The organism is Pseudomonas sp. KH_027, assembly GCF_057838565.1.
The window spans coordinates 57418-111991 of record NZ_CM174470.1 but is presented as its reverse complement, the minus strand read 5'-3'; the positions used below and the strand labels follow the sequence as shown (position 1 = coordinate 111991).

Annotated in this window: 57 protein-coding genes and 3 pseudogenes (3 of these 60 only partly in view); 20 read left to right on the top strand and 40 right to left on the bottom strand. The window is 62.7% G+C overall.

The window, feature by feature from the left end; genetic code table 11:
• Positions 1–3, top strand: partial view of a zinc ABC transporter ATP-binding protein ZnuC gene (gene znuC, locus AC3IYG_RS00555; RefSeq protein WP_489311785.1) — the final stretch only. It extends 807 nt beyond the left edge of the window; the window shows 3 of its 810 coding nt (coding positions 808–810); the start codon falls outside the window, past its left edge; the stop codon is at positions 1–3.
• Positions 1–784 carry the 3' portion of a zinc ABC transporter permease subunit ZnuB gene (gene znuB / locus AC3IYG_RS00550; protein ID WP_489311784.1) on the top strand. Its footprint begins 5 nt before the window's first position, so the window shows 784 of its 789 coding nt (coding positions 6–789); the start codon falls outside the window, past its left edge; it ends in the stop codon at positions 782–784. Before znuC ends, znuB begins: the two co-directional genes overlap by 8 nt.
• A 103-nt stretch (positions 785–887) precedes the next feature.
• A complete protein-coding gene (locus tag AC3IYG_RS00545) occupies positions 888–1757 on the top strand; it encodes a PA5502 family lipoprotein (RefSeq protein WP_489311783.1) in 870 nt (289 codons plus the stop codon).
• Between the two features lie 213 nt (positions 1758–1970).
• Positions 1971–2978: a methionine ABC transporter ATP-binding protein gene (locus tag AC3IYG_RS00540; RefSeq protein WP_489311782.1), complete on the top strand. Its 1008-nt coding sequence runs from the start codon at positions 1971–1973 to the stop codon at positions 2976–2978.
• On the top strand, positions 2978–3652 hold the full coding sequence (locus AC3IYG_RS00535) for a methionine ABC transporter permease (protein WP_489311781.1): 675 nt from the start codon (positions 2978–2980) through the stop codon (positions 3650–3652). Before AC3IYG_RS00540 ends, AC3IYG_RS00535 begins: the two co-directional genes overlap by 1 nt.
• Before the next feature lie 48 nt (positions 3653–3700).
• A complete protein-coding gene (locus AC3IYG_RS00530) occupies positions 3701–4474 on the top strand; it encodes a MetQ/NlpA family ABC transporter substrate-binding protein (protein WP_489311780.1) in 774 nt (257 codons plus the stop codon).
• 64 nt (positions 4475–4538) lie between these two features.
• Here AC3IYG_RS00530 and AC3IYG_RS00525 read toward each other — a convergent pair whose 3' ends face one another.
• From AC3IYG_RS00525 to AC3IYG_RS00505, 5 genes are all read right to left on the bottom strand, one after another.
• Positions 4539–5174 carry an SCO family protein gene (locus tag AC3IYG_RS00525; protein WP_489311779.1) on the bottom strand — a complete coding sequence of 212 codons (636 nt, stop codon included), beginning with the start codon at positions 5172–5174 and terminating at the stop codon, positions 4539–4541.
• 12 nt (positions 5175–5186) lie between these two features.
• The gene (gene cyoE / locus AC3IYG_RS00520; RefSeq protein WP_489311778.1) at positions 5187–6086 is read right to left on the bottom strand and encodes a heme o synthase; all 900 of its coding nucleotides are present in this window, start codon (positions 6084–6086) and stop codon (positions 5187–5189) included.
• Positions 6087–6167: 81 nt separating this feature from the next.
• Entirely contained in the window at positions 6168–7199 is a 1032-nt protein-coding gene (locus tag AC3IYG_RS00515) for a COX15/CtaA family protein (protein ID WP_489311777.1), read from the bottom strand.
• A gap of 9 nt (positions 7200–7208) precedes the next feature.
• Positions 7209–7790: a hypothetical protein gene (locus AC3IYG_RS00510; RefSeq protein ID WP_489311776.1), complete on the bottom strand. Its 582-nt coding sequence runs from the start codon at positions 7788–7790 to the stop codon at positions 7209–7211.
• The gene (locus AC3IYG_RS00505) at positions 7787–8515 is read right to left on the bottom strand and encodes an SURF1 family protein (RefSeq protein WP_489311775.1); all 729 of its coding nucleotides are present in this window, start codon (positions 8513–8515) and stop codon (positions 7787–7789) included. The genes AC3IYG_RS00510 and AC3IYG_RS00505 overlap by 4 nt, the downstream gene beginning before the upstream one ends.
• A 75-nt stretch (positions 8516–8590) precedes the next feature.
• Here AC3IYG_RS00505 and AC3IYG_RS00500 point away from each other — a divergent pair, with 75 nt between their 5' ends.
• On the top strand, positions 8591–8794 hold the full coding sequence (locus AC3IYG_RS00500) for a twin transmembrane helix small protein (RefSeq protein ID WP_489311774.1): 204 nt from the start codon (positions 8591–8593) through the stop codon (positions 8792–8794).
• Positions 8795–8826: 32 nt separating this feature from the next.
• On the opposite strand, the gene AC3IYG_RS00495 is transcribed toward AC3IYG_RS00500, so the two are convergent.
• From AC3IYG_RS00495 to coxB, 4 genes are read right to left on the bottom strand one after another with little or no spacing between them, the layout of a single operon-like run.
• On the bottom strand, positions 8827–9714 hold the full coding sequence (locus AC3IYG_RS00495; protein ID WP_489311773.1) for a cytochrome c oxidase subunit 3: 888 nt from the start codon (positions 9712–9714) through the stop codon (positions 8827–8829).
• 15 nt (positions 9715–9729) lie between these two features.
• Complete coding sequence (locus tag AC3IYG_RS00490) at positions 9730–10278, bottom strand: cytochrome c oxidase assembly protein (RefSeq protein WP_489311772.1); 549 nt, start codon at positions 10276–10278, stop codon at positions 9730–9732.
• Entirely contained in the window at positions 10278–11894 is a 1617-nt protein-coding gene (ctaD, locus tag AC3IYG_RS00485; protein ID WP_489313990.1) for a cytochrome c oxidase subunit I, read from the bottom strand. The genes AC3IYG_RS00490 and ctaD (AC3IYG_RS00485) overlap by 1 nt, the downstream gene beginning before the upstream one ends.
• A gap of 11 nt (positions 11895–11905) precedes the next feature.
• The gene (coxB, locus tag AC3IYG_RS00480; RefSeq protein WP_489311771.1) at positions 11906–13030 is read right to left on the bottom strand and encodes a cytochrome c oxidase subunit II; all 1125 of its coding nucleotides are present in this window, start codon (positions 13028–13030) and stop codon (positions 11906–11908) included.
• A gap of 373 nt (positions 13031–13403) precedes the next feature.
• On the opposite strand from coxB, the gene AC3IYG_RS00475 reads away from it, so the two are divergent.
• Positions 13404–14063 carry a hypothetical protein gene (locus tag AC3IYG_RS00475; RefSeq protein ID WP_489311770.1) on the top strand — a complete coding sequence of 220 codons (660 nt, stop codon included), beginning with the start codon at positions 13404–13406 and terminating at the stop codon, positions 14061–14063.
• A gap of 9 nt (positions 14064–14072) precedes the next feature.
• On the opposite strand, the pseudogene AC3IYG_RS00470 reads toward AC3IYG_RS00475, so the two are convergent.
• Positions 14073–14274: pseudogene (locus tag AC3IYG_RS00470) on the bottom strand (hypothetical protein); the annotation flags it as partial.
• 316 nt (positions 14275–14590) lie between these two features.
• On the opposite strand from AC3IYG_RS00470, the gene AC3IYG_RS00465 reads away from it, so the two are divergent.
• Positions 14591–15145 carry a magnesium transporter gene (locus tag AC3IYG_RS00465; protein WP_489311769.1) on the top strand — a complete coding sequence of 185 codons (555 nt, stop codon included), beginning with the start codon at positions 14591–14593 and terminating at the stop codon, positions 15143–15145.
• A gap of 30 nt (positions 15146–15175) precedes the next feature.
• Here AC3IYG_RS00465 and AC3IYG_RS00460 read toward each other — a convergent pair whose 3' ends face one another.
• The 9 genes from AC3IYG_RS00460 to prlC form a co-directional block, all read right to left on the bottom strand.
• On the bottom strand, positions 15176–15514 hold the full coding sequence (locus AC3IYG_RS00460) for a cytochrome C oxidase subunit IV family protein (RefSeq protein ID WP_489311768.1): 339 nt from the start codon (positions 15512–15514) through the stop codon (positions 15176–15178).
• A gap of 163 nt (positions 15515–15677) precedes the next feature.
• Complete coding sequence (locus tag AC3IYG_RS00455; protein ID WP_489311767.1) at positions 15678–16397, bottom strand: heme-copper oxidase subunit III family protein; 720 nt, start codon at positions 16395–16397, stop codon at positions 15678–15680.
• 4 nt (positions 16398–16401) lie between these two features.
• The gene (locus tag AC3IYG_RS00450) at positions 16402–17094 is read right to left on the bottom strand and encodes a cytochrome c oxidase subunit 3 (protein WP_489311766.1); all 693 of its coding nucleotides are present in this window, start codon (positions 17092–17094) and stop codon (positions 16402–16404) included.
• On the bottom strand, positions 17091–18866 hold the full coding sequence (gene ctaD, locus AC3IYG_RS00445) for a cytochrome c oxidase subunit I (protein WP_489311765.1): 1776 nt from the start codon (positions 18864–18866) through the stop codon (positions 17091–17093). The genes AC3IYG_RS00450 and ctaD (AC3IYG_RS00445) overlap by 4 nt, the downstream gene beginning before the upstream one ends.
• 47 nt (positions 18867–18913) lie before the next feature.
• Positions 18914–20386, bottom strand: coding sequence for a c-type cytochrome (locus AC3IYG_RS00440; RefSeq protein WP_489311764.1), 1473 nt, complete (start codon positions 20384–20386; stop codon positions 18914–18916).
• Positions 20387–20834: 448 nt separating this feature from the next.
• Positions 20835–21893: a PA0069 family radical SAM protein gene (locus AC3IYG_RS00435; protein ID WP_489311763.1), complete on the bottom strand. Its 1059-nt coding sequence runs from the start codon at positions 21891–21893 to the stop codon at positions 20835–20837.
• A gap of 202 nt (positions 21894–22095) precedes the next feature.
• Complete coding sequence (locus AC3IYG_RS00430; protein ID WP_489311762.1) at positions 22096–22887, bottom strand: DUF3658 domain-containing protein; 792 nt, start codon at positions 22885–22887, stop codon at positions 22096–22098.
• A gap of 147 nt (positions 22888–23034) precedes the next feature.
• The gene (locus AC3IYG_RS00425; RefSeq protein ID WP_489311761.1) at positions 23035–23310 is read right to left on the bottom strand and encodes a YheV family putative zinc ribbon protein; all 276 of its coding nucleotides are present in this window, start codon (positions 23308–23310) and stop codon (positions 23035–23037) included.
• Complete coding sequence (gene prlC / locus AC3IYG_RS00420) at positions 23307–25355, bottom strand: oligopeptidase A (protein ID WP_489311760.1); 2049 nt, start codon at positions 25353–25355, stop codon at positions 23307–23309. Before prlC ends, AC3IYG_RS00425 begins: the two co-directional genes overlap by 4 nt.
• A gap of 133 nt (positions 25356–25488) precedes the next feature.
• Here prlC and AC3IYG_RS00415 point away from each other — a divergent pair, with 133 nt between their 5' ends.
• Positions 25489–26061 carry a gamma carbonic anhydrase family protein gene (locus AC3IYG_RS00415; RefSeq protein ID WP_489311759.1) on the top strand — a complete coding sequence of 191 codons (573 nt, stop codon included), beginning with the start codon at positions 25489–25491 and terminating at the stop codon, positions 26059–26061.
• On the opposite strand, the gene AC3IYG_RS00410 is transcribed toward AC3IYG_RS00415, so the two are convergent.
• From AC3IYG_RS00410 to AC3IYG_RS00370, 9 genes are all read right to left on the bottom strand, one after another.
• Positions 26042–27421: an efflux transporter outer membrane subunit gene (locus AC3IYG_RS00410; protein WP_489311758.1), complete on the bottom strand. Its 1380-nt coding sequence runs from the start codon at positions 27419–27421 to the stop codon at positions 26042–26044. The genes AC3IYG_RS00415 and AC3IYG_RS00410 overlap by 20 nt on opposite strands.
• A 13-nt stretch (positions 27422–27434) precedes the next feature.
• The gene (locus AC3IYG_RS00405; RefSeq protein WP_489311757.1) at positions 27435–29387 is read right to left on the bottom strand and encodes an ABC transporter permease; all 1953 of its coding nucleotides are present in this window, start codon (positions 29385–29387) and stop codon (positions 27435–27437) included.
• The gene (locus AC3IYG_RS00400) at positions 29381–30553 is read right to left on the bottom strand and encodes an efflux RND transporter periplasmic adaptor subunit (protein ID WP_489311756.1); all 1173 of its coding nucleotides are present in this window, start codon (positions 30551–30553) and stop codon (positions 29381–29383) included. Before AC3IYG_RS00400 ends, AC3IYG_RS00405 begins: the two co-directional genes overlap by 7 nt.
• 49 nt (positions 30554–30602) lie before the next feature.
• On the bottom strand, positions 30603–30938 hold the full coding sequence (locus tag AC3IYG_RS00395; RefSeq protein WP_489311755.1) for a DUF3325 domain-containing protein: 336 nt from the start codon (positions 30936–30938) through the stop codon (positions 30603–30605).
• Positions 30938–32599 carry a PepSY-associated TM helix domain-containing protein gene (locus AC3IYG_RS00390; protein ID WP_489311754.1) on the bottom strand — a complete coding sequence of 554 codons (1662 nt, stop codon included), beginning with the start codon at positions 32597–32599 and terminating at the stop codon, positions 30938–30940. The genes AC3IYG_RS00395 and AC3IYG_RS00390 overlap by 1 nt, the downstream gene beginning before the upstream one ends.
• Complete coding sequence (locus AC3IYG_RS00385; protein ID WP_489311753.1) at positions 32596–32856, bottom strand: DUF3649 domain-containing protein; 261 nt, start codon at positions 32854–32856, stop codon at positions 32596–32598. The genes AC3IYG_RS00390 and AC3IYG_RS00385 overlap by 4 nt, the downstream gene beginning before the upstream one ends.
• Before the next feature lie 236 nt (positions 32857–33092).
• On the bottom strand, positions 33093–35558 hold the full coding sequence (locus AC3IYG_RS00380; RefSeq protein ID WP_489311752.1) for a TonB-dependent siderophore receptor: 2466 nt from the start codon (positions 35556–35558) through the stop codon (positions 33093–33095).
• Positions 35559–35668: 110 nt separating this feature from the next.
• Positions 35669–36631: a FecR domain-containing protein gene (locus tag AC3IYG_RS00375; protein WP_489311751.1), complete on the bottom strand. Its 963-nt coding sequence runs from the start codon at positions 36629–36631 to the stop codon at positions 35669–35671.
• Positions 36628–37149, bottom strand: coding sequence for a sigma-70 family RNA polymerase sigma factor (locus AC3IYG_RS00370; protein ID WP_489311750.1), 522 nt, complete (start codon positions 37147–37149; stop codon positions 36628–36630). Before AC3IYG_RS00370 ends, AC3IYG_RS00375 begins: the two co-directional genes overlap by 4 nt.
• Before the next feature lie 163 nt (positions 37150–37312).
• Between AC3IYG_RS00370 and AC3IYG_RS00365 the strand changes: the two genes are divergently transcribed.
• Entirely contained in the window at positions 37313–37957 is a 645-nt protein-coding gene (locus tag AC3IYG_RS00365; RefSeq protein WP_489311749.1) for an HAD family hydrolase, read from the top strand.
• 67 nt (positions 37958–38024) lie between these two features.
• On the opposite strand, the gene AC3IYG_RS00360 is transcribed toward AC3IYG_RS00365, so the two are convergent.
• Together AC3IYG_RS00360 and AC3IYG_RS00355 are read right to left on the bottom strand one after the other, a co-directional pair.
• Positions 38025–38258, bottom strand: coding sequence for a DUF1161 domain-containing protein (locus AC3IYG_RS00360; RefSeq protein ID WP_489311748.1), 234 nt, complete (start codon positions 38256–38258; stop codon positions 38025–38027).
• A 233-nt stretch (positions 38259–38491) separates the two neighbouring features.
• A complete protein-coding gene (locus AC3IYG_RS00355) occupies positions 38492–39562 on the bottom strand; it encodes an aminopeptidase (protein ID WP_489311747.1) in 1071 nt (356 codons plus the stop codon).
• Positions 39563–39647: 85 nt separating this feature from the next.
• Between AC3IYG_RS00355 and AC3IYG_RS00350 the strand changes: the two genes are divergently transcribed.
• Together AC3IYG_RS00350 and AC3IYG_RS00345 are read left to right on the top strand one after the other, a co-directional pair.
• A complete protein-coding gene (locus tag AC3IYG_RS00350; RefSeq protein ID WP_489311746.1) occupies positions 39648–40070 on the top strand; it encodes a PA0061/PA0062 family lipoprotein in 423 nt (140 codons plus the stop codon).
• Positions 40071–40115: 45 nt separating this feature from the next.
• The gene (locus tag AC3IYG_RS00345; protein WP_489311745.1) at positions 40116–40529 is read left to right on the top strand and encodes a PA0061/PA0062 family lipoprotein; all 414 of its coding nucleotides are present in this window, start codon (positions 40116–40118) and stop codon (positions 40527–40529) included.
• Positions 40530–40547: 18 nt separating this feature from the next.
• On the opposite strand, the gene AC3IYG_RS00340 is transcribed toward AC3IYG_RS00345, so the two are convergent.
• The 3 genes from AC3IYG_RS00340 to AC3IYG_RS00330 all read right to left on the bottom strand — a co-directional run bounded on the left by AC3IYG_RS00340 (position 40548) and on the right by AC3IYG_RS00330 (position 42396).
• Positions 40548–41543 carry an LLM class flavin-dependent oxidoreductase gene (locus AC3IYG_RS00340; RefSeq protein ID WP_489311744.1) on the bottom strand — a complete coding sequence of 332 codons (996 nt, stop codon included), beginning with the start codon at positions 41541–41543 and terminating at the stop codon, positions 40548–40550.
• Between the two features lie 254 nt (positions 41544–41797).
• The gene (locus tag AC3IYG_RS00335; protein WP_489311743.1) at positions 41798–42019 is read right to left on the bottom strand and encodes a DUF1161 domain-containing protein; all 222 of its coding nucleotides are present in this window, start codon (positions 42017–42019) and stop codon (positions 41798–41800) included.
• Positions 42020–42180: 161 nt separating this feature from the next.
• Positions 42181–42396 carry a dodecin gene (locus tag AC3IYG_RS00330; protein ID WP_489311742.1) on the bottom strand — a complete coding sequence of 72 codons (216 nt, stop codon included), beginning with the start codon at positions 42394–42396 and terminating at the stop codon, positions 42181–42183.
• A gap of 137 nt (positions 42397–42533) precedes the next feature.
• Between AC3IYG_RS00330 and AC3IYG_RS00325 the strand changes: the two genes are divergently transcribed.
• Entirely contained in the window at positions 42534–42857 is a 324-nt protein-coding gene (locus AC3IYG_RS00325; RefSeq protein WP_489311741.1) for an ElaB/YgaM/YqjD family protein, read from the top strand.
• Between the two features lie 9 nt (positions 42858–42866).
• Here AC3IYG_RS00325 and AC3IYG_RS00320 read toward each other — a convergent pair whose 3' ends face one another.
• Entirely contained in the window at positions 42867–43751 is an 885-nt protein-coding gene (locus AC3IYG_RS00320; RefSeq protein ID WP_489311740.1) for a LysR family transcriptional regulator, read from the bottom strand.
• Between the two features lie 195 nt (positions 43752–43946).
• Between AC3IYG_RS00320 and trpB the strand changes: the two genes are divergently transcribed.
• Both trpB and trpA read left to right on the top strand, forming a co-directional pair.
• Positions 43947–45161, top strand: coding sequence for a tryptophan synthase subunit beta (gene trpB / locus AC3IYG_RS00315; RefSeq protein ID WP_489311739.1), 1215 nt, complete (start codon positions 43947–43949; stop codon positions 45159–45161).
• Positions 45161–45970, top strand: a complete 810-nt coding sequence (gene trpA, locus AC3IYG_RS00310) for a tryptophan synthase subunit alpha (RefSeq protein WP_489311738.1) — start codon at positions 45161–45163, stop codon at positions 45968–45970. The genes trpB and trpA overlap by 1 nt, the downstream gene beginning before the upstream one ends.
• 149 nt (positions 45971–46119) lie before the next feature.
• Here trpA and AC3IYG_RS00305 read toward each other — a convergent pair whose 3' ends face one another.
• On the bottom strand, positions 46120–47331 hold the full coding sequence (locus AC3IYG_RS00305) for an MFS transporter (protein WP_489311737.1): 1212 nt from the start codon (positions 47329–47331) through the stop codon (positions 46120–46122).
• Positions 47332–47432: 101 nt separating this feature from the next.
• On the opposite strand from AC3IYG_RS00305, the gene AC3IYG_RS00300 reads away from it, so the two are divergent.
• Positions 47433–48323, top strand: coding sequence for a LysR substrate-binding domain-containing protein (locus tag AC3IYG_RS00300; protein WP_489311736.1), 891 nt, complete (start codon positions 47433–47435; stop codon positions 48321–48323).
• Between the two features lie 48 nt (positions 48324–48371).
• On the opposite strand, the pseudogene AC3IYG_RS00295 reads toward AC3IYG_RS00300, so the two are convergent.
• Positions 48372–48618, bottom strand: a pseudogene (locus AC3IYG_RS00295) (LysR substrate-binding domain-containing protein); the annotation flags it as partial.
• Here AC3IYG_RS00295 and AC3IYG_RS00290 point away from each other — a divergent pair.
• Together AC3IYG_RS00290 and AC3IYG_RS00285 are read left to right on the top strand one after the other, a co-directional pair.
• Positions 48601–48828: pseudogene (locus AC3IYG_RS00290) on the top strand (glycine betaine ABC transporter substrate-binding protein); the annotation flags it as partial. The pseudogenes AC3IYG_RS00295 and AC3IYG_RS00290 sit on opposite strands and share 18 nt — an antisense overlap.
• Positions 48829–48987: 159 nt before the next feature.
• A complete protein-coding gene (locus tag AC3IYG_RS00285; RefSeq protein ID WP_489311735.1) occupies positions 48988–50556 on the top strand; it encodes a SulP family inorganic anion transporter in 1569 nt (522 codons plus the stop codon).
• 90 nt (positions 50557–50646) lie between these two features.
• Here AC3IYG_RS00285 and aroE read toward each other — a convergent pair whose 3' ends face one another.
• Together aroE and hemF are read right to left on the bottom strand one after the other, a co-directional pair.
• Entirely contained in the window at positions 50647–51465 is an 819-nt protein-coding gene (gene aroE, locus AC3IYG_RS00280; protein ID WP_489311734.1) for a shikimate dehydrogenase, read from the bottom strand.
• Positions 51466–51544: 79 nt separating this feature from the next.
• Positions 51545–52459, bottom strand: coding sequence for an oxygen-dependent coproporphyrinogen oxidase (hemF, locus tag AC3IYG_RS00275; protein ID WP_489311733.1), 915 nt, complete (start codon positions 52457–52459; stop codon positions 51545–51547).
• Positions 52460–52707: 248 nt separating this feature from the next.
• On the opposite strand from hemF, the gene AC3IYG_RS00270 reads away from it, so the two are divergent.
• Entirely contained in the window at positions 52708–53685 is a 978-nt protein-coding gene (locus AC3IYG_RS00270; RefSeq protein WP_489311732.1) for an NADPH:quinone reductase, read from the top strand.
• Here AC3IYG_RS00270 and tsaC read toward each other — a convergent pair.
• Positions 53682–54239 carry an L-threonylcarbamoyladenylate synthase type 1 TsaC gene (gene tsaC / locus AC3IYG_RS00265; protein ID WP_489311731.1) on the bottom strand — a complete coding sequence of 186 codons (558 nt, stop codon included), beginning with the start codon at positions 54237–54239 and terminating at the stop codon, positions 53682–53684. The two genes, AC3IYG_RS00270 and tsaC, sit on opposite strands and share 4 nt — an antisense overlap.
• 93 nt (positions 54240–54332) lie before the next feature.
• Positions 54333–54574, bottom strand: partial view of a DNA-processing protein DprA gene (gene dprA, locus AC3IYG_RS00260; protein WP_489311730.1) — the end only. 853 nt of this gene lie beyond the right edge of the window; only the last 242 of its 1095 coding nucleotides appear in the window; its start codon lies off the right edge, out of view — the gene reads right to left on this strand; it ends in the stop codon at positions 54333–54335.

Below are 54574 nucleotides of genomic sequence, written 5' to 3'. Positions count from 1 at the left end.
TGACTTTCTCCTCCACGCCCTGCTCGCCGGCCTCGCCCTGGCGCTGGTCGCCGGGCCGCTCGGCTCCTTCGTGGTCTGGCGGCGCATGGCCTATTTCGGCGACACCCTGGCGCATGCCGCCCTGCTCGGCGTAGCCCTCGGCTTTCTGCTGGATGTCAGCCCGACCCTGGCGGTGACGGTCGGCTGCGTATTGCTCGCCGTGCTGCTGGTCACTCTGCAACAACGCCAGCCACTGGCCTCCGACACCCTGCTGGGGATTCTCGCGCCGACCACCCTGTCGCTGGGCCTGGTGGTGCTGAGCTTCATGCACGACGTGCGGATCGACCTGATGGCCTACCTGTTCGGCGACCTGCTCGCCGTCAGCCCCACCGATCTGGCCTGGATTCTCGGCGGCAGCGCGTTGGTCCTGCTGAGCCTGACCGCCCTCTGGCGGCCGTTGCTGGCGGTCACCGTGCACGAGGAACTGGCCAAGGTCGAAGGCCTGCCCGTCGCCAGCCTGCGCCTGGCATTGATGCTGCTGATCGCGGTGGTGATCGCCGTGGCAATGAAGATTGTCGGCGTCCTGCTGATCACCTCGCTGCTGATCATCCCGGCCGCCGCCGCCCAACGCCACGCACGCACGCCGGAGCAGATGGCCGGCGGCGCCAGCCTGCTCGGCTTGCTCGCCGTCTGCGCGGGCCTGGCGCTGTCCTGGTTCAAGGACACGCCGGCCGGGCCGTCGATCGTGGTTTCGGCGGCGGCGCTGTTCCTGCTGAGCTTCGCCCTGCCGCGCCGTACCGCGTAGCGGCGGCGGAGCACGGCGCCAAGGCATACGCCAGCCGAGGTTTGGTTCCAGCCCCTCGCGCGGTGTAGACTCGCGGGTTTTGCGCCATCTGAGAGTTGCAGGAATGAAGCCGTTCGCCTCCCGTTGTCTGCCCATTGTGGTGATTTCCCTGCTGTTAGCCGCATGCCAGAGCCCGTCAAACAATACGCTGGTGCCGACCGATGAGCTGATCACGGCGTTCCGCCAGTTGGACCAGAGCCTGGCCAGCGGCCAACTGAGCATCGCCGAAAGCCAGCTCGACGCGCTGCAACAGCGTGCCGCTGGCGATACGCGCCTGGAACAATACCAACGCCAACTGGCCGAGGCCTATCTGCAACAGGGCCAAAGCGCACTGCAAAAGGGCGACCTGGATACCGCCGCCAAGGCCCTGAGCCATGCCCGCAGCTTTATGCCGCAAGCCCCGGCACTGACCACCGGCCTGGATAGCGCCATTGCCCAGGCCCGCGCCGCCGAGCTGAGCGCCGCCGAGCAGGCCCGTAACCACGCCGCGCAAGCCGCTGTCGCCAGTGAAACCGCCGCGCGCGCCGAACAAGCCCGGCAACAGCGCCTGGCCGCCGAACGCCAAGCCGCCGCCAGCAAAGCCGCACAAGTCCCCAGCAGCACGCCGGTAGAAGTACCCGTGGCGGCGCCGAGCACACCCGTGGCCCGCTTGATCGACCCGGCGGCCAGTAGCAGCGTGATCCCCCTGCCGATGCTCGACACCCAGGACAATGAACGCCTGCGCAGCCTGCTCGATGCCGTCGCTGCCGATGTGGTGGCCTTCAACTGCGCGGTGCGCATCGAAGTTCGCCAGGCCAAGGATTTCCCTTGGGTGGCCGCCTTGCTCTCGGCGCGAATCAAGAAAATCGCCCCGGGCTTCAGCCCGCGCTTGTCGCAGGTGATCAAGCCGGAGCAGGTGCCGCGTCTGCTGCTCAGCCCGCAGCGCAAGGGTTGACGAAGGACGTGGTAGGAGCGGCCCATGGCCGCGACCCTCCAGAGCGGGAGTGTTGGCCTGGTCTCACGGTCATGGACTGCTCCTTCGCCGGCCCTAATACGTTTTCGCTATAGCCATAGGCCTACAAAGATTTTTGCGGCCTATTAAGTGCCGGGTAAACTAGCGCCCCCTTATGCCTACCCGGCAGATCGACAAGCCCAAAAGGTTTAACGCGTGATCGACTTCCACCACGTCCACAAGGCGTACCGCGTCAGTGGGCGCGATATTCCGGCCTTGCAGCCCACCGACCTGAGCATCGCCCGTGGTGAAGTGTTCGGCATCATCGGCCATTCCGGCGCCGGCAAAAGTACCTTGCTGCGCCTGATCAACCGCCTGGAAGAGCCCTCCGGCGGGCGCATCCGGATCGACGGCGACGACGTCACCGCCCTGGACGCCAAGGGCCTGCGGCGCTTCCGCCAGCAAGTCGGGATGATCTTCCAGCACTTCAACCTGCTGGCTTCGAAAAGCGTCGCCGACAATGTCGCCTTGCCGTTGAAGCTGGCCGGCGAGTTGTCGCGTCGTGAAATCGAACAACGGGTCGCCGAGCTGCTCGAACGGGTCGGCCTCAGCGAGCACGCGAGGAAATACCCGGCGCAACTGTCCGGCGGGCAGAAGCAGCGGGTCGGCATCGCCCGCGCGCTGGCAACCAAGCCGAAGATCCTGCTCTGCGACGAAGCCACCAGCGCCCTCGACCCGCAAACCACGGCCTCGGTGCTGGAGCTGCTGGCGCAGATCAACCGCGAACTGAACCTGACCATCGTGCTGATCACCCACGAGATGGACGTGATCCGCCGGGTCTGCGACCGCGTGGCGGTGATGGACGCCGGCGTGATCGTCGAGCAAGGCCCGGTGGCCGAGGTGTTTCTGCACCCGCAGCACGCGACCACCAAGCGCTTCGTGCAGGAGGCCGAGCAGATCGACGAAAGCGAACAGCGCGACGATTTCGCCCATGTGCCGGGGCGTATCCTGCGCCTGACCTTCCAGGGCGACGCGACCTATGCGCCGCTGCTCGGCACCGTGGCGCGCGAAACCGGGGTGGATTACAGCATCCTGGCCGGGCGTATCGACCGCATCAAGCAAACCCCTTACGGGCAACTGACCCTGGCCCTCACCGGCGGCAGTTTCGAGCAGGCCCTGGCGCGCTTCGAAGCAGCCGACGTGCATGTGGAGGTACTGCGTTGATGGATGCGCTCCTGGCTTTTTTCACCAACGTCGACTGGTATGAAATCTGGCTGGCGACCCTCGACACGCTGCTGATGCTCGGCGGTTCGCTGCTGTTCACCCTCCTGCTGGGGCTGCCGCTGGGCGTGCTGCTGTTCCTCACCGGGCCACGGCAGATGTTCGAGCAGAAGACCCTGTACGCGCTGCTTTCGCTGGTGGTCAACGTGCTGCGCTCGCTGCCGTTCATCATCCTGCTGATCGTGATGATCCCCTTCACTGTGCTGCTGACCGGCACCTCGCTGGGTGTGGCCGGCGCCATTCCGCCGCTGGTGGTCGGTGCTACGCCGTTCTTCGCGCGGCTGGTGGAAACCGCGCTGCGCGAGGTCGATCGCGGCATCATCGAGGCCACTCAGGCGATGGGCGCCAGCACCCGGCAAATCATCCTCAATGCCTTGCTGCCCGAAGCCCGCCCCGGCATTTTCGCCGCCACCACGGTCACCGCCATCACCCTAGTGTCCTACACGGCGATGGCCGGGGTGGTCGGCGCCGGCGGCCTCGGCGACCTGGCAATCCGCTTCGGCTATCAGCGCTTCCAGACCGATGTGATGGTGGTCACCGTCGTGCTGTTGCTGGTGCTGGTGCAAATTCTGCAAACCGTCGGCGACAAGCTGGTGGTGCACTTCTCTAGAAAATAAAACCTCGGCTATCCGCCGCCCTGACTGACATCCCACAAGGAGCACACGATGAAAAAACTACTCGCTGCTTTCGCCGCCGTGGCGGCATTCTCCACCCAGGCCAACGACACCCTGACCGTCGCCGCCACACCGGTGCCGCACGCGGAAATCCTCGAATTCATCAAACCGGCCCTGGCCCAGCAAGGCGTGGAGTTGAAGGTCAAAGTCTTCACCGACTACGTGCAGCCGAACGTGCAAGTGGCCGAGAAGCGCCTGGACGCCAACTTCTTCCAGCACCAGCCGTACCTGAATGAATTCAACAAGAGCAAAGGCACCCAGTTGCTCAGCGTCGCCGGGGTCCACGTCGAACCCTTCGGCGCCTACTCGAGCAAGATCAAGAGCCTGGCCGAACTGCCGCAGGGCGCTACCGTGGTGATCCCCAACGATGCCACCAACGGCGGCCGCGCCTTGCTGCTGCTGGATAAAGCCGGGGTGATCAAACTGAAGGACGCGCACAACATCCTCGCCACGCCGAAGGACATCGTCGAGAACCCGAAAGGCATCAAGCTGCGCGAATTGGAAGCCGCGACCCTGCCGCGCGTGCTCAGCCAAGTCGACCTGGCGCTGATCAACACCAACTACGCCCTGGAAGCCAAGCTCGACCCGAGCAAGGACGCCCTGGCGATCGAAGGTAACGACTCGCCCTACGTGAACATCCTGGTCGCCCGCCCGGACAACAAGGATTCCGAAGCCATGCAGAAACTGGCCAAAGCCCTGAACAGCCCGGAGGTGAAGCAATTCATCCTGGAGCAGTACAAAGGTGCGATCGTCCCGGCGTTCTGAGTTAAAGCAGTAAGCAAACAGCCCGCTCATCCGAGCGGGCTTTTTTATGCGCGAAAGCTTTGGATCAATCTTGGCGTTGCAACAGAATCGGCAACTGCACGGCCAGCTTGAGGTTGTTCAAGGGTGCGCGAATAAAGCCGCGCTGGGTGCCATCCGGGCCGATGATGACTAGGTTGCCGCTGTGGTCGACGGTGTAGTTTTCCTTGCTGGTATCGCCTGGGATAAACGGAATGCTCACCGCGTTCGCCAGCTTCTGGATACTCGCCAGCTCACCGGTCAGGCCCTGGAAGGCCGGGTCGAAATAGCCGAGGTACTGTTTGAGCTGCACCGGCGTATCGCGCTGCGGGTCGACGCTGACCAGGATCACCTGCAGGTTGTTCAGCGCCTCTGGCGGCATCTTGCCTTTGAGTTCGCGCAGTTGGGCCAGGGTGGTCGGGCAGATGTCCGGGCAGAAGGTGTAGCCGAAGAACAGCAGGCTCCATTTGCCCTTGAGTTGATCGACGGCGACCGGCTCACCGAGTTGGTTGCTCAGGCTCAGGTCCGGCAGCGTGCGGCTTTGTGGCAACAGAATGATGCCGGCATCGATCAACGCCGCCGGGTCGCCCTGGCTCTTGCCGTTGAGCACCTTGTGTACGGTCAGGCCCAGCACCAGCGCTACTAATGCCACGAGAACGAAAACGGTAATTTGGGTACGGGTCATAGGCTCAACAATTCAGAGGTTCAGAAGTAGATAGTGGTCGAGCAGCAGGGCGATAAACAACAGGAACAGGTAGTAAATACTGTACTTGAAGGTGTTGATCGCTGCGTGCGGCTTGCTGTCACGGTACAGCACCCAGGCCCAGTACAGGAAGCGGGCGCCCAGGCCGAGGGCGCAAACCAGGTAGAGCATCCCGCTCATGTGGATGACATAGGGCAGCAGGCTGACCGCCAGCAACACCAGGGTGTAAAGGATGATATGCACCTTGGTGTAATGCTCGCCGTGGGTCACCGGCAACATCGGGATGTCGGCCTTGGCGTATTCCGCTTTGCGGTGGATGGCCAGGGCCCAGAAGTGCGGTGGCGTCCAGGCGAAGATGATCAGCACCAGCAGCAACGGCTCGGCACTCAGATGCCCGGTCACGGCCACCCAGCCGAGCAGCGGCGGCGCAGCGCCAGCCAAGCCACCGATGACGATGTTCTGCGGCGTGGCGCGCTTGAGGAAGCCGGTGTAGAGCACCGCGTACCCCAGCAGCGAAGCCAGGGTCAGCCAGGCCGTCAGTTCGTTGGTGAAGGCCAGCAGGATCGCCAGCCCGGCGACCGAGAGGAACAGCGCGAACCCCAATGCCGCGGCGGGCGAGACCCGGCCTTCGGCGAGCGGGCGCTTGTGGGTGCGCGCCATCAGCGCGTCGATGCGCCGATCCAGCACATGGTTGACCGCCGCGGCGCCGCCCGCACACAGGGCGATGCCGAGGTTGCCGAACAGCAGCACGGTCCAGGGCACACCGGCACGGGTGGCGAGGAACATGCCGACCAGGGAGGTGATCAGCATCAGCACCACGACCTTGGGCTTGGTCAGCTCCAGGTAGTCGCGCCAGAGTGCTTGGCTGTGCTGTTCGCTGAGTAGAGTGGCCATGGCGTCTCTCCTTCTTGTTATTTGTAGAGTGGGTTAGGCCGAAGGACGTAACCCACCGTTTTAATTTGACCCACTGGTGGCTTACACCGCTTCGCGGCTGACCCACCCGACGGAACTTCGCTGCCGCTTGAGCCGGTTGCTGCGCAAACGGTAATTGACCAGCACCAGCACCAGCAGCAAAGCCGCACCGCCGCCGTTATGGGCGACGGCGACGGCCAGCGGCAGGTGCAGCAATACATTGCTCACGCCCAGGCTGACCTGCACGGCCAGGGCCAGTACGAGCAACCCGGCCAGTCGTGAGAACCCCGCACCGCGCAGCTGCCAGGCCAGTACCAGCAGCACCAGCGTCACTGCCACGGCACCCAGGCGATGAGTCAGGTGAATCGCCGTGCGCGCATCGCTGTCGAGCTGGCCACCGAGGTAATTGGGGCCGATATGCTGGGTCAGGTGGAAACCGTTGGCGAAGTCCGCCGCCGGCCACCACTGGCCATGGCAGGTGGGCAGATCGACGCAGGCCACTGCCGCGTAGTTGGAGCTGACCCAGCCACCCAGAGCGACCTGGCCGATCACCAGCAGCAGCCCCAGGGCCGCCAGACCACGCAGACGCGGCGGCACCGAGGGCTGCGCAGGCAAACCGCCGGAGAGGCGCAGGGTCAGGAGAAACAGCAAGGCCAGGGTGGTGAAGCCGCCGAGCAGGTGGGCGGTGACCACCTGTGGCCAGAGCTTCAAGGTCACCGTCCACATGCCGAAGGCGGCCTGGGCGATCACCACGCCGAGCAGTAGCAGCGGCAGTTTCAACGGTTGCTCCGGCTGAGCGCGACGCCGCAGCGCGAGGATGGCCAGGCCAAGAATCAGCAAGCCCAGGCTGCCGGCGAAGTAGCGGTGCACCATCTCGTTCCAGCCCTTCTGCACCTCCACTGGCGCCTGCGGGTAATGCTGCTCGGCGTGGGCCAGCTGCACCTCGGTCTGCGGCACACCGATAAAGCCGTAGCAGCCTGGCCAGTCCGGACAACCGAGGCCGGCATGGGTCAGCCGGGTGTAGGCGCCGAGCAGCACCACGACCACCGCCAGCACAGTGGCCAGCAAGGCGAGGCGGAATCCGGGTTTGGCCATGATGTGTCCTTAGCCGATATTCGACAATTTCAGCAGATGACGAAGGTCATTCAGCACCGCTTTGCCCTTGACTCTGGCGTCGTAACGCAGCACCAGGTTGCCGTGCGGGTCGACGATCCAGAGCTGCGCCGCGCTGCCGCCTTCGGTGGCTTTGTCGTAGGCCTGTGCATCCAGGGAGAGGCGTTCGAGCCTGGGGTATTCGCGTGCCAATTCGGCGCTGTAGTCCTCCGCCAGTGGCTGGGCATTGGCCAGCGCATGGGTGGCGCGCCCGGCTTCGCGGCCAAGGCCGATTTGCAGTTGCCGCGCCAGGTAGACGAGCTGGCGGCAATCTTCAGCGCAGTCTTGCGGGGCGGTCACCAGGATCTGCCAACGGCTGTCCGCACTGGCCTGCACCCCCAGGTCCGCGCGGCTTTGACCGTTGCCGATCAACTCACCGTGAAAATTGCGCCCATCCGGCACCCAGAAGCGCCATTGGTACATGGCGGTCGCCAGAACCATCGGCCCGATGGTCAATCCGAGCAGCAGCAGTAACTGCCAGCGCCCGCGACGACGGCTGGGGGAAGGGTCGGACAGGGTTGTAGCTGAATTCATGAAGGTTCTCCTGCGCGTTGTGCACCCACAGATGCAGTGTGCAATCCGAGATAAATAAACAAGACGAACAGCGCCGCCGCGAGGGCGAACCACTGCACGGCGTAAGCCAGGTGTTTTTCCGGGCCCATGGCAACGATGGCCCAGTCCGCCTGGTAGGCCGCGGGGCCGGGTTCCAGGCGCAACTCGTAGGGCAGCCCGGCACGCCCCAATTGTTCCCAGACGCGACGCGGCTCGACTGCGGTGATCAACCGTGGCCACTCGCCGCTGATGGGGTCGGCCTGCAACTGGAAGGCCGCCCCCGGCGGTACATAAACCCAGGCAGTCAGGCTCTGCGCTGCCTCCGAGCTGTCGAATAGCGGCGCAATGCGCCGATCCGGCCAGCGCAGCCAGCCACGGTTGAGCAGTACCCAGAGACCGCTGGCCTGGTCGTAGAAGGGTTGCAGCAATTCGATGCCGACCTGCCCGTCACGGGTGCGGTTGTCCAGCATCAGGCTGTGCTGCGGGTCGAACTGGCCATACAGACGCACGCGTCGGTACGCTGGATCGGCATTGCGCTCCAACGCGACGATATCGATCGGTTCGGCCGTGCGCCGCGCTTCATAACTGGCCAGCAGGGTGCGCTTTTCCGCCGCGCGGGAGAGTTGCCAGAACCCCAGGGCGATCAACAGCGGCAGCAGCGCCAGGACCACCAGGGTTGGCGCCAGACCGGGTCGGAAGCGGCTCATGCAGCCCTCCCGAATCCACCCGTGCGACTGGCTATACTGAACTGCATTCCCCACCCCACATCCAGGAGTCACGCCATGCTCAAAGCGGCGATCGTCTTCATGCTATTGGCAACCGTAGTCAGTCTGTTCAGCGGTCTGTTCTTTCTGGTCAAGGACCAAGGCCACACCTCCCGCGTGGTCAACGCCCTCACCGTACGCGTCACCCTTGCAGCCCTCACGTTGGCTCTGGTGGCCTGGGGCTTCTACAGCGGGCAACTGGTCTCGCATGTCACCTGGTAGCCCGAGCTCGCACCCGGGCCGACAAACCTGCGTCAAAGCACATAAACGAATGTGAACAACCCGACCCAAACCACATCGACGAAGTGCCAGTACCAACTGGCGGCCTCGAAACCGAAGTGCTCGTCGGCATTGAAGTGCCCGCGCATGATGCGGATCAGCATGATGAACAGGATCAACGCGCCAATGGTCACGTGCGCACCGTGGAAACCGGTGAGCATGAAGAAGGTCGCACCGTAGACCCCCGAACCGAGGGTCAGCCCCAGCTCTTCATAGGCCTCGACATATTCCGTGGCCTGCAGCGCCAGAAAGATCACGCCGAGCAACACCGTCAGCGCCAGCCAGGCCTTCAGCGGGCCGCGCTTGTTCTTCTTCAACGCATGGTGGGCGAAGGTCACGGTCACGCTGGAGCTCACCAGCAGGATGGTGTTGATCAGCGGCAGGTGCCACGGGTCGATCACCGCGCTCGGTGCGGGGAACAGCTTGGGGTCAGGGGTATTCAGCAACGGCCAGGCGAACTGGAAGTTCGGCCAGAGCATGTGCGCCACACCTTTCGCCCCTTCGCCGCCCAGCCAAGGCCCGGAGAGGGTGCGCACGTAGAACAGCGCGCCAAAAAAGGCGATGAAGAACATCACCTCGGAAAAGATGAACCAGCTCATGCCCCAGCGGAATGAGCGATCCATTTGCGCGCTGTAGAGACCGGAGCGGCTCTCCTTGATCACGGTGCCGAACCAGCCGAACAGCATGTAGGCCAGCAGCAGCCCGCCGACGAAGAAAATCAGTGGGCCGTGGGAGTCCGGCCGCGCGGCTTTGAGGTCGTTGAACCAGGTGCCTAGGCCGTACACCGTGATCAACATGCCAAAGGTGGCGATGATCGGCCACTTGCTCTGGCTCGGGACGTAATACTGCTCGTGGGTTGTCATTATTATTCTCCTTCGTTATCCGCCGTTGCTGGCAACGGGTGGATGACGTGCAGTGATATCGAACAGCGTGTAACTGAGGGTCAGGTGGTACACATCCTTGGGCAGGTCACGGTCGACGATGAAACGCACCACCATCTCGACGCGCTCACCGGGTTGCAGCACCTGCTGGGTGAAACAGAAGCATGCGGTCTTGTGGAAGTACGCCGCCGCCTCGGACGGCACCACGCTGGGAATGGCCTGGGCCGTCATCGGCTTATCGGTCGGGTTGTGGGCGATGAACGTCATCTCGTTGACCGCCCCCGGGTACACGACCAGGTCGTCCGCCTCGGGATGGAACCCCCAGACCATGTCGGCCGCGTTGGTGGCGAGGAACTGCACCCGCACCTGACGCTGCTCGTCCACGATCTGCGTGCCCGCATAGACCCCGGAGGTTTTGCCATTGATGCCGAACGCCTTGCACATCACGTCGTAAATCGGCACCAGGGCGAAACCGAAAGCGAACATCACCACCACCAGCATGAGCAGACGGGTAACCAGGCGACCTGTACTCAGGGCTTCGCTCATCAGCGACTCACTTCGACTTCCGGCGGCGTCGTGAAGGTGTGGTAAGGCGCCGGCGAGGGCACTGTCCACTCCAGGCCTTCCGCCCCATCCCAGGGCTTGGCCGGGGCGGGTTTACCGCCACGGATGCACTTGATGACGATGAACAGGAACAGGAACTGCGTGGCGCCGAAGCTGAAGGCACCGATCGAGGAGATCATGTTGAAGTCAGCGAACTGCAAGCTGTAGTCCGGAATCCGCCGCGGCATGCCCGCCAACCCAACGAAGTGCATGGGGAAGAAGGCCATGTTCATGCCGACGAACGACAGCCAGAAGTGCAACTTGCCGAGGGTCTCGTCGTACATGTGGCCGGTCCACTTCGGCAGCCAGTAATAGGCCGAAGCGAAGATGCCGAAGATCGCCCCCGGCACCAATACATAGTGGAAATGCGCCACCACGAAGTAGGTGTCATGGTACTGGAAGTCCGCCGGAGCGATGGCCAGCATCAGCCCGGAAAAGCCGCCGATGGTGAACAGGATGACGAAAGCCACGGCGAACAGCATCGGCGTCTCGAAGGTCAGCGACCCCTGCCACATGGTGCTCACCCAGTTGAACACCTTGACCCCGGTGGGCACGGCGATCAGCAGGGTCGCATACATGAAGAACAGCTCGCCCACCAGCGGAATGCCGACCACGAACATGTGGTGCGCCCAGACGATGAACGAGAGAAAAGCGATACTCGCCGTGGCGTAGACCATCGAGGTGTAGCCGAACAGCGGCTTGCGGGAAAACGCCGGAATGATCGCGCTGACCGCACCGAAGGCCGGCAGGATCATGATGTACACCTCGGGGTGGCCGAAGAACCAGAACACATGCTGGAACAACACCGGGTCGCCGCCGCCGGCGGCACTGAAGAAACTGGTGCCGAAGTGGATGTCCATCAGCATCATGGTCACGCAACCGGCCAGCACCGGCATCACCGCGATCAGCAGGAACGCGGTGATCAGCCATGTCCAGACGAACAGCGGCATCTTCATCAGGGTCATGCCCGGAGCACGCAGGTTGAGGATGGTGGCGATCACGTTGATCGCGCCCATGATCGAGCTGATACCCATCAGGTGGATGGCGAAGATAAAGAAGGTCACGCTTTCCGGCGCGTAGGTGGTAGACAGCGGCGCGTAGAAGGTCCAGCCGAAGTTCGGCCCGCCACCGGCACTGAACAGGGTGCTGACCAACAGCGTGAACGCCGCCGGCAGCAGCCAGAAGCTGAAGTTGTTCATCCGCGGCAGGGCCATGTCCGGCGCGCCGACCATCAGCGGAATCATCCAGTTGGCCAGACCGACGAAGGCCGGCATCACCGCGCCGAAGACCATGATCAGGCCGTGCATGGTGGTCATCTGGTTGAAGAATTCCGGCTCGACGATCTGCAAGCCGGGCTGGAACAACTCGGCGCGAATGATCATGGCCATCGAACCGCCGAGCAGGAACATCGCAAAACTGAACCACAGGTACATCGTACCGATGTCCTTGTGGTTGGTGGTCAATACCCAGCGCATCAGCCCCTTGGCCGGCCCGTGGTGATGGTGGTCCTGCTCGCTGCCCAGGTGAATATGCTCGGGATGCTCGTTCACGGCATTCATAGTCATTATTCCTATTCCTCAGCCTGTTTGAGGGCCAACACATCTTTCGGGGTGACCATGTCACCGACGTTGTTACCCCAGGCGTTGCGCTCGTAGGTGATCACCGCGGCGATATCGACTTCCGACAGTTGCTTGCCGAATGCAGCCATAGAGGTTCCGGGCTTGCCGTTGAAGACGATCTTCAGATGGTCTTCCTTCGGTCCAGTGGCGATCTTCGAGCCCTTGAGCGCCGGGAACATCGGCGGCAGGCCCTGACCTTCAGACTGGTGACAGGCCACGCAGGTGGTGTGATAGACCTTGTCACCCCGCGCAACCAGCTCCTCGCGAGTCCACTCCTTGCTGGTCAGCTCCTTGAGCTTGAGCGTTTCTTCTTTGCGCGCGGCCAACCAGGTGGCGAAATCTTCTTTCGACTTTGCTTCAACCACGATCGGCATGAAGCCGTGGTCCTTGCCGCACAACTCGGTGCACTGCCCACGGTAGAGACCGGGTTGCTCGATCCGCGTCCAGGCTTCGTTGACGAAGCCTGGGATCGCATCGCGCTTCACCGCCAGCGCCGGCACCCACCAGGAATGGATCACATCCGCGGCAGTAATCAGAAAGCGCACTTTGGTACCCACCGGCACGACCAGGGGTTGGTCGACTTCCAGCAGATAATGCTCGTCTTTGGGGGCCTGGTTGTGGATCTGCTCGGAAGGTGTGGTCAGGTTGCTGAAGAACTCAACGTCCTGGCCTAGGTACTTGTAGTGCCACTTCCATTGATAGCCGGTGACCTGGACATCCAGCTCCGACTCACTGCTGTCGTAGATGTCGATCAGCGTTTTGGTCGCCGGAATCGCCATGGCCACCAAAATCACGAAGGGCACCACGGTCCAGAGAATCTCTACCGTCGTACTTTCGTGGAAGTGCGCCGCCACCTGACCGGTGGAGCGGCGATGGACGATCATCGACCAGAACATCGCGCCGAACACCACTACACCAATGACGGCGCAGATCCAGAAGATCGTCATGTGCAAATCAAAAACTGCGTGGCTGACCTCTGTGGCGCCAGGCGCCATATTCACTGTCCAGGCGGCGTGCGCCTGGCTGAATACCGACCACAGCAGGAGTCCCACCCAGACTCGTGGATGTCGCATCATTGCGGGTTCCCCTTATCGTTCTTGTTATCCCGCCGGCTGTGCCTGCGGCCAAGGGAGCAGCTGCTAAAAACCGACTTTAACTGCCGCAACCTCGCCTTGCCGTAGCCCAGTCCGGTTCCATCAGGTCATGTCTTTCGAATCTGAGTATAGACAGCGACTTCGACCTGGCAACGTCGAAACGCAAATGACTGATGCCTGCCAAGGCCTGTGCTAAACACCGCGGCGGCTGCGGGCTGGAGAAAAGTCGCTAAGGCACGATATAACGCGCTCGCATAACCATTAAATAATTATGACAATCGCGTCTTAGCCCAACCCTCTGGCGAGCTATGGTCTTTGTTCGTTTCTCATCCATGTCCTTATCCAAGGAGCTGTCATGAACACCGCCGCCCTGCGCGAGTTGATTCAACGCGCGCACCAGCTCGAAGCCACCAGCGGTCACCTCGCGCACCAACTCGAGGGAAAACTGGTGCGCCTACACCCCTCCATCCGTCTGCCGGCCAGCGATGCCCAAGGTGTCTTGGCGCGCTTCGTCGCCGCCTATGTGGAGCAAGTGCCGGATGTCTTGGATGCCGCCAATCAAGTGGCGCGCGAAGCCGGAATCGAGGCCCACATCAAACCGGTACTGAAGGTGGCAGAACAGTTTTTCCTCCAGCCGCCGGCGCTGATGGCCGGCCATGACGGTCTCGACGGCCTGCTCGATGAGGCGTATTTGGCTCATCGCTTGGTCGAGGAAGTGAATGACCGCTACATCACCCACCTCGGCCAGCCGTTAATCCCGCTGGACACCACGGTGGCCAACCTGATCGCCCATCAGTTGATCGGCGAACCTTTCGCCAACCAACTGGATGAAGCGGTACATCATGCGGTCGACGGCATGCTGGACGCTGCGATGTTCGCCCAGGACTCGGTGCTGGCTTACCGCGAACGCCTGGCCAACCCGGCAACGGATGCCGCCTGGAAGCGCTGGCCGTGCCTGTCGCGCCAGCTCGGTGTCGAACTGGTCCTCGATCAGGCGCAGCGCGTGGCGAGCTGATTCTGGCCGTTAGCAATAACGCGTCGACAACAAGGCTCTACAACCGCGCTTTTGCCCGCCCGGCGGGTAAAAGCGCGGGCAGTCGAGATTAAAACTCTCACGCCGGTCCGGGCCCGAGTACGTGAGCGCCAACTGGAAGCGCTGCGCCAGCATTCAGCAAACAGCCCTTCGCCGCGTATCCGCGCGCCGAAGGGCTGTCATACAGCTCACCGAAGTCGTCCCGCTTTTACAACCGCTCAAAACCAGAGCGTGGCCGCTCCAATGGCCTGTTTCCAATCTCGTTGGGCGACCTTGCTGGTGGCGCTGCGATGCAGAGTTCGTCGGGACGCATCAGCGTTCTGATGCAGATCCACAGGTTTTGGCGCTGCCGGCCTTGCAGCCTAGGCATTTCGGTGTGGGTGCTATACTGATTTCGGATCGCAAGTAGTGTGCAAGGTTCTCCACGGATACAGATACCGACTGCAAACTCCAGTCAACGGCTGCAGGACAGAGGAGGTCTACAGCAAACACGAGGTGGGAGGTGTGTCATGAATCGACACTATTACATCAGTGACAATCTAGACGATCTTGAAACCGTTGAAAATGAATTGGAAGCCAGCGGTATCAGTACCGAGCAAATCCATGTGCTCAGTGAAAAAGTTGCTGATGTAGAACAACATCACCTCCACGAGGTTAACTCGTTAATGAAACAAGATGTTGTCCACTCTGGCGAGATTGGTGCAGTGGTCGGCGTGCCACTCGCGGCGCTAGTCCTCGGCGGTGCCTATTGGCTGGGTTGGACCGAATCCGCCGCAGGCTGGGTACCGTTTATCTTCCTTGCCGTGGTGGTGCTGGGCTTTTGCATCTGGGAAGGCGGTTTTTTTGGTATCCAAGTGCCGAACACTCACTTCCGCAGTTTCAAACAGACCGTAGAAGAAGGTAAACATATCTTCTTCGTGGATGTTGAACCTAGTCAGGAAGCAGTATTGGACCGGGTAATCGAACATCATCCACGACTGAAAGTCGCCGGTACGGGAACGGCAGCCCCGCACTGGACGGTAGCCTGGCTGCACAGATGGCATCAGTTCAAGCGAACGATATAGCGCGTTTCTCGGCAGTTAACCGGTGCATGCCTAAGGTTGTCCGGGAGCGGCAGACTGCCCGAAGAAAACTTCCCGGCTCAGGTAAACATAATCCGCCTCGGCGGCCATAAGTCCGACGAGCACCAGTAAACACAAGGGTGGCACCAGTATCGCGTAGATCATGGCTAACCGCTCCCAGGCCATGTGCATGAAGATGGAGACAATCAGACCTGCCTTCAACAACATGAAAGTGATGATCAGTGACCACCGCAAGTAGCTTTGGAAGTGAAAATAGTCGACAAGATACGACAGGGTGCTGAGGACGAATAACAGCCCCCAAATCTTGAGATACAAGCTGATTGGATGTTGCTGGCCCTGTGCATGTGCCATCGTCAGCGCTCCTCTTCAGAACCTGCCACGATCTACTGCTCTCGGCCATGCGGCGTTAAAAATGGCTTCGGAATGCTCATTTACAACTTGTAGACTCCGCTTCCTCAGCCATTTTTTCCTTGCCTGACCTTCGCTCGCGACGATCGTGAGCAGGCTCTTAGACCTACCATAAATAGAAGAAAGCAAAAATAAACACCCACACCAAATCCACGAAGTGCCAGTAAAGCCCAGCGATCTCGACGATCTGATAGTTTCCGGAGCGCTCATAATCCCCTCGCATTACTTTCAGCGCCACAATGCTGAGGTAGATGACGCCGATTGACACGTGCAGTCCGTGGAAACCGGTAATCATGAAAAAACTGGCGCCAAATTGCGCCGCCCCCATGGGATTCCCCCAGGGACGCACGCCTTCTGCGATGAGCTTGCTCCATTCAAATGCCTGCATACCGACGAAGGCCGCACCGAAGGCTGCGGTCGCCAGCATCAGGGCGGTGGTTTTGACGCGATCACGGCGGTAGGCGAAGTTGACTGCCATGGCCATGGTGCCGCTGCTGCTGATCAGCACAAAGGTCATGATGGCGATCAGGATAAGTGGGATTTCGCTACCGCCAATCGTCAAGGCGAACACTTCACTGGGGTTCGGCCAAGGGGCGGTGGTGGTCATGCGCACCGACATGTAGCCGGTTAAAAAACAGGTGAATATAAAAGTATCGCTGAGCAGGAATATCCACATCATCGCCTTGCCCCAGGAGACCTGCTTAAAAGCGTCTCTATCCGAAGACCAGTCGCGGGCGATGCCACCCCAGCCCGGTGCAGGCGTTTCGGCCGAGCTTGGGCTGTAGGATGAACTGGGTTCGCCAGGGGCTTCTGGGTGCGATGCCATGGCTTCACCTCAAGCCGCAGAATGCAGCGATGGCTTGATAGGTTTCCGGTGTGCTGGTCAGCAAGGCGAACAGCACGAACCAAAGACCCAGCAGGTAATGCCAATAGATGGCACAGAGTTCTACACTGGCGCTGAGTTGCGGCAACGGCACCTGGTGCAGGAATTTGGTGACGGTTCTGCTCCAGGCCACCAGACCGCCCAGCAGGTGCAGCCCATGCAGGCCGGTCAACAGGTAGAAGAAACTGTTGGCCGGATTGCTGGAGACAAAATAGCCCCAGGTGACGAACTGCTGCCAGACCCAGAGTTGTCCCGCCAGAAAGGCGATCGCAAATACGCCCCCCAGTGCAAAGCCAAGTACGGTTCCGCTCAGCTTGCCCCCTCGGGCGGCCACTCGTGCCCACTGCAGGGCGATACTGCCGAGTGCCAGCAAGACCGTATTCAGCCAGAGTTGCCATGGATTGGCCAACGGCGCCAGAGGCTCTGTCAGGGGCTGCCAGTCTGACACTTGTGAGCGTGCGATAAAGGCAAGCAGGAAGAGAAGGAATAATGAGGTCACCACGGCCAGAAACAGGCGCAGGCCTACTTTTGCGGTTTGCGCCCTATCGACACCCTCAGGCGCCTGGATGCCTTCAGGGTCGTGACTCCAGCTGCCGCCGGGGTCAGTGCTGTCGGTGTTTCTCAATAGTTGCCTGTTCATGTTCTGTCGTCCGCTTTCCTGGCTGCGGCACAGCCTTGTCGTAGCTGCTCAAGCTCTTCGGCGGAGACCGTTTGCGGAACGAAATCCTGTTCTATCCCCGGCACGCTGTAGTCATAGGCCCAACGATGCACGACCGGCAACTTCGCTCCCCAGTTGCCGTGTATCGGCGGGGTATTCGGCGTTTGCCACTCCAGGCTGGCCGCGCCCCAGGGATTGCCGCCTGAGGGCTTGCCTTTAAATGCACTCCAGAACAAGTTGACCAGGAATAGCAGCTGGGAAACACCGACGGCCAATGCGACCACCGATATGAAGGCATTCAAGTCTTGCGCCGACTGCGGGATGAACTCGTAGCCTTGATAAGCGTAGTAGCGACGAGGCATACCCAGGAAACCCAGGTAGTGCATCGGGAAGTAGATGAGGTAAGTGCCCAGGAACGTAATCCAGAAATGCAGCTTGCCCAGGGTGTCGTTCAGCATGCGCCCGGTTATTTTCGGGAACCAATGATAAATGGCGCCAAACACCACCAGTATCGGCGCAACACCCATGACCATATGAAAGTGGGCGACGACGAAATAGGTGTCCGATAGCGGGATATCCACGATCACATTGCCGAGAAACAACCCGGTCAGGCCGCCGACCAAGAAGGTGACGATAAAGGCCAGCGCAAACAGCATCGGGACGGTCAGGTGGATGTCGCCGCGCCACAAGGTCAGCACCCAGTTATAGACTTTCAGCGCGGTCGGCACCGCGATGATCAACGTGGTGGTGGCGAAGAAAAAACCAAAGTATGGGTTCATGCCACTGACATACATATGGTGCGCCCAGACCACAAAGCTCAGCACGCCGATCGCGATAATGGCCCACACCATCATGCGGTAGCCGAAGATATTTTTCCGGGCATGGGTGCTGATCAGGTCGGAGACCAGGCCAAACGCCGGGAGGGCGACGATGTAGACTTCCGGATGGCCAAAAAACCAGAACAGATGCTGGAACAAAATCGGGCTGCCACCCTGGTGATCGAGCTGCTGCCCCATTGAGATCATCGCCGGCATGAAGAAGCTGGTGCCCAGCAGTTTGTCGAGCAGCATCATGACCGCGCTGACAAACAAGGCGGGGAAGGCCAGCAGGGCCAGAATCGAGGCCATGAAGATTCCCCATACGGAGAGCGGCATGCGAAACAGCGTCATGCCGTGGGTACGCGCCTGCAACACCGTGGTCACGTAGTTCAACCCGCCCATGGTGGCTGCGACGATAAAGATCGCCAGCGAAACCAGCATCAACACGATGCCCCACTCGGTACCCGGTGTGCCCTGGGTAATGGCCTGTGGCGGATAAAGCGTCCAGCCCGCACCGCTGGGGCCGCCAGGAACAAAAAAACTGGCGAGCAGCACCAATACCGATAACAAATAGAACCAGTAACTCAGCATGTTGACGTAAGGGAAGACCATGTCCCGGGAGCCAACCATCAGCGGGATCAGATAGTTGCCGAATCCGCCCAGAAACAGGGCCGTCAGTAAATAGATGACCATGATCATGCCGTGCATGGTCATCGCCTGATAATAGGTGCTGGCATCCATGAACTCGAGACTGCCGGGGAAACCTATCTGCATGCGCATCAGGCCGGACAACACCAGGGCGATAAGACCCACGAATATAGCCGTCAATGAGTATTGAATGGCTATGACCTTGTGGTCCTGACTCCAGATGTATTTGGTCAGGAAACTTTTCGGTTCGTGCAGTACTTCTGTTTCCGCTTGCTCCGCATAAGCCATCACGTCATCCTCCAAGTGAGTTTCGGTGTGTATCTGGCTACTTACGGCTACTTTCCTGGCTCCACCTTACTCGCATCAACATCGGCATTCGCTTTGGACTTGATAAACGCGATCAGTGCGTTCAACTCCTCATCGCTCGGAGCAAAGGCCGGCATGATGGCAGCATAACCCTTGACGATTACGGCACTGGGGTTAAGAACCGAATCTTTTATATAGCCCTCATCAACCTTTATCCTCGCCCCATCGGCAAGGGTTTCTGACTTGCCAAACAGCCCCTGAAAACTGGGACCGACTCCCTGACTGCCATCGACACTGTGACAGGTCAGACAGCCGAGCGACTCGGCCACTTGCAGCCCCTGTGCCGCCAGATCAGCGCCGCTATCCGGTGCCTCACCAGCAGAAGGGTCATCGCCTTGCTGCACAGCACCCAGTGATATAATCAGGGCGACGAGGGCGCCCAGTTCATCTTCTTTGAGAGTATAGGGCACCATGACCGGCGGGTAGCCCTGGACCAGTTGGGCCTTCGGATCGAGGATCGACGCCTTCAGGTATGCCTCATCGACCTGCACACTGGTGCCATCGGCAAGCTGTTCCGTGCGGCCGTACAGTCCCTTCCATCCGGGGCCGAGGCTGGCGCTACCATCCTGGCTATGGCAGGCCCGACAGCCATAGTTTTCGGCCAGCAAGCGACCTTTTTCCAGCACGCTGCCTCGGCTGGGCTTGGCAGCGGTCGTTAGCGTCTGCGCAAAAGTCGGTTGGCCGCTTAACCATTGATCAAAGGCTGCTTGTTCTTCCACGATCATATGGCCGCGCATGTTGTAATGGCCGACGCCACAATATTCAGCGCAAAGTATTTCAAACTTACCGGTTCTAGTTGGCGTAAACCAGAAGTGTGACACCATGCCTGGCACCATATCCATCTTGCTGCGGATTTGCGGTATATAGAAATTGTGCAGCACATCTTTAGAGCGCAGTAGAACTTTCACCGGCTTATCGAGTGGAAGACGAACTTCATTGTTTCTTATAAGCACATCGTCCTGCCCAGCGGGGTCGTTGGGATCAATGCCGAAGGCGTTGCTGGAGTCGACCAATTTAACATCCGACCTGCCCAGTTTCCCGTCCTGGCCAGGAAAGCGAAAAGCCCACTGCCACTGCTGGGCAATCACTTCGAGCTCATAAGCCTCTTTCGGCACCTGAACAAAATCATTATAAACAACCAGGCCTGGCGCCAACATGCCGGCAATACCCACCGAGGTTATGCCAATTAACCACCATTCCAACTTTTTATTTTCCGGTTGGTAGGCCGCTCTGACACCCTCCTTGTGACGATAACGGAACACAGCAACCGCCATGAATAGCGTGATGGCGATAAAAAATATTCCGGTGATGATCAAGGTGATGAACAGAGTGGTGTCTATTGACCCCCAGTTGGAAGCTGCTGGCGTCGCTTGCCAAGGTGCTAATATTTGGAACAGCACTGATGCAACAACGATAAGAATCAAGATAATTGCTATTGCCATTTTCTCTTCATCCTATTCCTGTTGCTCATTGGCTATGCAAAAGCATCGCCACTAAACAGCGGCGTCGAATCAATATCAATCCGACGCCCAAGCAGGGTAGACAAGTACCACCAATCCCAGCGATAAAATCAGAATGAAGTATAGTACACAGCAGAAATGAGCGCTTTTTCTGAAAATCAGATAACTCTAGATTCCAACTTCAACAGTCAGTTAATCGTTTAAAGCCTATTTTCTATAGATCGCGGTAAATACTCGCCATCTCTTCTTTCGCGGCTAAAAAGTTCGTAGCGATTTGCTACTGGCCTGATTGACGAGCGTTGTTGATTGCTCTGGCGTTTGCGCTATTTATGGGCAGCTTGCGACGCCCGGTCCGCCAGTTCGATACCGCGCTGAAACTCGATCAAGTGCAGAACGCGGCGAGCTGCTGGCGCCGCTCAAACCAAACTTTCTACAACAACGCCATCTGCCCGCCGGGCGGGCAAAAGCGCGAACAGTCGAGATTGAAACCCTCACGGTTGTTGAGCCCGACCCGCTTGAGCGCCAGCTTGAAGCGTTGCGCCAGCAGGTCGGCAAACAGCCCTTCACCGCGCATCCGCGAGCCGAAGCGGCTGTCATACAACTCGCCGCCGCGGCTCTGGCGCACCAGGCTCAGAACATGCTCGGCGCGCTCTGGAAAGTGCGCCGCCAGCCACTCCTCGAACAGCGGCGCCACCTCGCGCGGCAGACGCAGGAACATATAGGCCGCGCTCTGCGCGCCGGCACCCTTGGCCGCCGTCAACAGTTGCTCCAGTTCGCTGTCGTTGATCAGCGGAATCATTGGCGAGCAGAGCACGCCAACCGGCACGCCCGCCTCGCGCAGCACCCGAATGGCGCGCAAACGGGCCGCCGGTGCCGCCGCGCGCGGCTCCATGATGCGTTTGAGTTCGTCATCGAGGGTGGTCAGGCTGATCATCACCGCCACCAGCCGCTGCTGGGCCAGTTCGCTGAGCAGATCGAGGTCGCGCAGCACCAGCGAACCCTTGGTCACGATCGTCACCGGATGGCGATAGCGCAGCAGCACTTCCAGCGTGCGCCGGGTCAACTGGTGCTCGCGCTCGATCGGCTGATAGGGGTCGGTGTTGGAACCCAGGTTGATCGGCGCACACACATAACCGGGCTTGGACAGCTGTTGTTCGAGCAGGGCCGGGGCGTTGGTCTTGGCGATCAGTTTGGTCTCGAAATCCAGCCCCGGCGACAGATCCCAATAGGCATGGCTGGGCCTCGCATAGCAATAGATGCAACCATGTTCACAACCACGATAAGGGTTGATCGAGCGGTCGAAGGGCAGGTCCGGCGACTGGTTGCGGGTGATGATGGTCTTCGCGGTTTCGATTCGCACTTCGGTGGCACGCGACAGCGGCACCTCCTGAAACCAACCATCGTCCTCGGCCACCGAGCGGGTCGGAGCGAAGCGGTTGTGGGGGTTGCTGGCCGTACCGCGGCCGCGCGGGGGCAGGGTGCTGGTCATGGGCATGATCCGAATAAAATGCTGTTTAAATATACAGTATTTTATTCATGATACGAGCACCGTAAGTCTGCTGTAACACCCGCTCTCAACTTCCAAGCCAGCGTCTCGGCGACCCTCGTAGAAGCGGCCCATGGCCGCGCAGTGCGCTGGGCGGCCATGGGCGTTTGCCGGCCGTCGCCCCCGTCGCGGCCGTGGCCCGTTCCTACACGGATGGGTGATCGGACAGGCGCACCTTCAGCCCACCGTAGCCGCTGGCATCCGCATCGCCGGCCAGCTCGATGTGGCCTGTGCCGGCTAACTCGCGAGCCCGCCAGTAGACGAAGAAATCGCTGGCGAAGAAGCCATCGCAGCGAAACATGGCATCCGCCATTACCCGCGCCAGTGGCTTCCACTCAGGCGTGCAGTGGCCCAGCAGAATGGCGTCGATCGGCGCGTGGTCTTCACCATGGAAAGCACCGTCGCGCCAACGGCGGATCGCCGCATTTCCCTCCAGCGCCGCATGCCATTGTGCTGCCAGCCGCTGACGCCGGGCGGGCTCGACCCGTAGCGGTTGGTACAACTCGCGCAGGGCCGTCGGCTTATGCATGGAAACTGCAAGACGGGTCTCGTAGCGGCTGTCACCGCTGCCGCAAGGCACTTCCCAGAGCGGTAAATCGCTGTGTTCCAGCGCTGCAGCGACACGAGCCAAAAGCAACTGCTCGGAAGCGCTGTCGCCATGCCAGACAGTGACTGCTCGCGTTTGCCGAGCCAAACCGGCGAGCCAGCAGGCGTCCTCGCTCAGCGTACCGGTGAAGTCCGGCATCGGGCATACCGTCTGCGGCCACAGCGCCTGCCAGAAGGCTGCGCGCTTGGCACATGGAGGCAGCTCGATATCATTGAGCGGGCCAACGGCCAGATCATCCTTGAGCACGCGCAAGGAGTCATTGGCGACGGCCTGCCCGAGCACGAAGGTCACACCCTCTACCGCCGCATCGCCACACACCAAATGCCACATATACCTTCCTTGTAGGTTGGCGCTGAACCGAAGTTGATGCGCTCGTTCACTGGACCCCGCCTGCGCGGGAATCCAGTCATGTTCGAGACCGTGAGGAGGGAGCCGCGGGGCGACTCCTTGTTGGGCATCGCTGCGCTGCGCACCAACCTACGGCTTCTTCAATTTCGGATTGGGAAAGAACTGCACCGCCTGCACCTTGGGATCGGCGGCTTTGGGCTGCTCCTTGCTGACCCGCGTACCGAGCTCCTTGGGCACCGACTGGCCCTGTTCGTTGAGGGTGTCGGCATAACCGCAGCCCACGCACTCACGGTGCGGCACACCATCCACGTCCCACATCTGGATCTTGTCCATCTCGCTGCAGGCCGGGCACACGGCACCGGCGATAAAGCGTTTCTTGCCGACATTCAGTGGGGCGTCGCTCATGCTGCCTCCGCACTCAGGCCGAGGTGGCGCAGCAGCGCGTCGATCGACGGCTCGCGACCACGGAAGTCGACGAACAGCTGCATCGGCTCCTGGGAACCGCCACGCGCCAGGATCGCCTCGCGGAAGGCGCGACCGGTATCGGCATTGAACACGCCTTCTTCCTCGAACCTGGAGAACGCATCGGCGGACAGCACTTCAGCCCACTTGTAGCTGTAGTAACCGGCCGCGTAACCGCCGGCGAAGATGTGCGCGAAGCTGTTGGGGAAGCGGTTGTACGCCGGTGGGCGCATGACCGAGACCTCGGCGCGGATGCCTTCGAGCACCTCCAATACCGTGCGGCCGTCACCGTGAGTGGCGTGCAGTTCGAAGTCGAACAGCGAGAATTCGATCTGCCGCGCCATCATGAGCCCGGACTGGAAGTTCTTCGCCGCCAGCATCTTGTCCAGCAGGTCCTGTGGCAGCGCTTCGCCGGTTTGGTAGTGGCCGGAAATCAGCGCCAGGCCTTCCGGCTCCCAGCACCAGTTTTCCATGAACTGGCTCGGCAGTTCGACCGCATCCCAGGCCACGCCGTTGATGCCCGAGGCCCCGGCATGTTCGACACGGGTCAGCAGGTGGTGCAGGCCATGGCCGAATTCGTGGAACAGGGTGGTGACTTCATCGTGGGTCAGCAGCGCCGGCTGCTCGCCCACGGCAGGCGTGAAGTTGCACACCAGGTTGGCCACCGGGCTGATCAACTCGCCAGCGGCGCTGCGGCGTTTGTCGCGGGCGCCGTCCATCCAGGCGCCGCCGCGCTTGTTGGCGCGGGCATAGAGGTCGAAGAAGAAGCGCCCGACGTGCAGGCCGTTTTCCTTGATCTCGAACAGGCGCACGTCCGGGTGCCAGGTGTCGAAGCCTTTCAGTTCGGCGATTTCGATGCCATAGAGCTTCTGCACGATGGCGAACAGGCCGCTCAATACGGTGTCGATCGGGAAGTAGGCGCGCAAGGTTTCCTGGGCAATGCTGTAGCGCTGCTCGCGCAGCTTCTCGCTGTAGTAACCGACGTCCCAGCTTTGCAGATCGCTGCAACCCTGTTCGGCGGCGAACGCCTTCAACTCGCTCAGATCACGGGCGGCGAAGGGTTTGCCGCGTTGCGCCAGGTCGCGCAGGAAGCTCAGCACCTGCTCGCTGCTGTCGGCCATCTTGGTCGCCAGGCTCAGCTCCGAGTAGCTGGCGAACCCGAGCAGCTTGGCCAGCTCCTGACGCAGGTCGAGGATCTCGGCCATCACCGGGCCGTTGTCGTGCTGCCCGGCATTCGGGCCTTGATCGGAGGCGCGGGTGCAGTAAGCCGCATACACCTCTTCGCGCAGGGCGCGGTCGTTGGCGTAGGTCATCACCGCGTAGTAGCTGGGGAACTCCAGGCTGATCAACCAGCCATCCAGTTCCTTGGCCTGCGCGGCTTGGGCCATCTGCGCTTTGGCGGAATCGGTGAGGCCATCCAGCGCCGCTTCAGCGGTGATGTGCTTGGTCCAGGCCTGGGTGGCGTCGAGCAGTTGGTTGGAGAAACGGCTGCCCAGCTCGGAGAGCTTCATCTGGATCGCGCCATAACGCTGCTGCTCGGCGGCCGGCAGGTCGATACCGGACAGGCGGAAGTCCCGCAGGGCATGTTCGAGAATGGTCGTCTGCGCCACCTCGAAGCCGCTCGCGGCGGGGCTTTTCGCCAACGCCTCATAGGCCTGGAACAGCGCGCGGTTCTGGCCCATTTCGGTCCAGTACTCGGACAGCTTGGGTAGGCAGGCTTCATACGCCTGGCGCAACTCAGCGCTGTTGCACACGGCGTTCAGGTGGCTGACCGGGCTCCAGGCCCGGCTCAGGCGCTCGCCCTGTTCATCCAGCGCCAGCACCAGGCCATCCCAGGTCGGGGTGGCGGGTTGCTTGGCCAACAGCTCGGCAAGCGCCGCACGGCCCTCGGCCAGTAGCGTATCGACAGCCGGCTCGACATGCTGCGCACGAATGGACGAGTAGGGCGGCAGGTCGAAGGATTGCAGTAAGGGGTTGTTCTCGCTCACGGCGGCTCACCTGTTTGGACATGTATGGAGGTTCTAACCGGCTCGGGCGAATACGGCTGCGGCCAGTTTTCAGAACAGAATGGCCGTCATCTTAATTACAATCGCGGCTTACCGCAGCTCAAGAGGTTCTATCGTGGCGATTCGTACTTACCAAGGCATCACGCCCTCGCTCGGCGAACGGGTGTTCGTCGATGCCTCGGCCGTGGTCATCGGCGACGTCCAGTTGGACGCGGACAGCTCGGTCTGGCCGCTGACGGTGATCCGTGGCGACATGCACCGCATCCGCATCGGCGCACGCACCAGCGTGCAGGACGGCAGCGTGCTGCACATCACCCACGCCGGGCCGTTCAACCCGGATGGCTTCCCGCTGATCATCGGCGACGACGTGACCATCGGCCACAAAGTCATGCTGCATGGCTGCACGGTCGGCAGCCGCATCCTGATCGGCATGGGGTCGACGGTGATGGACGGCGCGGTGATCGAAGACGAAGTGATCCTCGGCGCCGGCAGCCTGGTGCCGCCGGGCAAAACCCTGGAAAGCGGCTTTCTCTACGTGGGGAGCCCGGTGAAACAGGCACGACCGCTGACCGACAAGGAACGCGCCTTCTTCACCTACAGCGCCGGCAACTACGTGAAGCTGAAAGACCTGCACATTGCTGAGGGCTACGCGGGCTCAATGCCAAGCCTTACAGCGGCTGTGGACTGACTCGCCAGCCGCCACCCAGCGCGCGGTACAACGCCACACTGGCTTGCAAGCGTGCCAGCTTCAGCTGTGCAGCCTGGTCCTGGGCGGCGAACAATGTGCGTTGGGTGTCGAGCAGGGTGAGCAGGGTGTCTGCGCCGCTGCGGTAACGCGATTCGGACAGGCGAAATGCCAGCTGCGCCTGATCCAGCTCGTCGTTCTGCGCCTGCTGCTGGGCTTGCGCGCCGGCCACGCCGTTCAGCGCGACCTCAACGTCGGCGAACGCAGCAACAATGCTGCGCTGGTAGCCGGCCAGCAGTTCTTCCCGCCGAGCCACAGCCAAGTCATGTTCAGCGGCCAATCGCCCACCGCTGAAGATTGGCGCCGTCAGGGCCGAGGCCAGCGAGTAAAGCGGATCAGAAAATACGTCGCCAACATTTCCGGCGCTGCCGCCGACCGTGGCAGTCAGGCTCAGGCGTGGCAGCAGGGCGGCGCGCGCGGCCAGTACATCGGCATCGGCTGCAGCCAATTGCGCCTCGGCCTGCGCGATGTCCGGGCGGCGGGTAATCAACTCACTCGGCAGCCCGGCGTCAACCGTGGGCACCCCCAAGGTATCCAGCGCGACTGGGGTTAACGCCAGGCTGCTGACGTGTTGACCCAGCAACAGTGCCAACGCCGTTTGGCTGTCGCCGACTTGCTGACGCAGGTCGGCCAGGGTGCGACGTTGTGCTGCCACCACGCCACGCTGCTGAGCCAATTCCAGGCTGGTAGCGGCGCCGGCGCGCTGACGCGACTCGACGGTTGCCAGCACCCGCTCGGCGTTCGCCAAATTGAGAGCGGCGATGCGCAACCGCTCGCTCAGGCCAACACTCTGCAGCCAAGTGCTGGCCACGCTGGCGGTGAGGGTCAGTTGCACGGCGGCGCGATCAAATACGCTGGCGTTCAAAGCGAATAACGCACTGTCGCGGCTGGCGCTCAGCCGGCCCCACAGGTCGACCTCATAATTCGCGGCGACGCCGGCGCTGTAGCGATTGCCGTCAACATCGGCATTGCCTCCGATGCGCCCTTCACGGCTGGCAACGAGGTTAGCGTCCAGTTGCGGCAGCAACAATGCGCCGGCCTGACGGGCACTGGCATCGGCTTGGCGCACGCGGGCCATGGCGGCGGCGATGTCGTAGCTTTGCGTCTGCGCCTGGGCGATCAAGCGGTCCAGTTCGGCGCTGGCGAAGTCGTGCCACCAGCCTTTTGAAACGGCCACGGCCGCGCTGCTTTGGGCAAACGCCCATTGCTCCGGCGGCTGCGGAGGGCGACCGCTGGCAGGGGGCTTATTGCTGCAGCCGAGCAACATCAGCAGCGCGGCCAGGGGCCAGATTTTAGTGCGCATGCGGGCCGTCATCCTATTCCGCCGCCAACGCTGCGACTGGATCAAGCGCCGCCGCGGTCTTCGCCGGCAGGTAACCGAACAACAGCCCGGTGGCGACTGCACAGGCGAATGCCGCGAGCATCGCGCTGAGGGAAAAGATCAGCGGCACATTCCAGAAGATCAGCCCCGCCCCCACCAGCAGCCCAAGTAGCACGCCGATGCTGCCACCGACCAAAGTGACCAGCACCGCCTCGCCGAGGAACTGGCGGAGGATGTCGCGCTGGCGGGCGCCGGTGGCCATGCGGATACCGATTTCGCGGGTGCGTTCGCGCACGGTCATAAGCATCACGTTCATTACCCCGATGCCGCCGACCAGCAGCGATACAGCGGCGATCAGCCCGAGCATGCGGGTCATGCTGTCCTGGGTTTCGGCCTCGCTCTGGACCTTGGCCGCGGCGTTGTCGACGTCGAAATCCTCACGGCCGTGGCGCGCCAGCAAAAGCGCGTGCACCGCCTCGCCGGCGGCCTTGACCTGGCGGGTGGAGATGGCCGTGAGGGTGGCGTACTCGGGTTCGAGAATGTCCTGGTAAACCCGCGCGCGACCCGCGCGGTAGGGGATGAAGACCATCTCGTCGTAGTAGTCGGCGCCCGACTCCTTGCCCTTCTCGGCCATCACGCCGATCACCTCGAAGGGCGCATCGCCAATCAACAACTGCCGACCGAGCGGGTCCGGCACGTCGCGGAAAAACATCTGCCGGGCTTTGTGCCCAAGCACCACCACCGGCGCCAGTGACTGGTCTTCGCTGGCATTAAAAAAGCGCCCAAGGGCCAGCGACCAATGGTGGATGCCGGGCAATTGTTCGTTGCTGGAATACACGTAGATATCGCGCGAGACATTGCCGTACTGCACCGTCAGTTGATTGCCGATCACGGCGGTGGCCAGGGCGACTTCCGGCAATTTCGCCACGGCGTCCAAGTCTTCTTCGCTGAGCACACCCCAAGGCCCGCCTTCCGGAGGCTGGGCGCTGTAGAGGTAAAGCGTGGTGGCGCCCATCGAGGCCAGCTGCGCCATCACCCGCTGCTTGGTGCCCAGACCGATGGCGAGCATGACGATCACCGAGGCGACGCCGATGACGATACCGAGCAGGGTCAGCGCCGTGCGAAAGCGATTCAGCCACATAACCCGCCAGGCCGAACGCGCCAGCTCGTCGAGGGTATTCCACCAGGGCAGGCTTTGAGCGCGCCCAGCCTCAGCCATGTCCGGCACGGGCAGGGCCTGCGCCGAGGACACTGCGCCACTGTCGCCGACAATCTCGCCGTCGCGGATCTCGATGACACGCTGCGCCTGCGCCGCCACGTCGCGGTCGTGGGTGATGAGGATTACCGTATGCCCGGCTGCGGCCAGCTCGCGCAGCAGCGCCATGACGTCCTGGCCGCTGTGCGAGTCGAGGGCACCGGTCGGTTCGTCGGCGAGGATGATGCGCCCGCCATTCATCAATGCACGGGCTATCGACACGCGCTGCTGCTGGCCACCGGAGAGCTGGCTGGGGCGATGCTCCAAGCGTTCGCCCAAACCCAGGCGCTGCAATAACGCAGTGGCTCGCTCGCAGCGTTGCTCGGCGGGCAGGCCGGCATACAGCGCGGGGATTTCGACATTCTCGCGGGCCGATTCGGTGGCGATCAGGTGGTAACCCTGGAAGACAAAACCGAACGCCTCGCGGCGCAGCCAAGCCAGTTGGTCGGCGTCCAGTTCGGCCACATCGCGGCCGGCGAAGCGATAGCTGCCGGACGTGGGGCGGTCAAGGCAACCAAGCAAGTGCATCAGCGTCGATTTACCCGAGCCCGAGGCGCCGACAATGGCGACAAACTCACCGGCGGCAATCGACAGGCTGACGCCGCGCAACACCTCGACTTCCGGTGCGCCATCGACACCGCCGTAGCAGCGGCGGATAGCGCGCAGTTCAATCAATGCCGCCGCGCTCACCATTGAAATCTCGGCACCCGCGTATCCGGCAATTCGGCGGTTACCAGCCGCTCGTTTTCACTGAGGCCTTCGAGCACTTCGGCAAGCTGGCGACTGCGGGCGCCGATGCGCACCTCGCGCGGCTGCGCGCGACCTTTATTGTCCAGCACGCGAGTACGGTACAACCCGGGCTGGCCTGTCACCGGTTGCAATGCGTCCAGCGGCGCGACGAGCACGTTATGGGCGGCCGCCGTGATAAACGCCACCTGGGCGGTCATCTGCGGCATCAGCTCACCGTCCTGGTTATCCACGTCGAACAGCACGGTGTATTGCACCGCCTTCACCGCGGCCGGCGCCGCCACCGCCTCACCGCTGGCGGCGGGCGGCAGTGGTGGCGCCGGCAGCACCTGACGGATCGTTCCGGGCCAACGACGGCCGTCGCCACCGAGGGTGGTGAAGTACAGCGCCAGGCCCGGTTTGAGCAGACGGATATCGGCTTCGGAAACCTTGGTCCAGGCCGTCATCGCGGCGAGATCGGCGATGCGCAGCAAGGTCGGCGTCTGGTAGGTGGCGTTGAGCGTCTGCCCCTGTTTGACGTCGATACCCAACACCGTACCGGAGATCGGCGCATACAGGCGGGTGTAGCTCAGTTGCGCTTCGTTGCCCTTGAGCCGCGCTTGGTTTTCGGCGATCAGGGCGCGCAATTGTTTGAGCTTTGCCTGCGCCGATTTCAGCCCGGCGGTGGCGACCTGCACATCTTCCTCGCGGGTGGCTTCATCCTTGGCCAAGCGCAGCTGGCGCTGGCTTTGCTGCTGGGCCAGATCGAGCTGTGCCTGTTGTTCTTCCAACTGCGCACGCAGGCCAGCGAGGGCAGCACGATCAGCCTCGACCGCAGCCTGGTGCAGGCTGGCATCGATCTCGGCGAGCAGCTGACCTTTTTCCACCTGATCGCCGGCCTCGACGTGCAACCGCGTGACCTGGCCGGACACCTGCGCGCCAACGTCCACCGACTCCCGCGGCTGCAAGGTACCGATGGCGACGACTGTCGCTTCGATATCGCCGCGGACGACATTTTGCGTCGCGTAACCCGGCCCGGGCTCGCCCTGTGATAGCCAAACCAACGCTGACACCAGCAACAACATGAGCACCAATAAACCACGGCGCAGAAATTTACGGGGTGGAAAACTCATACACAGCTCGTCCTTGAACACCAACGGATCATCCGACACGCCAGCACAATCACCACAAAATCGCCGGCACACTCGCGAGCAACGCCAACCCCATCAGCAGGGCCGCAGCCTTTGGCCGATAGGGCAATAACAGCACCAGCAGCAAGCCGCCGGCAGAGAGCAAACCCAACCAGATCACCACGCCAACCGCCGCCCCCCAGGCCTGCACACAGGGCCAAACGGCCAAGGCTGCCAGCAACCAACCGGCTATGCGTAAACCCCGTTGCACGCGGGGCGATTTACGCCCCCAAACCTGTTGGTAATGACGGTCCATACCCAGGCACAAACCGGCCATGCCGGCGTAACACAGCGCACCAGCCAGCACGATGGCGAGAGCAACACTCATCAACTCACCTCCGCTTCGGCAGCACGCTCAGCGGCCGCCGGTTGCCGACGCGGCTTGCCCTTGGCGGCTGCTTGGCGGCTCTTCAACAGCACACGCCGTGCCGCCCATAGGCTCAGCCCACCCAGGGCAATGGCCACCAACTCGACACCTGCACGCTCACCATCGCCACGCCGCAGGTAGCTGACGAACTGGTCACCCACCACCAGCCAATTGAGCACTGGCAGCAGCAGGCAGAGGGCGGCGGTAGCCAGTAATTGTTCGATCCAGGCGCGGGCCGCTGGACGTAAAGCGGTATGCACAAAGGTCAGCAGCCAGACGCCAAAGAACGCCGCGATTTCCCATTCCGGGCGCGCGCTGATGCCCAGCGGGATCAGCCGATTGGCCCAGAAGAAGGCGATACACGCCAGGCTCAGACCGGCGATTGAGCCGATGTTGAGCACCTCAATCACCCGATAAACCTGCGGCGTGCGTGTACCGAACTCATACAACGAGCGCTGCCGGCGTTTGACCATAAAGAGGATTGCGCCGGTGGCCATCATCGCTGCGCCAGCCAGGCCGCAGATGAAGTACAACCAGCGCGCGGCATATCCACCGAACGCGGCGAAGTGCAGGTTGGCCATTACCGATTGCACATCCTGGGCAGCGCCACCGCGCCGCTCGCCGGGCATTTGAATATCGCCCTGAACACCACTCACACCGTCAAAATGCACACTGCCGGCACCGTCGCCGAGCAAGCGATATTCGCCGCTTTTTTCGATAACGCGGCCGAAGGTTTGCACCGCGGCACTGCGGTCGTTCGGGTGCTCGACGCTGACAAAACTTACCGGCCGCTGCAGCTGTTCTTCACTGCGCACCAGCAGTACATCGAGCGGCGTTACGGGCGCGGCAATGCCGGTCTCCTCGCGCGGTTCTGGCTGGGTCAGGAGGTCGGCGAAGTAGGCTTCGTCACTCTTGTAATGCACGGCAATGCCCGCCGGCATGTACATGGCGTAAAACGTCGCGAGCCCGGTGTAAGCGATCATCAACTGGAACGGCAGGCTCAGCACCGACACCGCGTTGTGCGCGTCCAGCCAACTGCGCTGACCTTTGCCAGGGCGAAAGGTGAAGAAGTCTTTGAAGATGCGTTTGTGGGTAATTACCCCGCTGACCAAACCGACCAGCATGGCCATGGTGAAGAAGCCGACCAACCAGATACCGGCCATGCCACCGTGAAACTCAAAGTGCATGTGTACAAAGTGGTGGCCGCCTTCGCTTTCACGCTCCAGCGCGGCGTCGACCGGCTTGCCGCTGAGAGCGTCGATGCGCAGGTCGTGAAACTGCTCGTTGGCGTCCTGCCAGAACAGGCGCACGGCTTTGTCGGTGTCATTCGGCAGGCCGATGCCCCAGGAGTGCGCGCTAGGTTGATGCTCAGTCAAAAACGCCTGGCCCAAACGCACGGCTAACGGCCGGTCAACGCCATCATCCATGCCGTTGATCGCGGTGGCCTGCGGCAGTTGCGGTTTCATCCAGCGGCTAATCGCCTCATCGAACACGCCGAGCGAGCCGGTGAGAAAAATCACGAACAACACCCAGCACGCCCACAAGCCGCCCCAGGTGTGCAGCCACGCCATGGACTGACGCAGGCCCAACTTCTCTTCAACTACCTCTTCAACCTGACTCATGCCGCCGCCCTCCCCAGCCACCAGCCCAACACGGCGAGTACCAGCGCTGGCAGCAGCAAACCGAGCCAGGCGCGACGGTTGTTCTGCACCGCAAACACCCAAACGATGGCGCCGGTGTACACGGCAAAACTCGCCAGCGAGGCCGCGAGCACGGCCTGGCCCTTGGGCAACGGCACGACCGCGCCGAGGAAAATCACCGCCGCCGCCGCCAATGCATAGCCGCCGAAAATGGCCGCAGCCGAACGAGACAGGAGCATGAGCGCATGCCCACGGGAGGAAGAATTCGCTTTCATAAACAAGCCATCATCACGCTATGAAAAGAAAAACCGCCGGCAAAACCAGCGGCATGAGACTTGGCGGGCGAAAGGGAAAACAGGTTGCCCATAACCTAAAGACGGATGAGCGCGGGAAACCCCCCACTGCCTCTGCCATAAAGTTGTGACTGGATGTTTCATCCCCGCCAGCACTGCATCATAGCGCCGGCAGGCAACCATCAGAACTCCATGCGCAGGCCGAGCGTGGCGTTGCGTGGGGTGCCGTAGTAGCTGGAGGACGTACTGGTGTAGTACTCCTCGTCGAGCAGGTTGTTGAGGTTGAGTGTTGCAGTCAGGCTTTTGCTCAGCGGGTAACGCGCCATCACGTCGACCAAGGCGTAATCGTCCTGGGTGAAGCGCACGCCCAGCGGCCCCATGCCATCGCTGTAAATCTCGCTCTGCCAGTTCACGCCGCCACCGAGGGTCAGGCCGTTGCCGACGCTGCGCAGGGTGTAGGTGGTGAACAGCTTGGCGGTGTTTTGCGCGACGCTGGTGTTGAGCTTGTTGCCCTCGGCGTCCTGCACGATGTTGCGGCTGAAGCTGGCGCTGGCTTGCCAATCGACGGCCAGTTCACCGGACATTTCCAATTCAAAGCCGCGGGTTTTGGTACCGGATTGCGCACGGTAGGCCTGGTTGCCATTCGGGGCGAATAGGCCGTCAACTGCCACCGCGAGGTTGTCTTGCTTGATCTCGTAAAGCGCCAGGCCGAGGTTCAGGCGGCCATCGAAGAGGGCCGCTTTGCTGCCCACCTCATAACCCTCACCCTCCAGCGGATCGAGGTAGCTGCCATTCACATCCATATTGCTCTGCGGCTTGAAGATGCTGGTGTAGCTGCCGTACAGGGACCAGTTTTCATCGAGGTCGTACACCAACCCGGCGAATGGCGTGACCACACCGGTTTCGGTGCGTTTGTCGTTGGTGTCGGTTTCCGCCACGTCGTAGTAGTCGGTCTTGATGGTGTTTTCCCAGTCGCTGACGCGCGCGCCGAGGATCACCGACAACGCATCGGTGGCACGCAGACGAGTGCTGCCGTAGGCGGCGGTTTGTGCTTCGTGGTAGTCAATGCGGCTAGTAGCCGGAAGCGGCGGGCGCCCTGGGGTTTTGCCGTCCCAGTCATAGATATTCGGCACCGAACTGTCCCAGTCCGAGAACCACCACAGCGGATAGCCGTTGGTGCGGTAGTCGGTGTGCTGTTGGCTGTAGCCGAACACGGCATCGTGCTCACGACCAAACAGGTCGAACGCGCCAGATGCATTCAGGTCGAAGCTTTTCTGCACCGGCTTGGCTTCCCAGCGCCCGGCCCAGAGGTTGACCCCAGTACCGGTGGCCGGATCAGGGTTACCGCCAGCGGCGTAGCCGATCACTTCGTCGTATTCGTAGCGGCCCTGGTTGAGCGTCAGCTTGGTTTTCCAGCGCTCGGTCAGGGTGTGTTCGAGGATGGCAAAACCGGAGACGAAATTACGCTTGGAATAGGCCCAGGCGGCACCGGCGGAATCCGAACGGGACCAGTTGGCCAACGAGCCATCCTGGTTGTAGAGCGGCAGACCGCTGCGGGCGTGGTCGTCAAAGTCGTCAGATTGCGAGTCCATGCCCACTGTCAGCAGGGTGTCGGGGGGCAGGTCGGCCTCGACCACGCCGTAGAAGACCTTTTTGCGTTCGTTGAGGCGGTCGATATAGGACTCGTTGTCCTGGTAGGCACCGACAAAACGCCCGCGCACGTTGCCGCTGTCGGTCAACGGACCGCTGACATCCGCCTCGGTGCGCTGATAGTCCCAGGAGCCGCCTTTGACCGTGACGCGGCTCTTGAAGTCGGCAGTCGGGCGTTTGCGAATCATGTTCAGCGTAGCGCCGGGGGTACCGATGCCATTGGTCAAACCCGTGGCACCGCGAATGATTTCCACCCGGTCGTACAGCGCCATGTCATTGCTCTGGGCGGTAGAGCCGTGGTTGCTGTCGAGCAGTTGCACGCCATCGATCTGGTAGTTCTCGACGGCAAAACCACGGGAGTAAATGGTGCTGCTGTCCGAGCCGCTGTTACCGGTCTGGTTGATGCTCAGGCCGGGGGTCTGGCGTACTACGTCGTTCAGTCCGGTCAGGCCCTGGTCGTCCATACGCTGGCGGGTCATGACACTGACCGACTGCGGGGTTTCCCGAATGGTCAGCGGCAAGCCGGTGGCGGTGCCGGTAGAGCCGGTGGTGTAGGAACCGGAGCCTTCAGTCGTCGAACCCAAGCCAACGCCCGTTACGCGGGTGGCGTCCAACTGCATGGCACTGTCGCCCTCGGTAGGTGCCACTTGCAGCACGGCGCGATCAGCCTCGACAAAACTGGCAACCAGTCCCGTGCCGGCGAGCAAGCGACGCAACGCTTCGGCCGGCGTGTAGCGACCTTGCAGACCTGGGCTGTGTTTGCCGGTGGTGAGCTGCGCATCCACCGACAACAGGATGCCGGCGCTGCTGGCATAGCTGTTCAGGGCCTGGTCCAGGCTGCCGACGGCAATCGCGAAATGGCGCTGCTCCTGGCTCGCAGCATCCGCCGCCCAGGCGATGGTCGACAGCAATGGCGTGGCGGCCAGCAGGCCAACGAACAAGCCGTTGCGCAGGGATACGGCCAGCTGGGTGTACGAATGAAGGGGCTGTTGCGGCATTCCGGGAATCCTCTTGAGAATGCTTCTCGATAGTCTTTCAAGAGGTATCCCGAGCGACGGCGCAAAACCGACAACGGAAAATGGAATATTTTTTCTTGGAAGCAAAAAACCTAGACGCGGCCGCTCACCGAGACCCAGAAACGCGTCCGATAACGCACCGTCACGGGCAGGGTTTGTTGCAGAGTGGCGAGCACGCGGTCGCTGTCACCAAGGGGGAATACGCCGGTGAGCAACAGGCCGGCGACCTGCGGATCGCACTGAATCACACCAGGTCGATAGCGCTGCAATTCGTCGAGGAAATGGCCCAACGGCTGCCGTTCGGCAATCAAACGACCATCGCTCCAGGCAGCGGCATTGCGATTGGCAGGGCGAATTGGACCAATCTGGTCGGCGTTAAACCACAAGCCCTGGCCCATCGCTAAAGACTGATGACCAGCATGCCGTGGACTGATGTCCACGCCGCCGTCGTATAACTCTATACGGCTACCACCGGCGATTTCACGCACATCGAAACGTGAGCCATGGGCCTGAATATCACCCGCCGCCGTCTGCACAATCAGCGGCGCAGCTGCCGACGCGTGAGGGCCACTGGTCAACAGCAACTCACCGGCATACAAGCGGATACGCCGCTCATGTTGATTAAAACGAATATCCACGGCGCTACCGCTGTTGAGCACCAGGCTGCTGCCGTCGGCGAGTTGCTGGCGGCAAATTTCGCCGGCGCCGGTGCGCATATCGGCCAGGCTTTCGCGCCAGGGAAGCTGCTCGCTCGCCAGGTAGCCGCCACCACCCGTGAGCAGCAATACGCCGAGCAGTTTGAGCGTATCGCGGCGGCGCCGATCGGGAGCATCGCGCAATACCGCTCGCGCGGTGCGGGACGGCACTGCAGCCAAGGTGTTTTGCAGCTGCCCGAGGCGCTGCCAAGCGCGACCGTGCTCCGGGTCGGCCGCCTGCCACGCGAGAAATGCGGCATGTTCAGCGGGTTTCAGAGCGCCGTCCCAATGCAGCATCAGCCAGTGGCTGGCCTGCTCGACGATGGAGGCGCAAATCGGTGCGTCGGCGAGTTGGCTCATTCGCTGTACAACACTTGGTAGCAAGCCTGAATGGCGCGGGTCATGTACTTTTGCACGGAGCTGACACTGACTCCGAGGCGTTCGCCGACCTGCGCGTAACTCAACCCTTCGAACTGCACCAGCAGGAACGCTTCGCGCACGTTGGCGGGCATCAGGGCGAGCATCGCATCGATTTGCATCAGGGTTTCCAGAATCATCGCACGCGCCTCCAGAGAGGGCGTCTCTGGTTCCGGCAGATGGGCGATGCTGTCCAGATACGCCTGCTCGATACCCTGGCGCCGCCACTGATCAATCACCAGATGGCGGGCGATCTGCGCCAGGTAACTGCGGCTTTCCTGAGCGGCCGGCAGAGAACCCGTCACCAACAGGCGAAGGAAGGTGTCCTGGGCGATATCAGCAGCACGCTCCCGGTCACCCAAGCGCTTGCGCAGCCAGCCCTGAAGCCAGCCGTAATGGTCGCCATATAACCCCTGAACGCCCCGGCGCAGCAGCGCCGCCTCCGGTGATGAAGTAACCACCCTGTGTCCCCTGACTCGCTAACCAACATACAAATAATAATTATTCGCATATTAGGGCATAGGGGGTGGCTGTGTGAATCCCGCAGCGGCGGCCAGATGCAACCCGTAGGGTGCGCCGTGCGGCTATCATGTCCGTCCCGCAGCGCCACGATCCGTATTTGCCATGCATTACCAGAACATCCTTTTCGACCTCGACGGCACCCTGACCGACCCGCGCGAAGGCATCACCCGCTCGATCCAGTTCGCCCTGGCCAAGCTGGGTATCGACGAGCCGGACTTGCGCGCCCTGGAACACTTCATCGGCCCGCCGCTGCTGCAGGCCTTCATGCAGTTCTATGCCTTCGATGAAACCAAGGCCTGGCAGGCCGTGGGCTTTTACCGCGAGCGTTTCCAGGCCACCGGGCTGTACGAAAATCAGCTGTTCGCCGGCGTCGGCGAGCTGCTGGGCTTACTCCAGACCCAGGGCCGCTCGCTGTATATCGCCACCTCCAAACCACAGGTATTCGCCTGCGAAATCGCCCGACACTTTGGCTTCGCCCAGCACTTCAAGGTGATCTACGGCAGCGAGCTGGATGGCACGCGCACCGATAAAGTCGAACTGATCCAGCACCTGCTGGCGCAGGAACGACTGGAGGCCGCGCAGACGCTGATGATCGGCGACCGCAAGCACGACCTGATCGGCGCCCGCCGCAATGGCCTGGATTGCGCCGCGGTGGGCTATGGCTTTGGTAGCCATGAGGAGTTGCGGGCCGAGGCCCCGACCTATCACTTTCAGACCCTGAACGAACTGCACCAGGCCTTTCGCTAGGCTTCACCCTCGGCATCAACTTCGCAGCGGTGCGTACGGTTCACCCTAGGCACAGACATCACGTCACTCAGCTGCCGTTCTTCTGGTAGATGATCTTCTTCGTCCCGCCGGCGCAGCTGCCGACCACCATGTTCGGGTCATGCACCTCGGCATTGCTGACGATTTCCAGGGTGTAGCTGGTGACCCCGGCGGCCTGGATCTTGATTTCGATCTCCTGCTTGAGTGTTTCGCAGGCTATCGGGGCGGCCAACAACGGGGCAGCGAGCAGGCTACTCAGCACGGCAACAGCGATTAGTTTCATGGTGCGGCTTCCTGTGGTTGCGACATTCCTTGAGCGCCTCAGCATCAGCCTTGGCGAAGCGCCTGACCAGCCCTGGTCGCTATTTTCGCCGCGCAGGCAAAGGATTGGACTGAACGGCAAACCACTCGGTTCGCCTAAATATTCCAGGCCGTGGCCTGGTGTGGTTTCTCGGAGGAGCGGGTCATGCCCGCGAGCGCGCTTTCAAGCCAATACATCGCGGGCATGACCCGCGCCTACAGCGCCTGCAGGTCTTTCAGTGCCTGCTCGCGCTGGGCGGCGGGCAATGCTCCCAGCGCCTCGACTCGTGCATAGAAGCGCGGCCAGTCGCCATGCACCTGTCGGAACAGTGCCGCGAACGCCGGCACCCATTGATCATAGAGGCCGAAGGGCAGCAGCTTGGCGTTGTTCAGCGGGCCATCGACCCAACTGTCATAGCGGCCCACGCCGGCCCATTCGCGCGTGCGTAGCTGACGGTACTCGTTGCGCAAGCGTTCGAATTCGGCGGCTTTGCCACGGCGCAACTCGGCCTCGCTACGGCCGCTGGCATACAGGCTTTCCAGCCGCGCACGGCTGGCCAGCACCAGCGCGGTGAACTGTTCGCGCTGCCGCTCGCGGTTACCCGCCGGCACCGGCAAGCCGCGCTCGGCCCGCCATTGGCGCAGGCCTTCGGCCTCGACGAAGCTGGCATAGGACTCGTTGAAGGCCGTGTCGCCCGGCAGGTAGAAGCGCTGGTGCGCCAGCTCGTGAAAAATCACCGCGGCCAAGCGTTGGTCATCCCAGCGCAGCATGGTGTTGAGCAGCGGATCGTCGAACCAGCCCAGGGTCGAATAGGCCTCCACCCCAGCCACGTAAGTGTCCAGCCCCTGCTGCTTGAGCAACGCCGCCGCACCGCGCGCCCGGCTCTGCGCATAAAAGCCGCGATAGGCCACGCAACCGGCAATGGGAAAGCACTGGGTCTCTGGCAGCAGGGAGAACTCAGGGGTGGCGAACACATTCCAGACCACGAATGGCCGATCGAGGTCGGCGTACAGCCGATAGCTGCGGTTGTCCGGCAAGCCCAGGCGGGCGCTGGCAAACGCCCGGGCCGCTTGTGCCAGGGCCAGACGCTGACGCAGCAGCGGGTCGCGCGCGGGGTCGGCGAGCAACTCGGCGACCGGCTCGCGGCGCTGCAACAGCTCGAGCTGGCCCGTGAGCAGCTGCGCGTAATAACTGACGCTGGAGCAACCGCTCAGCCCTAGAGCGAGCAGCAAGGGAACCCAGCGCGGGTTTGGGGGGTCGAGTAACCAGGATAGGCAGCGCGGCATCGCGCGACCCTAGCGCATCTCAGGCAAGCGCTCCAGCAGCGGCTGCTATCCACCCCCACTGCCTGACTCAAGCCGGAGCCCCAGCATGCGCCCTTTGCTTCTCGCCACCAGCCTGCTCAGCCTCGGCGGCTGCGCCTTTCTGCCTTTTATGCCGACACCCGATCCGAGCCAGGCCTGGGTCGAGTTGCACACCGACGCCGCGAGTGAACTGCAGGCCTATCAGGTCGACGAAAAGCCGCTGGAGGATGACCGCTACTTCGAGGTCAGCCCCGGCCAGCATGAGCTGCAGGTGCGCTTCCAGTTCGCGGTCGACCCCAGCAATATCGGCCCCAACAGCCGGGCGCACCAACGCGACTGCCGGCTGGAGTTGAATTACCCGCAGTTCGCCGCCGGCCAACGCTATCGCCTGGAGGCCGGCAGCATCGGCTTCCGCCCTTGGGCCAAACTTTACGACGAGCGCAATCAACTGCTGGCGCGCGCCCGTGAGGCTCGTTGCGGCGGTGTCTAGGCGCAAGGGCTATGCTGGCTGAGAAGTATTCTCTACGAGACGACCATGCGCCACCTGCCTTGTTTACTCCTGACGCTCGCCCTCGGCGCCTGCGCCAGCCCACTGCCCAAACCCGACCCGCAGCAGGCCTGGGTCGATCTGTATGCCACTGCCGGCAACACACTGATGGCCGACAAACTCGACGACAAGCGCTGGAACGATGGCCGCTACTTCCAGGTCAGCCCCGGGCGGCATGAGCTGGAAGTAAGCTTTCAGTTCGAGATCGGCGGTGGCGGCGCACATGAGATGTCCGCCCCCCAACAGATCACCTGTCACCTGCGCGTACGCCATGACTTCGCCGCCGGCCAGCGTTATCGCCTGGAAGTGCGGCCGCTGGTGTCCAGAGCCCAAGGCTGGCTGTACGGCGCGCAGCGCACGCTGCTGGCCCGTGCTGAAGTGCTGCGTTGCGGGCCCTTCTGAGCCGCTGGCCAGCCGGCCTCAACGCAGCTCGGCGAGGATTTCGTAGGAGCGCAGGCGGTCGGCGAAATCGTACATGTCGCCGGTGAAGATCAGCTCATCGGCGTCGGTCTGCTCCAGCAGCAGCTCCAGCTTGGCGCGGATCTTCTCCGGGCCGCCGACCATCGCCAAACCGAAGAACTCGCCCACCGCCTGCTTCTCATGGGGCAGCCAGAGGCCGTCCATGCTTGGCACCGGCGGCTTTTGCAGCAAACTCTGGCCACGGATCAAGGCAAGAATCCGCTGGTAGGCGGAGGTCGCCAGATAGGCCGCCTGCTCATCGCTGTCGGCCGCGATCAGCGGCACGCCGAGCATCACGTAGGGCTTGTCCAGCACCTTGGACGGCTGGAAATGGTTGCGATAGACGCGAATCGCTTCGTGCATCATGCGTGGCGCGAAGTGCGAGGCGAAGGCATAGGGCAAACCCTTCTGACCGGCCAGTTGCGCGCTGAACAGGCTCGAACCGAGCAGCCACAGCGGCACCTCGGTGCCACTGCCAGGCATGGCGATCACCCGCTGATCCGCCGTGAGGGGACCGAGGTAGCGCTGCAGCTCTTCGACATCCTGCGGGAAGTCATCGGCACTGCCCGAGCGCTCGCGGCGCAAGGCGCGGGCGGTGTACTGGTCGGCGCCCGGCGCACGGCCCAAACCGAGATCGATCCGCCCCGGATACAGAGTGGCGAGGGTGCCGAACTGCTCGGCAATCACCAGCGGCGCGTGATTGGGCAGCATCACACCGCCGGCGCCGACGCGAATGCGGTGGGTGCCGGCGGCGAGGTAGCCGATCAACACCGCGGTCGCCGAGCTGGCGATGCCATCCATGTTGTGGTGCTCGGCCACCCAAAACCGCGTGTAGCCTAGCCGCTCGACATGCTGCGCCAATGCCAGCGAGTTCTGCAGGGCCTGCTGCGGCCCGCCATCGGCGCGAATCGGCGCGAGGTCGAGGGTGGAAATCCGGATGTCTGCGAGTCGTTTCATAAGCCTGTGGGTAACTCCTGAGTCATCGCCATCGCGCCAGAAATGGCGCAATACGGCGGCGATACTGGCTGGGCAAAGCTGCATTTCGTCTGGGCTGTGACTGTGCAATGGACGCCGAGAGACGCTGAACCGCGGTGCTTACCCGACTGCAACGCTGGGTCTTACTTTACTGTGCAATGGGCTGCGATGGTAAATCGCCGGCAATAAAAAGCCGGCGTCACCCGCGCGACGCCGGCTGCGACTAACGGCGCGGGTTAACCGCGCTTATAGACGATTTCCTTGCTGCCGGCGTCGCAACTGCCGACCACGGTCTTGTCCGTTACGCTGCCCTTGTCGACGATTTCAAGGCTGTAGGACGCGACACCTTTGGCTTTGAGCTTCGCATCGATTTCCGCCTTCAGCTCTTCGCAGGGTTTGGCCGCGAAGGCCGAGCCCGCCAGGCTGAACAAGCCAATGGCCACAATCAATTTCTTCATGGGTAACGCTCCCTCGTTGTGAATAACACCGCTCTATCGAGCAACGAATCGACGCCGATCCGGCGCCAAAACTCTAACCGGGTCGCATGACAGTTCACAGCACAGCCGGAACCGACGCGGTTCGCCCACTGGCGAAACCACGCTTGGCAAGCACGGCCGAATCAGCTGTCGCCGATACGGAAACCGACCTTGAGGGTCACCTGGAAGTGGCCGACCTTGCTATTGACGATATGCCCACGGGTTTCCAAGACTTCGAACCACTCCAGGTTGCGCACCGACTTGGCCGCTTCGGCCAAGGCATTCTGGATCGCTTCTTCGATGCTGGACTTGGACGAGCCGACGATCTCGATCAGCTTGTAGGTGTGATGGTCTGACATGAAGTTCTCCTCGTGATACTGAAAAGCCATGCATGTGCTTGAGGCCCGCCACCGGCGGTTACGTTCAGATTAGCTGCACTTTCTCGAATAACCGAAGTCAGACCTTCTAACCCCTACGCATCGGAAGGAGTGACCCAGTGGCTATTTTTGCCTCGCGGAAAAAATCCCTGCACAGCATCGAAACCGAGATCGAACATCTGATCGCCAGCCTCGACAGCCTGAAAAACGAGGTCGGCGAAGGGTCGCAGAAATCCCTGAAAAGCCTGCGCGCCAGTGCCGATCGCGTGCTCAGCCACTCGCGCGAGCTGCTCGGCGATGCCTATGCGGACGTCAAGGAGAAGACCTACCAGACCGGGATTGCCACGCGCGACTACAGCCGCGAACACCCGGTGGCCACCGCCAGTCTCGCAGTAGGCGTGGTTGCCCTGGCTGGCTACCTGCTGTTTCGCAACAAAAGCTGAGGCCGCGCGTCAGGCCAATTGCGCGGCCAGCCAACCGGCCAACTGCTCGGCCCGCGCACTGTTGGCCCGGGCCGGCACCCAGAGAGCCAACCGCGCCGAGGTTTCGACGAAGCCCCAGGGCGCCACCAGGCGACCGGCAGCCAGCTCATCGGCCACCAACTGCTGCGGCGCAATGGCGACGCCAAGGCCGGCCACCGCCGCCTCCAGCAGAAAATACAGATGCTCGAAACCTTGCCCGAGGCGCAATTCATCCTGCACCAGACCATTGGCCCTGGCCCATTGCGGCCATGCCTGGGGTCGCGACGCGGTGTGCAGCAGCGCCTCATCGAGCAGGCTCACCGCCGGCGCCTTGGCCAGCATCGGGTAATGCGCATAACGTGGGCTGAGTACCGGGCCGATACGTTCGGCCGCCAGCTCGAAAACCTGCATATCCGCCGGCCAAGGTGGCTCGGCAAACCACAAGGTGGCATCCAGCCCGGTGCGTCGCGGGTCGAGTTCACCCTCACTGGCCGAGAGTTGCAAACGCAGTTCCGGCAGCTCGCGATTGAGCCGATCCAGGCGCGGAATGAACCAGCGCGCCAGCAAACTGCCGGGGCAGGCGAGCACGAACGGCGCATCGGCATTTTGTCGCTTGAGCTCGGCACAGGCCGTGCGCAGGCGCTCGAACGCCTCACCACTGGCCTCGCGCAGGCGCAACCCGGCATCTGTGAGTTTTAGGCCGCGCCCGTCCTTGCTGAACAGGGCCAAACCCAGGTCTTCTTCAAGCAAGCGGATCTGCCGGCTTACCGCGCCGTGGGTGACATGCAGCTCATTCGCCGCCTGGCTTACACTCTGCAGACGAGCAGCGGCCTCGAAGGCGCGCAAGGCATTCAATGGCGGGAGGTCGCGAGACATGGCTTATCCGTGAGTTTTACTGACATGTTAGGGCAATCTTATCGCTTTTGCCGCACGCCACTCAGATTTATCCTGTGTGCATTGCTGTAGGAGCGGGCCATGCCCGCGAGCCAGGTTCGCGCCCATGGGGCACTCCTATAGATGCAGGGGCTGGCTGAAATCCATTCGGCGCCCGACTTTCACAGGAGCATACCCATGACCTCTTTGCGCAGCGGCCCAGACGCCAATGGCCTGTTCGGCTCCTTCGGCGGCCAGTACGTCGCCGAAACCCTGATGCCGTTGATCCATGACCTGGCTCGCGAATACGAAGCGGCCAAGGTCGATCCGGCCTTTCTCGCAGAGCTGGCCTACTTCCAGCGCGATTACGTCGGCCGGCCCAACCCGCTGTATTTCGCCGAACGCCTGACCGAACATTGCGGCGGCGCGAAGATCTACTTCAAGCGCGAAGAGCTCAATCACACCGGCGCGCACAAGATCAACAACTGCATCGGCCAGGTTCTGCTGGCCCGGCGCATGGGCAAGAAACGCATCATCGCCGAGACCGGCGCCGGCATGCACGGCGTGGCCACCGCCACCGTGGCCGCGCGCTTCGGCATGGACTGCGTGATCTTCATGGGCACCACCGACATCGACCGCCAGCAGGCCAACGTGTTTCGCATGAAGCTGCTCGGCGCCACCGTGATCCCGGTGGTCGCCGGCACCGGCACGCTGAAGGATGCGATGAACGAAGCGCTGCGCGACTGGGTGACCAACGTCGCCGACACCTTCTACATGATCGGCACCGTGGCCGGCCCACACCCGTACCCGGCGATGGTGCGCGACTTCCAGGCGGTCATCGGCAAGGAAACCCGCGAGCAGATGCTGGCCCAGGAAGGCCGCCTGCCCGACAGCCTGGTCGCCTGTATCGGCGGCGGCTCGAATGCCATGGGCCTGTTCCACCCGTTCCTCGATGACGCCAGCGTGCAGATCATCGGCGTCGAAGCCGCCGGCTATGGTATCGAAACCGGCAAGCACGCGGCCAGCCTGAACGGCGGCGTGCCTGGTGTGCTGCACGGCAACCGCACCTTCCTGTTGCAGGACGACGACGGCCAGATCATCGACGCCCACTCGATTTCCGCCGGCCTCGACTACCCCGGCATCGGCCCGGAGCACGCCTGGTTGCACGAAGTCGGGCGGGTCGAATACACCTCCGTGACCGATGACGAAGCGCTCGAAGCCTTCCATAAATGCTGCCGTCTGGAAGGCATCATCCCGGCGCTGGAAAGCGCCCACGCCCTGGCCGAAGTGTTCAAGCGCGCGCCAACGCTACCCAAGGAGCACCTGATGGTGATCAACCTCTCCGGGCGTGGCGACAAGGACATGCAGACCGTGATGCACCACATGGAACACAACCCGCAGGAGAACCACTGATGAGCCGCCTGCAAACGCGCTTTGCCGAGCTGAAACAACAGAACCGCGCCGCCCTGGTGACCTTCATCACCGCCGGCGATCCGGGCTATGCCACTTCGCTGGCGATCCTCAAAGGTCTGCCGCAAGCCGGTGCCGACGTGATCGAGCTAGGCATGCCGTTCACCGACCCGATGGCCGACGGCCCGGCGATCCAGCTGGCCAACATCCGCGCCCTGGCCGCCGAGCAGAACCTGGCGAAAACCCTGCAAATGGTTCGCGAGTTCCGCGCCGGCAACAGCGACACGCCACTGGTGCTGATGGGCTACTTCAACCCGATCCACCACTATGGCGTGCCACGCTTCATCGCCGAAGCCAAGGAAGCCGGCGTCGATGGTCTTATCGTGGTCGATCTGCCGCCGGAACATAACGTCGACCTCTGCGACCCGGCCCAGGCCGCCGGCCTCGACTTTATCCGCCTGACCACCCCGACCACCGACGATGCACGCCTGCCGAAAGTGCTCAACGGCAGCTCCGGTTTCGTTTACTACGTCTCCGTGGCGGGTGTGACCGGTGCCGGCTCGGCGACCCTGGACCACGTCGAACAGGCGGTCGCGCGTCTGCGTCGGCACACCGACCTGCCGTTGTGCATCGGCTTCGGCATCCGCACCCCGGAGCACGCGGCGACCATCGCCCGCCTGGCCGATGGCGTGGTGGTGGGTTCGGCGCTGATCGACCAGATCGCCAATGCCGAATCGCCGGAGCAAGCGGTGGAGGGCGTACTGACCCTCTGCGCACAACTGGCCGAAGGCGTGCGTAGCGCGCGCCAGTAATCCACGCGCGCCCCAGCGTGGGGCGAATGTGGCAGCGGCGCCAGACCCATGGTCCTGCGCCAAAGCCGCACAAAAAAAGCCGCTGCCCCGGAAGGAGCAGCGGCTTTTTGCTGTTTGCGCGGCCGTCGCAACTGTGCGGCTTGCCCTGATCAGTGACCGACGACGAGGGTGGCATTGCCGATGGCGGGCGCTGCCAGTGCCGGGTTACGACGATCCAGCCAGCCGCTCCAGGCCGTCAGGGCCAGCGCCAGCAGCACCACCAGCGCGCCGATCCAGGCGGTATGAATCAGGCCGAGGTGGGCGACGATCAAACCACCGCCCCAGGCGCCGCCCGCGATCCCCAGGTTGAAGGCGGCAATGTTCAGGCCCGAGGCGACGTCCACCGCACGCGGGGTGTAATGCTCGGCCTGGCGTACCACATACACCTGCAGGCCCGGCACGTTGCCGAAGGCCACGGCGCCCCAGAGCAGCACGGTAAGCAGCGCCAGCCACGGATTGCCGGCGGTGAAGGTCAGCGCCAGCAGCACGGCGGCGAGCAGGGCGAAGATGATCAGCAGCGCATTGATCGGGCCACGCTTGTCAGCCAGTTTGCCGCCCCAGATGTTGCCCACCGCCACTGACACGCCATAGACCAGCAGTACCAGGCTCACGGTGGCCGCGCTGAAGCCGGAAATGTCTTGCAGGATCGGCGCGAGGAAGGTGAAGGCGATGAACGAGCCGCCATAGCCGACCGCGGTCATCGCATACACCAGCAACAGGCGCGGTTGCTTGAGCACGGCGAGTTGCTGCAGCAGCGAGGCCGGCGGGCTGTGCGCAATGTTGCGCGGCACGAAGATCAGGCTGCCGATGAAAGCGACCACGCCGAGTGCGGAGACCGCGAGGAAGGTCTCGCGCCAGCCGAACTGCTGACCGATGAAAGTGCCCAGCGGCACGCCCGTGACCAGTGCCACGGTGAGGCCGGTGAACATGATGGCGATGGCACTGGCCGCTTTCTCCTTCGGCACCAGGCTGGTGGCGATGGTCGAGCCGATGGAGAAGAACACACCATGGGCCAGGCCGGTAACGATCCGCGCGATGATCAACGACTCGTAGCCCGGCGCCTGCCAGGCCAACAGGTTGCCGAGGGTGAACAGCACCATCAGCGAAAGCAGCAGCGTCTTGCGCGGCAGCTTGCCGGTGAGGGCGGTGAGCAGCGGCGCGCCAGTCGCCACGCCGAGGGCGTAGAGGCTGACCAGCAGGCCCGCCGACGGCAGGCTGACGCCCAGGTCGGCGCCGATGGTAGGGAGCAGGCCGACGATAACGAACTCCGTCGTGCCGATGGCAAAAGCGCTCAGGGTGAGCGCGAGCAAGGCGAGTGGCATGGGGGAAACTCCGGTCAGGGTTGCGTGGGGCGTAGTCTCCACGCCAGACTCATGCAGAAAAACCGGGTTTCATGGCAAAGATAGTTGATTGAGAATCAAGAATGAAAACCACACTCGACGAATTGCTTGCCCTCACCAACGTGGTCGACAGCGGCTCTATCACCGCCGCCGCCGAGCGGCTGGGACAGACCACTTCCGGCGTCAGCCGGGCGCTGAGCCGCCTCGAAGAAAAACTCGAAGTCACCCTGATGCGCCGCACAACCCGCCGCCTGGAGCTGACCGAGGAGGGTGAGGCGTTCCTCGCCCAAGCCCGGCGCATTCTCGCCAGCGTCGAGGAGGCCGAAGAGCAGATGGCCCTGCGCCGGCAGAAACCTGCCGGGCGTCTGCGGGTCAACGCCGCTTCGCCGTTCATGTTGCACGTCGTCGTGCCGCTGGTTGCGGGCTTTCGCGCACAGTACCCGGAGATCGAACTGGAACTGCACAGCAGCGACCTGATCATCGACCTGATCGAGCAACGCACCGACGTGGCCATCCGCATTGGCCCATTGCGCGACTCGACCCTGCATGCCCGGGCGCTGGGCAGCAATCGCCTGCGCGTACTGGCCAGCCCGAGCTACCTGCAAAGCCATGGCACACCGCTGGAAGTGGCTGACTTGGCCGCACACAGCCTGCTCGGCTTCACCCAGCCGGATACGCTGAACCAGTGGCCGCTGCGCCATGCACTTGGCGAGCACTGGCAGACCAGCCCGAACCTCAAAGCCTCCAGCGGCGAAACCTTGCGTCAGTTGGCCCTGTCCGGTGCGGGGCTGGTCTGCCTGGCCGACTTCATGACCACGAACGATCGCGCCGAAGGCACGCTGGTCCAAGTGCTCACACCGCACACCGTCGAGGTCCTGCAGCCCATCCATGCCGTGTACTACCGCAACACCGCGCTGGCCTCGCGTATCGCCTGCTTTCTCGACTATGTCAGCGGCCAGCTGCTCAATCGCTGAGCGCCCACGCGGCTCGGCGTGCGCTTGAATGTCGTCTGCCGGCAGCGCTTAAACGGCGATATTCTCACGCTTGCTAATGGGTTGCTTGAGCGTGGGTTCGGCGCTGCGCAGCAACTCCTCCTGCAGCCAATCGACCAAGCACTGCACCAGCCGGTGCGCGGCGTTTGCGCTGCGGCAGCACCACGTAATAGCCATAGTCGGAGGTGGCGGTCTGCTCGATCACGCGGGTCAGCAGGCCCTGTTGCAGCAACTCATCCATCAGATAGCGCCAGCCGATGGCCACGCCCTGGCCTGCCCGAACGTCAACAAGCTGCTCGGCAACCTGAGTTTCACCCAGGCGATGGAGAACAGCATCATGGCCAAGGTAGCGGACAAGAAAGGCTCCAACGCCGCAGCGGTGAAAGCCTGGATCGCCGCCAACCCGCAAGTGCTCGAACAGTGGTTGAGCGGGGTCAATACCAAGGATGGCACCGACGCGCTGCCGGCGGTCAAAGCCAAGCTCTGAACCGACTTAACCTGCAGAAGACGTCACCACCCGTCGCGGCGCTCGGCGTCTTGTTACCCTGGGTGCTGAACGGCTTGCACCTTTGTGTTCTCAAGCCGCATTGCATGAACATGTAGGTGCGGGCCATGCCCGCTCCTACGCGAACAAACCGAGACTGCCATGCGCTGGCCCAACCGCTTGATGCTCTTCCCCTTTCTTGCCTGGCTGGCGCAACAACGCGGCCGGACGGTGCGGCGCGACCTGCTGGTCGGCCTGAGTGGCGCCGTGTTGGCGCTGCCGCAATCCATCGCCTATGCCCTGATCGCCGGGCTACCGGCGGAATACGGTTTGTACGCGGCCATAGTGCCGGTGCTGATCGCCTGCCTGTGGGGCTCGTCCTGGCATTTGATCTGCGGGCCGACGGCAGCCATTTCCATCGTCCTGTTCACCAGTGTCAGCCCACTGGCGGTGCCCGGCAGCGCCGACTACATCGAGCTGATCCTGCTGCTGACCTTTCTCGCCGGGGTGTTTCAGTGGCTGCTCGGCCTGCTGCGCTTCGGCTCGCTGGTCAACTTCGTTTCGCATTCGGTGGTGCTCGGCTTCAGCGCCGGGGCCGCCGTGGTGATCGCCATCGGCCAGCTGCCCAACCTGTTCGGCCTGGAGATCCACAGCCAGGCGACCGCGCTCGACAGCCTGTTCAAACTCGGCGAACAACTGCCGAACCTGGACCGGGCTGCATGCCTGGTCGCCGCCCTCAGCCTGCTCACCAGCCTGCTGTTGCGGCGTTTCTGGCCCCGGGCGCCGGCCTTGCTGCTGGGCATTCTGGCCGGCAGCCTGGCGGTCTGGGCACTGCCCCGATTCAGCGCCAGCGTGCCCCTGGTCAGTGCCTTCAGTGGTCAGTTGCCGCCGTTCAGCCCGCTGTCGCTCGACCCCGCCACCATGCTGCGCTTGCTGCCCACGGCGGTGGCCTGCGGCATGCTCGGGCTGGTCACCAGCTTGTCGATCGCCCGCAGCCTGGCCGGCAAGTCGCAACAGCTGCTCAACGCCAATCAGGAGGTCCGCGCCCAGGGCCTGTCGAATATGTTCGGCGCGTGGTTTTCCGGCTATCTCTCGGCCGGCTCCTTCACCCGCTCGGCGCTGAACCTGCAGGCCGGCGCCAACTCGCCCCTGGCCGGGGTGTTTTCCGCGCTGCTGGTGGCCCTGTTCGCGGTGTTTGGCGCCAGCCTGATCGCGCACATCCCGCTGCCCAGCATGGCCGCGTGCATCCTGCTGATTTGCTGGGGACTGATCGATATTCCGGGCCTGCGCGCGCTGTACCGGGTCAGCCGCTCGGAGTTTCTGGTGATGGGCCTGACCTTCATCGCCACCCTGCTGCTGGGGTTGCAGACGGCGATCTACGCCGGGGTGCTGGCGTCGCTGTTTTTCTACCTCAAACGCACCTCGCAGCCGCGCGTGCAGCAGTGGCGTGAGGGCGATGAGGAGTTGCTGCGGGTCGAGGGCTCGATCTTTTTCGGCGCCTGCCACTTTCTGCAACTGCGTTTGCAGCGCAGCACCGGCCAGCACGTGGTGATCGAGGCGCAGCACATCAACTTCATCGACTACGCCGGCGTGACCATGCTCCACCAGGAGGCCCGCCGCCTGTTGGCGCAGGGCCGCAGCCTGAGCCTGAGGCGGGCCAGGGCGCAGGTGATCGACGAGTTGCACAAGCTGGAAGGGGCCGAGGGTTGCCCGATCCGTTTCGAGCCGTAGGGTGGGTTAGCCGCGATAGCGGCGTAACCCACCATCGGTGCCGCCAGGCATCGCCATAACCGATCCGCTGGAAGGTGGGTTTTACCCACCCTACGCCAGCTGTCGGCGCAGCTCGGTCAGCACCGGCGCACTGTCCGGGCGCACGCCGCGCCAGAGGAAGAAGGCTTCCGCCGCCTGTTCGACCAGCATGCCCAAACCGTCCAGGGTTCGCACAGCACCCTGTTCGGCGGCCCAGCGGTTGAAGGCGGTTGGCTCTTTGCCATACATCATGTCGTAACAGACGGTATGGCCGGGCTTGATCAGGCTGGCCGAGATCGGCGGCCGCTCGCCGGCCAGGCTGGCCGAGGTGCCGTTGACGATCAGGTCGACCGGTTCGTCCAGCCAGTCGAAACCGCTGGCGAACAACGGCCCGAGGTCGGCGAACTGCTGCGCCAGCGCCTCGGCCTTTTCCACCGTGCGATTGGCGATCACCAGCGCCGCCGGCCGCTCGGCCAGGAACGGCGCCAATACCCCGCGCACCGCACCGCCGGCGCCGAGCAAGAGGATGCGCTTGCCGGCCAGGGAAAACCCGGCATTGTGCGTCAGGTCACGCACCAGCCCGGCTCCGTCGGTGTTGTCGCCGAGCACGCTACCATCGGCCAGCTTCTTCAGCGTATTCACCGCGCCGGCCCGCTGGGCGCGGGGGCTCAGGCTATCGGCGAGTTGATAGGCCTGCTCCTTGAACGGCACGGTGACATTGGCCCCCTGGCCGCTCTGGAAGAACGCCCGGGCAAAACCGCTGAAGTCATCCAACGGCGCCAGCATGGCCTCGTAGGTCAGTTGCTGGCCGGTCTGCTCGGCGAACAGCCGGTGAATCAGCGGCGACTTGCTGTGGCCGATCGGGTTACCGAAAACACCGTAACGATCCATGAGCATGAAGCTCCTCTAAGTGAAACAGGATGCGCTTTGTGGGAGCGGCTTCAGCCGCTCCCACGCTCCAGGCTTTAATTCAGGCTTGGCCCAGCCAATCGCGGTCGGTCAGGAAGTACTCGGTCAACCGCGCCTCTTCGCTACCGGGCGTGGGCTGCCAGTCATAACCCCAGCGTACCTGCGGCGGCAGCGACATGAGGATCGACTCGGTGCGCCCGCCGGACTGCAGGCCGAACAGCGTGCCACGGTCATAGACCAGGTTGAACTCGACATAGCGGCCGCGACGGAAAGCCTGGAACTCGCGCTGTTGCTCGGTAAACGGCGTGGCTTTGCGCTTCTGTACGATCGGCAGGTAGGCCTCGATAAAGGCATCGCCGATGGCGCGCATGAAGGCGAAGCTGGTGTCGAAATCCCACTCGTTGAGGTCATCGAAAAACAGGCCGCCGACGCCGCGCGGTTCATGCCGGTGCTTGATGTGGAAATACTTGTCGCACCAGGCTTTGTAACGCGGATAAACCTCGGCCCCGAACGGCGCGCAGGCCCGCTCGGCGATACGGTGCCAGTGCACGCAGTCTTCCTCGACGGCGTAGTAGGGCGTCAGGTCGAAACCGCCACCGAACCACCAGACCGGCTCCTCGCCTTCTTTCTCGGCGATGAAGAAACGCACGTTGGCGTGGGCGGTCGGTACATGGGGATTTTCCGGGTGCATCACCAGCGACACGCCGAGGGCCTCGAAGCCACGCCCGGCCAGTTCCGGCCGATGGGCGCTGGCCGACGGCGGCAGGCCGCTGCCAAACACATGGGAGAAGTTCACTCCGCCTTTTTCCAGCAGCGCGCCGTTCTCGATCACCCGCGTGCGCCCGCCACCGCCGGCCGGCCGCTGCCAGGCGTCTTCAACGAATCGCGCGCGGCCATCCTCGCCTTCCAGCGCGGCACAGATGCGGTCTTGCAGGTCGAGCAGGTAGGCCTTCACGGCCGCGGTACGGTCACTCACAGCATCACCTTAAAGAGGTCTGGCAGCGCCAGGTTTCTGCAGTCCATCCGCTCGGCAAAGACTGTACTTTGCCACGGTGTGAAGCGCGCCTGGCGGATTTGAGCCGGCGAGCAAAGCCACGCAGTGCGGGGCATGCAGGCTTAATAGGGGCGCTAGCATAGCATCCGCACCGGCGTTTTCGCTGTTGACGCAGATCAAGCAGGAGCGTTGCATAGGGCCTTTGCCGAACCGCCCGGAGGAGCTTTCCCATGGTCAAACGCATCCAGTTCGCCGCCCATGGCGGCCCCGACGTGCTCGAGTACGTCGACTACAGCCCCGCCGAACCGGGGCCCCAGCAAGTGCGGGTGCGGAACCACGCCATCGGCCTGAACTTTATCGACACCTATTACCGCAGCGGCCTCTATGCCCCGCCAGCCCTGCCATCGGGTCTGGGCGCGGAAGGCGCTGGCATCGTCGAAGCGATCGGCAGCCAGGTCAGCCAATTCAAGGTCGGTGATCGCGTGGCGTATGGCAGCGGTCCGTTGGGCGCCTACAGCGAGGTTCACGTGCTGCCGGCGAGCAACCTGGTCAAGCTGCCGGACAGCATCAGCTTCGAGCAGGCCGCTGCCGTGATGCTCAAGGGCCTGACCGTGCAGTATCTGCTGCGCCAGACGTATCCACTCAAGGAGGGGGAAACCGTCCTGTTCCACGCAGCGGCCGGTGGCGTCGGTTCGCTCGCCTGCCAATGGGCCAAGGCGCTTGGGGTGAAGTTGATCGGTACGGTCAGCTCACCGGAAAAAGCCGCTCACGCCAAAGCGCTCGGCGCCTGGGCGACCATCGACTACAGCGCGGAGAATGTCCCGCAACGGGTACTGGAGCTGACCGATGGCAAGAAATGCCCGGTGGTCTACGACGGCGTCGGACACGACACCTGGCTGACGTCTCTGGATTGCCTGGCGCCGCGCGGCCTGCTGGTCAGTTTCGGCAACGCCTCGGGGGCCGTCAGCGGGGTCAACCTCGGCATTCTCGCGCAAAAAGGTTCGCTCTATGTCACCCGCCCGACCCTGGCCAGCTATGCCGACAGCGCCGAGCACCTGCAGGCCATGGCCGATGAACTGTTTGCCATGATCGCCAGCGGCCAGCTCAAGGTCGACATCAGTCAGCGCTATGCCCTGCGTGATGCCGCCAAGGCGCAAACCGAGCTGTCGGCGCGACGTACCACGGGTTCGACCATCCTGCTGCCTTAGGCCGAGCGCACCACCTTGCCGCTGACCAGATCGCGAATCACGCTGGGGTTCTTGCGCCCGCCCAAGGAGCCGGCGAGCACGGCGTCGAGCTGCTCCGGGAAGTACTGCTGGATGCGTAGCCGGGTACGTGCCGGCGGGCGCCCGGTGGGATTGGCCGAGGTGGAAACCAGCGGCCCGGTCAACGCGCAGAGGTCACGCACCAGCGGGTGACCGCTGACGCGCAAGGCCACGCTGTTGTGCTGGCCGGTAATCCACGCGGGAAGGCGGTTCTGGTGCGGCACCAGCCAGGTATTGGGCCCCGGCCAGGTGCTGGCCAGACGATCGAGCCAGCGTTCGGGAAAGTCTTCGAGCAGGAAGTCGAACTGGTGAATGCTGTCGGCGACCAGGATAAGCCCCTTGTCGACCGGCCGATCTTTCAGCGCCAGCAGCCGCTCGACCGCCTCGGCGTTCCACGGATCGCAGCCAAGGCCCCAGACCGCCTCGGTCGGATAGGCAATCACCCCGCCGTTACGCACCACCCGCGCCACTTGCTGTACCCGCCAACTGTTGACCATCACCACCTCTGCGCGCAAAACCGGTGTGCAGTGTAACCAAGCCCGTATGTCGACTCATCTGTTTGACACCGCTCAAGTTGCAAAGCCCGGCATTCAGCAGCCCACCCAGCGTCCACCTTCACAGGCCACCCGGCCCTCCAACTCCAACTCGGTCAGCGCCGCCAGTACCTGGGGTAACGGCCAACCGCTCGCCGCGGCCAAGGCCTCGCTGCTATGGGGTGCGGCATGCAGCAATTGCAGCAGCGGATGCGTGACCGGGGCCGGGCTCATGGGCGCTGCCGCATCGGCCGGTGGCAGGCTGTGCCAGCCGCGCAGGGCTTCGAGAATATGCTCGA

Excerpts from the sequence above, each read along its gene's own strand:
- AC3IYG_RS00375 (WP_489311751.1), bottom strand. The coding sequence starts at position 36,631 with ATGAGCCAACTCGCCGACGCACCGATTTGCGCCTCCATCGTCGAGCAG.
- AC3IYG_RS00395 (WP_489311755.1), bottom strand. The coding sequence starts at position 30,938 with ATGAGTGTTGCTCTCGCCATCGTGCTGGCTGGTGCGCTGTGTTACGCC.
- AC3IYG_RS00465 (WP_489311769.1), top strand. The coding sequence starts at position 14,591 with ATGAATCGACACTATTACATCAGTGACAATCTAGACGATCTTGAAACC.
- AC3IYG_RS00525 (WP_489311779.1), bottom strand. The coding sequence starts at position 5,174 with ATGACCCGTACCCAAATTACCGTTTTCGTTCTCGTGGCATTAGTAGCG.
- AC3IYG_RS00430 (WP_489311762.1), bottom strand. The coding sequence starts at position 22,887 with ATGTGGCATTTGGTGTGTGGCGATGCGGCGGTAGAGGGTGTGACCTTC.
- AC3IYG_RS00535 (WP_489311781.1), top strand. The coding sequence starts at position 2,978 with ATGGATGCGCTCCTGGCTTTTTTCACCAACGTCGACTGGTATGAAATC.
- AC3IYG_RS00510 (WP_489311776.1), bottom strand. The coding sequence starts at position 7,790 with ATGAATTCAGCTACAACCCTGTCCGACCCTTCCCCCAGCCGTCGTCGC.
- AC3IYG_RS00505 (WP_489311775.1), bottom strand. The coding sequence starts at position 8,515 with ATGAGCCGCTTCCGACCCGGTCTGGCGCCAACCCTGGTGGTCCTGGCG.
- trpB (WP_489311739.1), top strand. The coding sequence starts at position 43,947 with ATGACCTCTTTGCGCAGCGGCCCAGACGCCAATGGCCTGTTCGGCTCC.
- tsaC (WP_489311731.1), bottom strand. The coding sequence starts at position 54,239 with ATGGTCAACAGTTGGCGGGTACAGCAAGTGGCGCGGGTGGTGCGTAAC.
- AC3IYG_RS00440 (WP_489311764.1), bottom strand. The coding sequence starts at position 20,386 with ATGGCAATAGCAATTATCTTGATTCTTATCGTTGTTGCATCAGTGCTG.
- AC3IYG_RS00345 (WP_489311745.1), top strand. The coding sequence starts at position 40,116 with ATGCGCCACCTGCCTTGTTTACTCCTGACGCTCGCCCTCGGCGCCTGC.
- AC3IYG_RS00410 (WP_489311758.1), bottom strand. The coding sequence starts at position 27,421 with ATGCGCACTAAAATCTGGCCCCTGGCCGCGCTGCTGATGTTGCTCGGC.
- AC3IYG_RS00500 (WP_489311774.1), top strand. The coding sequence starts at position 8,591 with ATGCTCAAAGCGGCGATCGTCTTCATGCTATTGGCAACCGTAGTCAGT.
- ctaD (WP_489313990.1), bottom strand. The coding sequence starts at position 11,894 with ATGAATGCCGTGAACGAGCATCCCGAGCATATTCACCTGGGCAGCGAG.
- AC3IYG_RS00390 (WP_489311754.1), bottom strand. The coding sequence starts at position 32,599 with ATGAGTCAGGTTGAAGAGGTAGTTGAAGAGAAGTTGGGCCTGCGTCAG.
- AC3IYG_RS00300 (WP_489311736.1), top strand. The coding sequence starts at position 47,433 with ATGAAAACCACACTCGACGAATTGCTTGCCCTCACCAACGTGGTCGAC.
- AC3IYG_RS00385 (WP_489311753.1), bottom strand. The coding sequence starts at position 32,856 with ATGCTCCTGTCTCGTTCGGCTGCGGCCATTTTCGGCGGCTATGCATTG.
- AC3IYG_RS00545 (WP_489311783.1), top strand. The coding sequence starts at position 888 with ATGAAGCCGTTCGCCTCCCGTTGTCTGCCCATTGTGGTGATTTCCCTG.
- AC3IYG_RS00355 (WP_489311747.1), bottom strand. The coding sequence starts at position 39,562 with ATGCCGCGCTGCCTATCCTGGTTACTCGACCCCCCAAACCCGCGCTGG.
- AC3IYG_RS00425 (WP_489311761.1), bottom strand. The coding sequence starts at position 23,310 with ATGAGCGACGCCCCACTGAATGTCGGCAAGAAACGCTTTATCGCCGGT.
- AC3IYG_RS00340 (WP_489311744.1), bottom strand. The coding sequence starts at position 41,543 with ATGAAACGACTCGCAGACATCCGGATTTCCACCCTCGACCTCGCGCCG.
- AC3IYG_RS00495 (WP_489311773.1), bottom strand. The coding sequence starts at position 9,714 with ATGACAACCCACGAGCAGTATTACGTCCCGAGCCAGAGCAAGTGGCCG.
- AC3IYG_RS00270 (WP_489311732.1), top strand. The coding sequence starts at position 52,708 with ATGGTCAAACGCATCCAGTTCGCCGCCCATGGCGGCCCCGACGTGCTC.
- AC3IYG_RS00530 (WP_489311780.1), top strand. The coding sequence starts at position 3,701 with ATGAAAAAACTACTCGCTGCTTTCGCCGCCGTGGCGGCATTCTCCACC.
- AC3IYG_RS00305 (WP_489311737.1), bottom strand. The coding sequence starts at position 47,331 with ATGCCACTCGCCTTGCTCGCGCTCACCCTGAGCGCTTTTGCCATCGGC.
- AC3IYG_RS00455 (WP_489311767.1), bottom strand. The coding sequence starts at position 16,397 with ATGGCATCGCACCCAGAAGCCCCTGGCGAACCCAGTTCATCCTACAGC.
- AC3IYG_RS00515 (WP_489311777.1), bottom strand. The coding sequence starts at position 7,199 with ATGGCCAAACCCGGATTCCGCCTCGCCTTGCTGGCCACTGTGCTGGCG.
- AC3IYG_RS00450 (WP_489311766.1), bottom strand. The coding sequence starts at position 17,094 with ATGAACAGGCAACTATTGAGAAACACCGACAGCACTGACCCCGGCGGC.
- AC3IYG_RS00435 (WP_489311763.1), bottom strand. The coding sequence starts at position 21,893 with ATGACCAGCACCCTGCCCCCGCGCGGCCGCGGTACGGCCAGCAACCCC.
- AC3IYG_RS00400 (WP_489311756.1), bottom strand. The coding sequence starts at position 30,553 with ATGAGTTTTCCACCCCGTAAATTTCTGCGCCGTGGTTTATTGGTGCTC.
- AC3IYG_RS00490 (WP_489311772.1), bottom strand. The coding sequence starts at position 10,278 with ATGAGCGAAGCCCTGAGTACAGGTCGCCTGGTTACCCGTCTGCTCATG.
- AC3IYG_RS00365 (WP_489311749.1), top strand. The coding sequence starts at position 37,313 with ATGCATTACCAGAACATCCTTTTCGACCTCGACGGCACCCTGACCGAC.
- AC3IYG_RS00475 (WP_489311770.1), top strand. The coding sequence starts at position 13,404 with ATGAACACCGCCGCCCTGCGCGAGTTGATTCAACGCGCGCACCAGCTC.
- coxB (WP_489311771.1), bottom strand. The coding sequence starts at position 13,030 with ATGATGCGACATCCACGAGTCTGGGTGGGACTCCTGCTGTGGTCGGTA.
- AC3IYG_RS00380 (WP_489311752.1), bottom strand. The coding sequence starts at position 35,558 with ATGCCGCAACAGCCCCTTCATTCGTACACCCAGCTGGCCGTATCCCTG.
- AC3IYG_RS00330 (WP_489311742.1), bottom strand. The coding sequence starts at position 42,396 with ATGTCAGACCATCACACCTACAAGCTGATCGAGATCGTCGGCTCGTCC.
- ctaD (WP_489311765.1), bottom strand. The coding sequence starts at position 18,866 with ATGGCTTATGCGGAGCAAGCGGAAACAGAAGTACTGCACGAACCGAAA.
- AC3IYG_RS00360 (WP_489311748.1), bottom strand. The coding sequence starts at position 38,258 with ATGAAACTAATCGCTGTTGCCGTGCTGAGTAGCCTGCTCGCTGCCCCG.
- cyoE (WP_489311778.1), bottom strand. The coding sequence starts at position 6,086 with ATGGCCACTCTACTCAGCGAACAGCACAGCCAAGCACTCTGGCGCGAC.
- aroE (WP_489311734.1), bottom strand. The coding sequence starts at position 51,465 with ATGGATCGTTACGGTGTTTTCGGTAACCCGATCGGCCACAGCAAGTCG.
- AC3IYG_RS00350 (WP_489311746.1), top strand. The coding sequence starts at position 39,648 with ATGCGCCCTTTGCTTCTCGCCACCAGCCTGCTCAGCCTCGGCGGCTGC.
- AC3IYG_RS00285 (WP_489311735.1), top strand. The coding sequence starts at position 48,988 with ATGCGCTGGCCCAACCGCTTGATGCTCTTCCCCTTTCTTGCCTGGCTG.
- trpA (WP_489311738.1), top strand. The coding sequence starts at position 45,161 with ATGAGCCGCCTGCAAACGCGCTTTGCCGAGCTGAAACAACAGAACCGC.
- AC3IYG_RS00335 (WP_489311743.1), bottom strand. The coding sequence starts at position 42,019 with ATGAAGAAATTGATTGTGGCCATTGGCTTGTTCAGCCTGGCGGGCTCG.
- AC3IYG_RS00320 (WP_489311740.1), bottom strand. The coding sequence starts at position 43,751 with ATGTCTCGCGACCTCCCGCCATTGAATGCCTTGCGCGCCTTCGAGGCC.
- AC3IYG_RS00405 (WP_489311757.1), bottom strand. The coding sequence starts at position 29,387 with ATGGTGAGCGCGGCGGCATTGATTGAACTGCGCGCTATCCGCCGCTGC.
- AC3IYG_RS00460 (WP_489311768.1), bottom strand. The coding sequence starts at position 15,514 with ATGGCACATGCACAGGGCCAGCAACATCCAATCAGCTTGTATCTCAAG.